Below are 43,511 nucleotides of genomic sequence, written 5' to 3' on the forward strand. Positions count from 1 at the left end.
GCTGGACAGGGCGGAGAGCCGGCGGGCGACGGTGGCCGGGGTCAGCGGCTTGCCGGTGCGCACGCCGAGCGTGGCCTCCAGCGCCCGGCCGTACTCGTTGACGTGCAGGAAGTTCGCCTGCAACGGATCCAGTTCGCGGGCGGCGCACCAGGCGAGCCAGCCGGCCACGTCGCGCCGGTACGCGTCGCGGGTGTGTTCGGACAGCCGCCGGTTGCGCAGCCACGCCTCGGTGAAGTCGACGGGCCCCCCGGGCAGGGCCAGCGGAAGGGGCCGGCTCGGCCGCGCCGGAGCGTTCGGGGAGAGCATGCGAAAAGGTTCTCAGCTTCGGGTCGGGAACGGGAGGAGGCGCGCCCTACGCGATCGTGGCCACCGACGGCACCTCCACGATCCGCCGGTCGGCCAGGCGCCAGCGCCGGTGGACACCGACCGCCTCGGCGAACCAGGCGTCGTGGCTGACCATCACCAGGGTGCCCCGGAACTGCCGCAGCGCCTCCTCCACCACGTCGAGGGCGTCGAAGTCGAGGTAGTTCGTCGGCTCGTCGAGCAGCAGCACCTGCGCCGGGCTGTTCACCAGCACCGCGAGCAGCAACCGGCGCAGCTCACCGGCGGAGAGCACCCGCAGCGGCGCGTCCCACTGCTCCGGGCCGAACAGGTGGGCGTCGAGCAGCCGTTCGGCGTCGTCGACGTACACCGGCACCCGCGAGCGGAAGAAGTCGCGGACGGTGACGTCCGTACGCAGCGCGTCGTGGGTCTGCGGCAGCACGGCGGCCTGCTCGGCGGCGACGACCTCGCCCCCGGCGGGTGCGTCCTCGGCGGCGAGGGCCCGCAGCAGGGTGGTCTTGCCGGCGCCGTTCGGGCCGGTGAGCAGGATCCGGTCGCCGGCGCGGACGCTGAGGTCCACGCGGTCGAGCAGCACCCGCCCGGCGGCGCGCAGCGTCAGGCCCCGCGCCCTGAGCACCTCCCGCGCGCCGGTGGCCTCCTGCGGGAACGCCAGCGTGAGCGGCGGCCGGGTGCGGGGCTCGGCGAGCCAGCGGATCGAGTCCATCTGCCGGCGCAGCCGCCGCTCGCGGGCCTTGGCCTTCTTCGCCACCTTCTTGGCGTAGCGGCGCTGCCGGTCGGCGCCGAGGCCGCTGCGCACGGACTCCTCGACCCCGCGGGCCTGCTCCTTGGTGCGGTCGATGTCGGCCAGCCAGCGCCGGTGGTCCTTCTGCTGGGCCTCGTGGTCCAGCAGCAGCCGCTGCCAGCGGCGGGCCTTCTCCGCCCGGTAGGCGCTGTAGCCGCCGGTGTAGGTCTGCGGCTGCTCGTGGATGCCGTCCAGCTCGACGATCCGGGTCACCGTGCGGTCCAGGAACGCCCGGTCGTGGCTGACCACCAGCACCGCGCCGGCAAAGGCCGCCAGCCAGTCGCCGAGCCAGGCGATCCCGTCGGCGTCGAGGTGGTTGGTGGGCTCGTCCAGCACCAGCAGGTCGGGGGTGTGCAGCAGCACCCGGGCGAGGGTGAGCCGGGCCTGCTCGCCGCCGCTGACCCGCCGCAGCGGGGTGTCGTCGTGCAGGTGGTCGATGTCGAGGCGCTGGCGGACCTCCGTCAGCCGGGCCTGCGCCCGCCAGCCGTCCAGCGCCGCCCACCGCTCCTGCGCGTCGCCGTACTCGGCGAGCACCGTGCCGTCGCCGTCGGCCATCCGCCGTTCGAGGTCGCGCAGCCGCGCGGCCAGGGGGTGCAGGTCGCCGAGCCCGGCGGCGAGGAACTGCCCGACGGTGGCGTCCGGATCCGGCACCTGCTGGGCAAAGTAGCCGACCCGGACGCCGGGGGCCAGGGCGACGTGCCCGCCCGACGGCGCCTCCTCGCCGGTGAGCACCCGCAGCAGGGTGGACTTGCCCACCCCGTTCGGGCCGACGAGGCCGACCCGGTCGCCGGCGTTCAGGACGAGCTCGACGTCGGTGAACAGCGGCTCGGCGTCGTAGTGCTTGCTGACGGACACGACCTTCAACACGGGTGATCCTCCGCGGGACGACGGGCGGGGCCGTCGACGCCCGGGTGGGCGGGACGGCCGGAACCGGCGGCGGCGGGGCACTGCCCTGCCGCGTCCTGCGGGATCACATCGTCCGGTCGGCTCCTGACGGCTCGGCTGCGCGGATCGCCGTCGAGTCTGGCACGGGCCCGCGGCCCCCGCCACCGGTTTACCGTCGCGTCGCGGCGGCGCCGGGATGGCCCGGCCGCGCTCTCGTCCGCCGGACGGGACGGGGGCGGGCGGCCGCACCGGCCGTCCCGCCCCCGTGCGCCGGATCAGGCGTTGATCTCCTTGCGGCCGCTGCCGTTGGCGGTGGCCGTGACGGTGACCCGGCGGGGCTTGGCCCGCTCCGCGACGGGGATCCGCAGGGTCAGCACACCGTTGTCGTAGCCGGCCTCGAGCTTGTCGGTGTCGAGGGTGTCGCCGAGGAAGAGCCGCCGGGTGAACGTGCCCATCGGGCGTTCGGCGGCGACGAGTTCGACGTTGTCGCCGGCCGGCCGGCGGCGCTCGGCGCGCACCGTCAGCACGTTGCGCTCGACGGTGCAGTCGATGCTGTCCGGGTCGACGCCGGGCAGGTCGAACGCCGCGTAGAACCAGTCGCCGTCGCGGTAGGCGTCCAGGGGCATGACCGCGGGGCGCGCGGCGGTGCCGAAGAACTGCTCGGTGATCCGGTCGATCTCACGGAACGGGTCGGTACGCATCAGCATGGTCCTGCCTCCTCGGTTCTCCTGGCCGAAGGTCCTTTGAGTTGAGCCGGGGCGACTCAACTTCCTCTTCTGTATTTAGCGCGTCCCGGCCGCGTCGTCAACTCAGGACCTTCTCGAACCAGTGCTGGGCGTAGACGCCGGCGTTGTACGCCGGGATCTCCCGGTAGCCGTGCCGGGCGTACAGGGCGCGGGCCTCGACGAGGTCGCTGCGGGTGTCCAGCCGGATCCGGTCGGCCCCGGCGGCACGGGCCCGCTCCTCCACGGCGGCGAGCAGGGCCGCCCCGCCGCCGTGGCCGCGATGCGCGGGACGCACGTACACGCGGGTCAGCTCCGCCCAGCCCGGCCGGTACCGCAGCCCGGCGCAGCCGGCCGGGCGACCGTCGCGGTGCGCGACCAGGAGGATCCCGGTGGGCGGGGCCAGGTCGTCGCTCGGGTCGTCGGCCATCGCCGCCGCGACCTCGCCCGGCCTGACCGGGCGGTCGTGGTAGCGGCGGACCACCTCCTCGTAGTACGCCTCGAGCAGGGCCGTCGCCTCGGGCCGGTCGGGACCAGTCGGCGCCATCGTCCAGTCTGTCGCGCTCACCCGTCGATCCTCGCGGGCGGGTCAACGGGATATCCGCCGAGGCGAGGGCGGACCGACGCGACCGGTCAGTCGCCGATGCGCCAGTAGACGCCCTGCTCCCGGGCCAGCAACCGCTCGTCGACCAGGTACCGGCGCAGCGCCACGTGGTCGGAGCCGCCGCGCTCGCACCAGCGCCGCAACACCTCGTCCACCTGCCGCTCCGGATAGCGCACCCCCGGCTCGAAGGACCTCGCCACGTGCGCCAGCACCACCCGTCGCCGGCCGCGCTGCGCCGGCAGGCCGGTCAGCGTCTCGTCGCGCACGAAGGTGCGCAGCACGCGGTCCGTGGGGTCGTCGGCCGGGCGGGGCGCCGGCGGCGTGCGGGCCGCCTCGCGCAGCCGGTCGGCGTCCACCCGCAGGTCGCCGTCGCCGCCGGTCACCAGGCCCGCGTCCACGAGCCGGCGGATCGCGGTCAGCACCTGCCGGGCCGGCAGGCCCGTCCGGTCGGCCACCGCCGGGGCGTCGGCGCCGCCCAGCACGATCGCCGCGAAGACCTGCCGCCGTACGTCGTCGGCGAGTGCCCCCGCCAGAGCCTGCGCTGTCATGCCGGCCACCCTGCCAGCCGGCGTACGCGGGCCGCACCCCCATTTCCGCCGGTGAAGGCACGCCGCGGCACGCCCGGTGGGTCTTACTCGCCGACCGCCTCGGCGCGCAGCACCACCCGGCGCAGCAGGTCGGACAGCTGCCGTCGCTCGTGCGGGGCGAGCGCCGCCAGCAGCCGGTGCTCCTCGGCGCCCCGGACGTCCATGGCCCCGTGCCAGGCGGCCCGCCCCGCCTCGGTCAGCTCCACGTCGACCCGTCGCCGGTCGGTGGTGGACGGGATCCGGCGCACGAAGCCGCGCCGGAGCAACGCGTCGACCCGGGCGGTGACGGAGGCGGGCGCCATCGCCAGGTCGCGGGCCAGGTCCGAGGGGGCCGCCCGACCCCCTCGCCCGGCCAGGGCGTGCAGGGTGTCGTACTCGTGGCCGTGCAGGTCGAGGCCGACCAGGGTCCGCTCCTTGACCTCGCGCAGGTGGCGGGTGAGGAACTGGATCCTGGTCACCGCCCCTTCGACCTCGGGGTCGAGCGTCGGCAGAATCGGCAGCCAACGCTCGACGTGCCGGTCGACGTGGTCGCGGTCGCTCATGTTCCTAAGCCTATGCCGGCGTCAAAATATTCGTTGTCGAAAGGTTCGACGTCGAAGTACATTGCCCGGGTGACCCATCCCCTGCGCGTACCCGCGTTCCGGCTGCTCTTCCTCGGCCGTACCGTCTCCGCCGTCGGCGACGCCGTCGTGCCCGCCGCCCTCGCCCTGGCCGTGCTCCGGGCGACCGGCTCCACCGGCGCTCTCGCCCTCGTGCTGGCCTGCGCGTTGGTGCCCCGCCTGCTCCTGCTGCCCCTCGGCGGCGTGCTCGCCGACCGCTTCGACGCCCGCCGCGTCGCGATCCTCGCCGACCTCGTACGCTGCCTCGCGCAACTCGCCGTCGGCGTCGAACTCCTCGGCGACGCGTCGCTCGGCGTGATCGCGGTGGCCGCCGCGCTCGGCGGCGCCGCCAGCGCGTTCGGCCTGCCCACCGGCTCGCCCCTGGTCGCCGGCACGGTCGAGCCGGCCCAGCGGCAGCAGGCCAACGCCCTGATGGGCGTCACCGCCAACACCAGCCGCCTCGCCGGCCCCGCCCTCGCCGGGGCGCTGATCTGGGCCGCCGGCCCCGGCTGGGCGTTCGTCCTCGACGCCGCGACGTTCGCGCTCAGCGCGCTGCTGCTCGCGGTCGTGCGGGTCCGCCACGTCCCGATGCCGAGACGGAGCATCCTCACCGACCTCGCACACGGCTGGCGGGAGGTCCGCAGCCGGGACTGGTTCTGGGCCAGCCTGCTCGGCCACGGCGTGTGGAACGGCGCCGCAGCCGTCCTCATGACCCTCGGCCCGGCGGTCGCCGTGCATCGCCTCGGCGGCGAGGGCGTGTGGGTGCTGATGCTCCAGGCCGGCGCGGTCGGCATGCTCGCCGGCTCGCTGCTCGCCGCCCGGATCCGCCCCCGCCGACCGGTGCTGACGGCCAATCTCGGGCTGGCCAGCTACGCCGCGCCGCTGGCCCTGCTCGCCGTCGCCGCACCCGCCCCGCTGGTCGTCACCGCCTACGGGGTCGCGCTGACCGCCCTCGGCTACCTCAACCCCGTGTGGCAGACCGTCGTGCAGGGACAGTTCCCGCCGCAGGTCCTGGCCCGGGTCACCTCGTACGACTGGCTGGTCTCCCTCGGCGCGATGCCGTTGGGTTACGCCCTCGCGCCGATGGCCGCCCGGGCCTGGGGCGAGTCCGTGCCGCTGCTCACGGCGGGCGCCCTGGTCCTCGTCGCCTGCGCCGGCACCGCCGTCGTGCCCGGCGTGCGGCGGCTCACCTCGCCACTGGTGCCACGCGCCGACGAGGCGAGCCGCCACCCGGCGAGCGTGCCGAGCGCGTGACCCGGCCGGCACGGCCCCCCTCACGGACGGATCAGTCCGCGGGCCCTGGCGGCGGCGACGGCGGCGGTACGGGAATCGACGCCGAGCTTGCCGTAGACGTGCACCAGGTGCGTCTTGACCGTGGCCGGGCTGAGGTGCAGCCGTCGGCTGATCTGCTGGTTGGACAGCCCGTCGGCGACGAGTTGCAGGACCTCGGTCTCGCGACGGCTCAACGCGGTGCCCGGGGCCCGCAACCGGCCCATCAGGCGACGGGCGACGGCCGGGGCGAGGGCGGACCGGCCGGCGGCCGCCGCGCGCACGGCCGCGGCGAGTTCCTCGGGCGGGGCGTCCTTGAGCAGGTAGCCGATCGCGCCGGCCTCCACGGCGGCGAGGATGTCGGCATCGGTGTCGTAGGTGGTCAGCACCAGCACGACCGGGCCGTCGGGGCGGGCGGTGATCGCGGCGGTGGCGTCGGCGCCGTGCATCCCCGTGCCGAACTGCAGATCCATGAGCACCACGTCGACGTGCTCCCGTTCGGCCAGCGTGACGGCCCGCTCGGCGGTGGCCGCCTCGGCGACCACCTCGAAGTCGGGCTCGGTGGCGAGGACGGCGCGCAGCCCGGCACGCACGACCGGGTGGTCGTCGGCCAGCAACAACCGGATCCGACCGCTCATGCGCCCGCCGCCGTCGCCCCGGCGCCCGGGGACGGGAAGCTCACGGCCAGCCTGACGCCGCGACCGGGCGTCGACTCCACGGCCAGGGCGCCGCCGAGTTCCTCGGCCCGGGCCCGCATCGCGGCCAGCCCGAACCCCCCGTCGCCGCCCGGCCGGCTGACGGCGCCGCCCACGTCGAAGCCGGACCCGTCGTCGACCACGTCGAGGACGACCCCCCGGTCGCGATATCGCAGCGTCACGTCGGCGCGGGTCGCCCCGGCGTGGCGCACGGTGTTGGCCAACGCCGACTGCGCGATCCGCAGCAGTGCCACCTCGTGGCCGGTCGGCAGGCGCACCGCCGTCCCGTCGAGATGCAGACGTACGGCCAGCCCGGACGCGGCGGCGGTGGCGGCGCACAGCCGCCGCAGCGCCGCCGGCAGCGAGGCGCCGTCGAGGCCGGGCGGGGTCAGTGCGCGGACGAACCGTCGGGCCTCGACGAGGTTGTCCTGCGCCGTGCGGCGGGCCTGCTCGACGTGCCCGGCCGCCACGTCCAGGTGGTCCGGAAGGGCCCGCTGCGCGGCACGCAACAGCAACTGGATGCTCGACAACCCCTGAGCGAGGGTGTCGTGGATCTCGCGGGCCAGGCGTTCGCGTTCGGCGAGGACACCGGCGGCGTGCTCGGCGGCGGCCAACTCGGCGCGGGTGGCGGTCAACTGCTCGATCAACCGCTGGCGGCGCTCGCTCTCCCGGTACAACGCCTGGTAGCCGAGCACCGTGCCCACCGCGACCGCGGCGCCGATGCCCGGACCGATCACCACGCCCGGCGTGATCGTCCCCTGGTGGCCGGCGACACCGGCGACCGCCACCACGGTCGTCGCCGCCACCGCGAGGGTCCCCCAGCGGGCGGGCAGCAGGTGCAGGTGCAGCAGGAACAGCGGGAACGCGAACCACACCCCGTCCGGGGTCAGGACCAGCAGCACCAGCCACCCGGCCGTCAGCACCGCCAGCCACGCCACCGCGGCGCGGCGGGACCGGCGCACCAGCGGCAGCGCCGCCCCGACGGCATAGACGACGGCCAGCGTCACCGACGCGGCGAGCACGGCGGTCCGCTGCGGCCCCTGCCCGGTGAGGGCACGTACGGCGGCGACCGCGAGGAGGACTCCGACCAGCAGGTGCAGGCAGACGCGCAGCACCCGCAGCGGCCGAGCGAGCGATTCCGGGTTCACGATGTCTCCAGGCTAGGACGCCGACGGCCGCCGCCATCAACCAAAAGGTTGATCCCGCCGTACGCAGTTCGACGTCCCGAACCCGATCGGCGGCGCGATGGCCGCGGCCGCGATCCGGACGACGGTTGGTGCCGGGCCGCCACCGTGGCCCTGCCCCGCTACCGGAAGGCTGATGCGATCGTGTTCGTCGCGTGGAGAGATCTGCGGTTCGCCAAGGGCCGGTTCGCCCTGATGGGGACGGTCGTCACGCTGATGACGCTGCTGGTGGTCCTGCTGTCCGGGCTGACGGCCGGCCTGGGGCGGGGCAGCACCTCGGCCATCGCCGACCTGCCCGCCGACCACCTGGTGTTCTCCGCCCCGGCCGGCGGGCAGAAGCTCTCGTTCACCGAGTCGATTGTCAGTCGGGAGCAGTGGCGGCGCTGGCGGGCCGTGCCGGGGGTGACCGGCGCCGCGCCGCTCGGAATCGCCACCACCAGGGTCAGCGCGGGCGACCGCAGCGCCGCGCTGTCCGTGTTCGGCGTCCCGCCCGGGTCGGGCCTGGCGCCTGACACCCTCGCCCCCGGTCGGGCCGTGTTGTCCCGGGGGGCCGCCGACGCGCTGGACGCCCGAGCCGGACAGAGCGTGTCCGTCGGCGGACGCGGGCTGACCGTCGCCGCGGTGACCGGCGACGCCTCCCACAGCCACACCCCGGTGATCTGGACCGACCTGGACGACTGGCAGGCCCTGGCCCCCGGCGCCGACGGCGACGCCGCGACGGTCGTCGCGCTGAGGACCACACGCGGCGCCGACCTGGCCGCCGCCGACCGGCAGCTGGGCACCCGTACGGTCACCCGATCGGCGGCGCTGTCCGCGATCGGCTCCCACACCGCCGAGAACGGGTCGCTGCAACTCATGCGCGGGATGCTGTTCGCGATCTCCGCCCTGGTCGTCGGCGCGTTCTTCACCGTGTGGACCATCCAACGCGCGCCCGACGTCGCCGTGCTGAAGGCGCTCGGCGCCACCACCGGCCACCTGCTGCGCGACGCCCTCGGGCAGGCCCTGGTGCTGCTGCTCGCCGGCACGGCCACCGGCACCGCGCTCGCGGTCGCGGTCGGCGCCGCAACGGCCGGCGCGGTGCCGTTCGCGCTCACCGCCGGATCCGTGCTGTTTCCGGCCGCCGTGACGATCGCGCTCGGCGCGTCCGGCGCCGCCCTGTCCATCCGCCGCATCACCTCCGTCGACCCGCTGATCGCCCTGGGGAGCGCCCGATGAGCCTCGACCTCGCCAATGTCACGCTGACCTATCCCGACGGCGACGCCCGACTGACCGCGCTCGACCGGGTCAGCCTGCGCGTGCCGGCGGGCACCACCACTGCCGTCATCGGCCCCTCCGGCTCCGGCAAGTCGAGCCTGCTGGCGGTGGCCGCCACGCTGATCACCCCCGACTCGGGCACGGTGGTCGTCGCCGGCACCGACACCGCGGGGCTCGGCCGTCGGCGCACGACCGCGCTGCGGCGGGAGAAGATCGGAATCGTCTTCCAGCAACCCAACCTCATCGCCTCGCTGACCGCCGCCGAACAGGTGCAGGTGATCGCCCACCTCGCCGGCGGTTCCCGCCGCGCCGGGCGTGCCCGCGCCGCCGAGCTGCTGGCGGCGGTGGGGCTCACCGAGCAGGCCGACCGTCGCCCGCACCAGCTCTCCGGTGGGCAGCGTCAGCGGGTCAACATCGCCCGCGCCCTGATGAACGACCCGGCGGTCCTGCTGGTCGACGAGCCCACCAGCGCGCTGGACCACGAGCGCGGTGCGGCGATCGTCGAGCTGGTCACCGACCTCACCCGGCAGCGCGGCACCGCCACCGTCCTGGTCACCCACGACCGGGAGCACCTGCACCGCGTCGACGCGGTCGCCGAGATGGTCGACGGCCGGCTGCGCCTGCCGACCCCGGCCTGAACACGCGTCGGCGGCTCGCGTACGGCCGGCGGCGGGGTGTCGCCGGAAAATCGCACCGGACGACGGGGCGGTGCGGCCGGCCTTCACGGGCGATGATGGGGAGGTGACCGAACCCGTCGCCGACCTCGCCGCGCCGGCGCGGCGGCGTGCGACGCCCACGGGTGGGCGGCCCACCGCCGCCGGTCCCCGCGCCACCGGCCCGTGGGCGGTCGCCGCGACGACGACGGCGGTGCTGCTCCTGCTCTCCGGCCGCTACGGTCATCACCGCGACGAGCTGTACTTCCTGCTCTGCGGCCAGCACCTCGACTGGGGCTACGTGGACCAGGGGCCCCTGGTGCCGGCGCTGGCCCGGCTGGCCGACACGATCGCCCCGGGCAGCCTGGTGGCGCTGCGCACCCCGTCGGCGGTGGTCGGTGGCGTGGCGGTTCTGCTGGTCGCCGCGATCGCCCGCGAGTTCGGCGCCGGTCGCGGCGCGCAGACCTGGGCCGCCTTCCTCGCGGCCACCGCCGGCATCGTGCTCGCCGGCGGGCACCTGCTCAGCACCACCACCGTCGACCTGCTGGTCTGGCTGACGGCCGCATTCTGCGTGGTGCGGCTGCTGCGCACCGCCGACAGCCGGTGGGCGCTCGGCGTCGGGCTCGCGCTCGGCGTCGGGATGCTCAACAAGCTGCTGCCGGCACTGCTCGCCGTGGGCCTGCTGGCCGGCATCACCATCGCCGGACCGCGGCGGCTGCTGCGCGACCGGTGGGTGCTCGTGGCCGCCGCCGTCTTCCTGCTGCTCGCCGCGCCGAGCCTGATCTGGCAGGCGACGCACGACTTCCCGCAGCTGTCGGTGGCCGCCGCGATCGCCGACGGCGACAGCTCCTACAGTGGCCGGCTCGACGCGCTCGTCCTCCAGTTCGTCATCATCAGCCCGTTCACGGTCCCGATCTGGGTCGCCGGGCTGGTGGCACTGCTGCGGCGGCCGGCCTGGCGCGCCTGGCGGCCCGTCGCATGGGCCTGGCTGGTGGTTTTCGGCATCGTGCTGCTCGCCGGCGGCAAGGGCTACTACGACGCCCCGCTGCTGCTGGTGCTCACCGCCGCCGGAGCCGTCGTCGCCTCAGGCTGGGCGTCGCGAGGTCACGCCGTCGCCCGCCGAGGCCTGCTGGTGGTCGGCGCCGTGCTCACCACCGCCAGCAGCATGGTGCTGCTGCTGCCCGTGCTGCCGGCCGACCGGCTTCCCGGCTTCGTCGTCGCCGCCAACTACGACGCCGGCGAGACCATCGGCTGGCCCGCCTTCGCGGACTCGCTCGCCGCCGTCCATCGTGCTCTGCCCGTCGACCAGCGGCAGCGCGCCGTGATCCTCGCCGGCAACTACGGCGAGGCCGGCGCCGTGGCGCGGTACGGTCCGGCGCGTGGACTGCCGCGCGCGTACTCCGGCCACAACAGCATGGCCGACTTCGGCCGTCCGCCGCGGGACGCGGACGTGGTGATCGCGGTCGGGTTCGCGCGGCCGGACCGGCTGCGGGGCTGGTTCACCGAGGTCACCCTCGCCGGGCGGGTGGACCAGCGCGTCGCCGTCGACAACGACGAGAACGGCGGCCCGATCTGGGTCTGCCGCGGCCTGCGACGTCCGTGGGCCGAGATCTGGGACACCGAGGTACGCCACCGAGGCTGACCGCCACCACGGCCTCTCCCGGCGAGATCGGCCGCCCGGCCCGGGTAGGAGCCCGGGTCACTTCCCGACCGGGCCCCCGGCGAGTTCGGCGACGATGTCGAGGTGCCCCAGGTGACGGGCGTACTCCTGGAGCAGGTGGAACAGCACCCGTTCCAGCGTCGCCGGATCGGCGCCGTCCCACCGGGGGCCCGGCGCGCCGACCGCCGCCAGGTCGTTGGCCGTCACCACCGCGGTCGTGTGCGCGCCCTGCGCGCGCAGGGCGGCCAGCACATCCGCGACGCTCTCCTCCGGTCCCACGTACCACGCGTCGCCCCGCCGGTCGCCCCACGGCTGCGCGACGTCGCGGCCCTGGAAGCCCCACTCGATCCAGCGCAGCTCCACGTACCGCAGGTGCGTGACCAGCTCCAGCGGGGTCCAGCCCGACGGCAGCCGACTGCGGCGCAACTCCTCCTCCGGCAGCGCCGCCACCTTGGCCAGCACGCTGTCACGGAAGAAGTCGAGGTAGCCCAGGAACACCTCGGTGCGGTTGGCGGCCGGGACGGTTGGCGAGGGAAACGGCATCGTCACAGGACCAATTGTGTGCCCAGCGCCCAGCGCCCAGCGGCCGGGCGGGGCCGCGACCGCGTCGCGCCGATGCGCCAGCGCTGCACGGCGTCGCCCGGTGCGGCAGAGTGACACCGTTGGCGGCAGTCGAGGAAGGGCGGTGCGCGTGGAGGGTCCGACGGGGGTGGTGTTCCCGAAGACCGACGCGGGACGCAGCACGTCCGCGCTCGGGCGGGCGGTCGTCGCCGACGCCCTGCGCGCCGTCGACCCGGTCGGCGCGCGCTCGGCCGAACACGAGACGAACTGGCGGCACGGATACCTCGGGCACTTCCGACGGCTCGTCGAGGCCGGGCTGCTCTCCCGCGAGGCCGCGGTGACGATCGCCCGCGACGGGCTCGCCTCGCTGCACCGCCGGATGGCCGTGGTCCGCGCCGACGGCACCGAAACCGGACTCGGCGACGTGTTCACCACGCCCACCGGGGCCGCCCCCGCTCTCGACGGCGACGATCAGCGGCACCGGCGAGGTCGACCGTGAGCTGTCCCTGCCGTACCGGGGCCGGCGGCTGCGCGGCGACGACCTGCGCCGCCGGCTCGACGCGTGGGTGAGCGCCGGCGTCGTCGAGCCGTCCTGCGCCGACGCCGTACGCGCCGTCATGGCCAACCCGGACTGGCTCGACCTGCGCGACCTGCGCATCGTGGTGCTCGGCGCGGGCGCGGAGATGGGCCCGCTGCCGTCCGTGCTGCGCTGGGGCGGCGATGTCGTCGCCGTCGACCTGCCACGCCCGGAGATCTGGCGGCGCCTGCTGCACACGACGCGCCGCTCCGGCGGCCGGCTCCACCTGCCCGTCCCCGCCGGCACCGACCCCGACGACGGCGCGTTGGCCGCCCGCGCGGGCGCCGACCTGCTGCACCACCTCGCGCAGGTGGCCGACTGGCTGCTCGGCGTCGAGGGCCGGCTCGTGCTGGGCAACTACGTCTACGCCGACGGCGCGACCAACGTCCGGGTCGCCACGGCGGTCGACGCGCTCACGCTGCGGTTGCAGGACCGCCGCGACGACGTGGCGCTCGCCTTCCTGGCCACCCCCACCGACGTCTTCGCCGTCCCCGGCGACGCCGTGCGCCACGCCGAACGCGGCTACGCGGCGCGCGGCGTCGTCCGCCGGTCGCTGCGGGTCGCCTCCGGCGGCAGGCTCCTGCACCGCAACTACCCGCCGGGCGTCGACCCGGGCGTCAACGACAGCCTCGTCCCCCAGCAGGGCCCCAACTACGCACTGGCGAAACGCCTGCAGCGGTGGCGGGCGACGGTGGCCCGCGACGTGGGGGCGACCGTGTCGTTCACCGTCGCCCCGCCCACCCGGACCCGCTCGGTGCTGCGCAACCGGGCGCTGGCCGCCGCGTACGCCGGTGCGCACCGCTTCGGCATCGAGGTGTTCGACGCGGCGACCAGCAACACGCTGATGGCCGCGCTTTTGGTGCACGACCTGCGCACGGGCGGCCCGGCGCTGCCGCACCCGTGGCAGGACGAGGCGTACGCGGCGGCGCACGGCGGGCTGTGGCGGGTGCCGTACGCCCCGCGTAGCGCCCTGGGCCTCGCCGTCCTGCTCGGGCTCGGCGGCGCACGGGCCTGACCCCCGCCCCGGGGGGTCCTTCAACCGGCGCTCTCGGTCCGCTCGTCGGTGACCGCTCAGCTCAGCTGGAGGCGGTCGGCCAGGCCGGCCCGGGTGAAGGCGTCGACCACGTCGTCGCGCCCCTCGGTGAAGTGGGCCCAGCTGTCCACGTGCACGGGGACGACCCGGCGCGCGCCCAGGATGCTGGCGGCCTCGGCGGCCTGGGCGCTGTCGAGGGTGAGCAGCGCGCCGTCGAACATGGGCGTACGGACGGCCCCGGCGAACAGCACGGCGGTGTCCACCGGTCCGAAGCGGTCGGCGATCTGCCGGACCAGTTCCAGCGAGGCGTTGTCGCCGCTGACGTAGACCGTGGGCAGGTCGGCGGCGGTCAGGACGAACCCGACGACCTCGCCGGTGAGCGGCTCGCAGCCCTCCGGACCGTGCCGTGCGGGCACACCCGTCACGGTCACGGTGCCGCCGCCGGGGCGGTCCACCTCGACGGACTCCCAGGGCGCCAGGCCCCGGGCGGTGCCGCCGAGGCGACCCGCCCCGCTGACAGTCGTGACCGTGAGGGGGACGTCGGCCAGCAGGGCGCGGCCGGCGTGGTCGAGGTTGTCGGGGTGCTCGTCGTGGGAGAGCAGCACCACGTCGACGGGGCCGAGCCCGGCCGCGGTGGCGGAGGCGGGGGCCGTCTTGGTGAGGACCATGCCGGGACCCAGGGGGTAGTCGCCGGGCGCGTCGAAGGTCGGGTCGGTCAGGAACCTGAGCCCGCCGTACTCGATGAGGGCGGTCGGGCCGCCGAAGACGCGGACGGGAACGGTCGTCGTGCTGGTGTCGGTCATCACGGTTTCCTCACAGTCACGGGTCGGCTTTTCCGTGAGGAACCGTAATCGACTCTCACGGATAAATGCAAGCTGTACCATGAGAGGCGTGACGGAGTCCGCGACCACCGAGGCCACCGGCCCCGCCCCGCCGCTGCTGGTGGCGGCGCCGGGAGCCGAGCAGCACGTCGCGCTGGACTTCGCCAACAGCGCCCTGACCCTGCCCGGCGGCCAGTCCCTCGACCTTCTCGGCACCCCCGAGGCCGCCGCCCGGTGGCTGGCCGACCGCCACCTCACCCCGCCCGGGACCGACCTGCGGGAGGTGTGCGCGCAGCGGCTGCGCGCGCTGCGCGAGCAGGTCCGAGCCCTGATCGCCGCCCGCATCGACGGGCGAGCCGCGCCGTCCACCGCGCTGGGCGCGCTCAACGACGCGCTGACCACCGCTCCCGCCGCCAGCCTGCTGCGCTGGGACCAGACCCGCGGCCTGCACCGCGCCCCCGCGCACCCCGTCACGCAGCTCGTCGACCACGCCATGGCGGTCCTGGCCGCCGACGCCGCCGACCTGCTCACCGGCCCCCACGCCGAACGCCTCGCCGCCTGCGGCTCCGCGCCCTGCACCCGCTACCTGCTGCGCACCCACGCCCGCCGGCACTGGTGCTCGATCCGCTGCGGTGATCGCGCCCGCGCGGCCCGCGCCTACGCCCGGCGCACCCGCACCCAGGCGCCCTGACCCGGACCGCTCTCCGGCAGGCCCCCGCCGAGAAATGGAAGGCGACGCCTTGCGACGTCGCCTAGCCTCGCGAGGAGAACCAGCAGACCCGACACGAAGAGGAGAACGAGCATGAGGACGTCCGGCGGTTCCCCCGGGTTCTTGTCCGTCTCCACCGCCGGAAAGGCACTTCGTGCTGCGTCTGTTCGAAAACCCTGTTGACCCCTTCCCGACCGGCGACGACCGCACCCCCGCCGCCGGCGTCCGGCGGTTCCTCCTGGAGGAACTCCGGCCGCTGCGACCCATTGTGGCGGCGGCCGTCGCGACGACGATCCTGTGTGCCGCGATCGAGGTGTGGCTCATCGGGTACGCCGGGCGCCTGGTCGACACGCTCGCCGCCGGAAGCCCGGACAGGCTCTGGGCCGACCACGGCGCCGAACTGCTCACCGTCGCCGTGTTCGTGCTGGTGTTCAGGCCGCTGATCCACCTGGTCGGCGAGGCGCTGGACGACATCGCGTTCCGTGCCAACGCCCGCCCGCTCGCCCGCTGGCGGGCACACCGGCACGTGTCCCGGCAGTCCGTCGGCTGGTTCCGCGACGACCTCGCCGGGCGCATCGCCACCCTGGTCCGCGACGGTGGCGACGCCGCCAGCACCGCCGCGTACGCGGTCGTCCACACGCTCGTCTTCGTGACCGCCTACATCGCCGGCTCGGTGTGGCTGATGTCCACGATCGACGTGCGCCTGCTGCTCCCGCTGGGCGCCTGGATCCTGGCGTACGCGATGCTCATGCGCTGGGTGGTGCCGCGCTACCGGCGCGCCGCGGAGCGCCTGCAGGACGCGGAGTCCGCGCTGACCGGCCTGCTCGTCGACTCGTACGGCAACGTCGACACGCTCGCGTTGCTCGGCGGCCGGGACGCCCGCACCGCGCACGACCGCCGGGTGTTCGCGCTGTCGAGGCGCGCACACCTGGACCTGCAGCGGGTCGAGGTGACGATCAACGGCACCATGATGGCGCTCAGCAGCGCGCTGCTCGTCGGACTCGTCGGCTACGGGATCGCGCTCTGGCGTACCGGCGCCGGGCCCCTGGGTCTGGTCGCGGCCGCGCTCGCGCTCAGCTTCCGGATCACCGCGATGGCGGAATGGCTGCTGGACGCCGTGTCGTCGCTGTTCGGATCCGTCGGCGTGCTCCGGCGGGCCCTGCGGACCGTCGCACAACCGCTCGCGGTAGCGGACAAACCCGGGGCGGCTGAGCTGCGGGTACGGGGTGGAGCCATCAACTTCTCGCAGGTCAGCCACCACTACGGCCGGGGCGGCGGCGGGCTCGACCGGCTGAGCCTCGACGTCGCCGCCGGTGAGCGCGTCGGGATCGTCGGGCGGTCCGGGGCGGGCAAGTCCACGCTGGTCGGCCTGCTGCTGCGGTTCCACGACGCGGAGTCCGGCACGATCACGATCGACGGCACCGACATCACGGACGTGACCCAGGAGAGCCTGCGCGGTCAGATCGCCGTGGTCGCCCAGGAGGCCACGCTGCTGCACCGCTCGGTCCGGGAGAACATCGCCGGCCCCGGCGGCGTCGACGACCCACGGATCGAGGCAGCGGTACGCCGGGCCTCCGCCGACCGGTTCGTCGCCACGCTGAGGGACGCGGACGGCCGGACCGGACTGGACGCACATGTCGGCGAACGCGGCGTGCGCCTCTCCGGTGGCCAGCGGCAGCGGATCGCGCTGGCCCGGGCGTTCCACCGGGACGCGCCGATCCTGGTCCTGGACGAGGCCACCTCCGCGCTCGACTCCGAGGCGGAGGCCGCCATCCACGACACGCTCAGCGAGGTGATGACCGGCCGTACCGTGATCGCGATCGCCCACCGGCTCTCCACCATCGCCCACCTGGACCGGATCGTGGTCCTCGACGCCGGCCGGATCGCCGAACAGGGCACCCACGCCGAGTTGCTGGAACGCGGCGGGCTCTACGCGGAGCTGTGGTCGCGGCAGTCCGGCGGATTCCTCGGCACGGCCGCGGGCCAGGACATCGCGCAGGCGCGCGTCCCGGCTCCTGTCACTGCGGGCACGGGGGACGCTGATCGCGGCTGACGACACGGCTGTCGGCGCTCATTCATCCTGATGGTCCAGGATGGGTCTCCATGGGCCGGTGAACTCCTCACCGGTGGCCGGCGAAGTTTGGCATGCGCAGCGGCCACGTCCTGCGCCACAGCTTCGGCACCCGCCTCGTCCGCGAAGGACACAACCTCGTCCTCGTAGCCGAACTCATGGGACACGCACGCGTCGGAACCACCCGGGCGTGCAGTCTGCCCACCGACGCCGACCGCGAAGCCGCGAAGCCGCGATCAACAGTATCCTCACCGACCGCTGACCAGCGGACCCACCACCCTACAACAGGTTTCGGCGTATTCCGGTCAGCCCCCAACCTCGATCGCCCTCGGTGCCGGATCACGCTTCCGTCGCAGGTCTCGATTCCAGCACGAGCGGTGCGTCCTCCCGTGCGAGGAGGTAGCGGGCGGCCGCCAGGAGCGCCTCGGGCGAGTCCTGAAACGCGCCGAGGCCGATGTTGCACTCACCGCAGAGCAGACCGCGCACTTGCCGGGAGTTGTGGCAATGGTCGACGACGAGGCGAAACGGCTCAGAGTTTGGTGTCCCGTCAAGTCGTGGCCGGCCTCTGGACCTGACCTTCAATTCGCTCTCATGTCTACCGCAGATGGCGCACCGGTAGTCCTGAGCCACACGCCGCGCGTCGTACTCCTGCGGCCTGATCCGGTAGAAGGACCAGAGGTTGTCGGCTCGGATCTTGTCCGGATTGGCCCTGCGGTTCTTGTGGTTGTTGGCGCGGGCGTACTCGCGGCACGAGGCGCACGAGACCAACTCGCGGCCGGCCTTCATGAAGCTCTCCAGGGGTCGGGTCTTCTCGCATCGAGGGCACACTTTGGACACGCCACAACAATACTCCATATTGTTGTTACACAAGAACAGTCATTATGGTGCCTCCCCCATTTGCACCCTTTGTCCAGGTGAGTTGCTGGATTATCATTACCAGTAATCCGGTAATCAGGCAGAGCGCGGCTCGCGTGCCGCAGCGACCTCACGGGAGACACACCAACCGCTGCGTTCGGTACGGTGAGGCGATGACCACGGGGCCCACGGTGCTGATCTCCGCCGACATGGAGGGGATCTCGGGAATCGTCCATCCGACCGAGACGAACCCGGGCGGATACGACTATGAGCGCTCCCGCAGGCTGATGACCGCTGAGGTGAACGCGGTCGTCGCCGGCGTGCGCGAAGCCGAGCCCGACGCGGTCGTGCTGGTGGCGGACGCACACGGACCGTTCCGCAACCTCCTGCCCGAGGAACTCGACCGCCGGGCGCGGCTCGTGCGCGGCAAGCCCCGTGCACTGAGCATGGTCGCCGGCCTCGAGACGGGCGCGGACGCGCTGCTGCTCGTCGGGTACCACGCCCGCGCCGGTTCAGGGCCGGCGGTGCTGGCCCACACCATGAGCGACGCGGTGCTCGACGTACGCCTCAACGGGCAGCCGGCGGGTGAGATCGGCATCAACGCCGCCGTCGCGGGGCACTTCGGCGTGCCGGTGGTGCTGCTCAGCGGTGACGACGTCGCGTGCGCCGAGTTGCGCGACCTGGCCCCGGACGCGGTGACCGTCGAGGTCAAGCGCGCGCTGGGCCAGGCGGCGGCGGTGACGCTGCACCCCGCCGAGGCCCGAGAGCACCTTCGGCGGGCGGCGACCACGGCGGTACGCCGGCGCGCACAGGTGCCGCCGCTGACGCTCCCCGGGCCCGTCGACGTCGAGGTCGACCTGTACAGCCCCTCCACCGTGGACTTGGCGACGCTGGTTCCCGGGTTCGCCCGCGCCCCGGGCGCGCGTACGGTGACGTTCACCGGTCGGGACATGACGGAGGTGTACCGAGGGGTGCAGCTGCTCGTGCAGCTCGGCCAGGTCAAGCCCGGCTGACAGCTCTCACCGCCATCGCGCCCGGACGCGCCGGTGGTATGAATGCCCGGTGGCGTCACAGTCGGACGGGCGCTGTCCATGGCCCGCGCGCACGGCCGTGCCCTGATCGCCTCGCGACCGCACGACGGCCCGTCCGTAGTTTCCAGACCAAAAACAACGCTAAGAACTGAGGGTTGATCATGCTCTGACCCGAGCCGTAGCGTGCCGTCCGTTTGGTGACGGTCGATGCTCGGGTGGCGACTCAGGATGTGCCTCGGCGGAGGACCTGGCGCGGCTTCGGGGCTTCCCGGAGATCAACCAGGCGGAGCTGATCCGGTACTTCACGTTGACCGGTGCGGACGAGGCGTCCGTGCGTCAGTTCCGTACGGGCCGCAACGTGCTGGGCATGGCGGTCCAGCTGTGCACGCTGCCGTGGCTCGGGTTCGTGCCCGATGAGGTGGCGGCGGCGCCGGCTGCGGCGGTGGGCCGGTTGTCGCAGCGGCTCGGGATCGCGATGGGTGAGTTGCGCGGGTACGGCGAGCGGGAGCAGACCCGCACGGATCACCTGCGCGAGGTGGCCGGGTACGCCGGCTGGCGGTCGGTGGGCACCGCCGAGTGGAAGGACCTCGACGAGTTCCTGTTCGCCCGGGCGACGGAGCACGACTCGCCGAAACTGCTGTTCCGGCTGGCCTGCGAATACCTGCTGTCGTCGCGGGTGATACGGCCGGGAGTGATCCTGCTGCTGCCGCGGGTGGCCACGGCCCGGGCCCGCGCGCGGACGGAGACGTGGACGCGAGTAAAGCACCTGCTGTCCGACCGGCGGTGCGCCGAGCTGGACCTGCTACTGGTCCCGGACGCCTACCTCGGCCGCACCCCGCTGGCCTGGCTGAGTGTGGGTCCGACGTCGTCGAGCCCGTCCGCGGTGAAGGCGGAGTTGGAGAAGCTGGCCTACCTGCGGCGCCTGGACTCGATGGGCTGCTGGGCAACGAAACCGATCTGCCGGTGTTCGAGCACGCCACCGACACCCACGGCGCGACCCTGGCGAACTTCGCCCTGTTCGACCTGGCCGGCAAGCAGCTGTCCCCGCGCATCCGCGACCTCGGGAAGATCACCCTGGCCGGACCGGGCCCCGCGCCGACTTCCTCGACCGGTATCCGCGCGCCGGCGGCCTGCTGACCCGGCGCTGAACCTGGACCTGATCACGGACATGTGGGACGACCTGCTGCATGTCGCCGCGTCCGTACAGGGCGGCCCCGCCACCGCCGCGCTGGTCGTCGGCAAGCTGTGCTCCTCAAAACGGCAGCAGAACACGCTCACGTCCGCGATCAAGGAGTACGGGGCCCTGAGGCGCACCGTCTACGCCGCCCGGTACCTGGCCGACGAAACGTACCGGCGGCGCATCGCCCGGCAGCTGAACAAGGGCGAGAACCTGCACGCCCTGCGCCGCTCCCTCGCCCACGCCGGCGTGCGCCGGACCGGCCGCGACGTCGATGACGAGGTCCTGGCGCACATCTGGCCGACCCACCACGAGAACGTGCACTTCTACGGCACCCACTCCGTCGACATCGACGGCTACCGGCCGTTGCGGCTGCCCGGGTACGGAGTGGGGGAAGATCGGTACAGCGGTCAGCGCTGATAATGATCTTGTTGTGCGGGTCTCACGTAGACGTTCGTTTCCGATAGACCGCCCGTGAGGAGTTCAGCAGCCAGCACGAATGTGGTCCGTCGGGGGTCAGAAGACGCGATCGGCGACGTGGACCCGTTCGGCTGCTTCGAGCGCGCGGCGAAGCTCGGCGGCTGGAACGGGGCTGGCGGGGGCTTGCATCATCTGTTCGCCGGGAGTGGCGGGGTCGGCGAGGTAGAGGCGGGTGTAGGCCGTGGTCTCCGGTTCGATGCGCCAGCTCTGTGCCAGCGTGCCGGCGTCGACGGTGTCGTAGCCGAGCTGGTGGATCAGGGCCGCCGCGGCGGTTTTGGCGTCGGCGTCGTCACCGGCGATCGGCAGTGCGGTGCGGTCGGGGGCGTCGACGGGGCGGGCCAGCTGGGGGATGTGGTGGGCCAGGATGTTGTTGAACGCCTTGACCAATCGCGCTTGCGGGAAGTGGCGGTGGATCAGCTCACTGGTGGTGATCTTGTCCTGGTCCAGCTCGGCGATCCGGCCGTCGCGGTGCGGGTAATAGTTGCTGGTGTCCAGCACGACCTTGTCGTTGAGCAGGTCGGCGGGGATGGCGGTGTGCGCCGTCAGGGGTACGGACAGCAGGATGAGGTCACCGGCCTGGGCCGCCTGCTCGACGGTGCCTGCGGTGGCCAGCGAGCCCAGTTCGGCGATGAGTCCGGTGAGGCTTTCCGGTCCTCGGGAGTTGGCCACGACGACCGGGATGCCGGCCGCTACCGCGAGGCGCGCGACGGCTGCGCCGATGTTTCCGGTTCCGATGATGCCAAGGGTGGGCATGCCTGTTCCTGCTTTCGTTTCGATGGCGGCGTCACTTCGTGGGGCGGTTCTTCAGCGGTGCGACGTGAATCGCCTGGGCCGGACGCCGATGGCGCTCCCCTAAGGTATTAGGAGACAGCCTCCGCTTTCGTTCAAAACGATACGGAGGCAGTCTCCGCATTGTCAACGTGGTGTATTCAACGCCAGCCTGGTCGCGCTGAAGAGTCCTTGTCGCGGCTTGCCGGGGAAGCGAGCCGGCGTTGGCCGCTTGAGATCTGACAGGCGATGTCGACGCCGACCCGTACGTGCCGTTGCTGGGCGCGGACTGGCGGGAGTCGGTCTTATGGTCGAGGGTTCGGCGCTGTCCCGGCGGGCGCTGCCCAGCCGGTGCGCATCAAGGCGCTCAGCGCCTGGGGTGAGGCCTCGTCGGCCATTGCGGCGCCGCGTACCCAGCTCATGGCGAGCACGCCCAGGAACAGGTCGCGGCCGCGCACCTCAGGGCGGGCGCCCCCGTCGCGTTGGGCGGCGTGGAGGAATTCGTCGGTGGTGGTGATGTAGCCCTGGCAGGTGAGCGCCAGCGGCGAGGTGTCCTTGGTGGCCGCCGCACGCAGCGGTTCGGGCAGGCCGTCGAAGGCGGTAGCCCACTCACTGAGGGCGTCCAGCCAGAGAGTAAGCGCAACGGTGGTGTCGCGCTCCTGCTGCCGGATGGCGTCGCGACGTGCCACCAACTCGTCCGCGCGCGCTTGCAGCAGGGCGGCCAGCAACGCCTCCCGGTTGGGGAAGTGCCGATAGAAGGTGCCGGCGCCGACGCCTGCGCGCTTGGCGATGGCTTCCAGTGAACTGGCAACGCCGTGCTCCGAGAAGTGCTGCTCGGCAACTTGCAGCAGGTGCATCCGGTTGCGCTGCTTGTCCGTGCGCGGCCGCCGTCCGCTTGCTTCTGTGCTCCCGGTCACGTCTCCACGTCCTTCCTTGGAAAAACGGAGACAGCCTCCGTATGTTGGTTCAGGCTAAACGGAGACTACCTCCTCATTACCGCGATGACGAGTTCCGTCCGGCCCACCAACAACCGCGCAATCAGCATCCGGACCCGTACCCCGTCGAAGGACATGCCGTGACCACACCGCAGATGCTTCTGGCCATTCAGATCGCCAACGGCTATGGGGCCCAGCCGGGGGCCTGGCGCATGCCCGGCGTGGACCCGTCCAGCTACACCGACATGGACACCCTCGTCCGGTACGCCCAGGCCGCCGAACGAGGAAAGATCCAGCTCGTCTTCCTGGCCGACACTCCTGCCCTCACCGCCGACCTCGATCGCGAGACCCCGCAGCACGCCATCGACCCGCTGGTGGTCCTGACGTCGATGGCACGCGGTACCGAGCGAATCGGTCTGGTTGCCACCGGTTCTACGACGTTCAACGAGCCGTACACGATCGCGCGGCAGTTCAAGGCCCTGGACGTGGTCAGCCACGGCCGGGCCGGCTGGAACGCGGTCACCACCTCGACCCCGGCCGCCGCGGCGAACTTCGGCAGCGTGGTGCCGCCGCGTGCGGAGAGGTACGAGCGCGCCCACGAGGTCGTGCAGGTGGTGCAGGCGCTGTGGGGCAGCTGGGAACGTGACGCGTGGGTCCGTAACGTCGCCGGCAGGCGGTTCGCCGACATGAGCAAGATCCAGCCGATCAACCTCGGCGGCCGCTACGTCGCCTCCCGCGGGCCGCTGCCCATTCCGCCGTCGGAGCAGGGCCAGCCGGTCGTGTTCCAGGCCGGCGGCGGTGCGAACGGTCTCGAACTGGCGGCTCGCTACGCCAGCGGCGTCTACGCCAACCCCTTCACCATCGAGGAAGGTCGCGCACACCGGACGGCGCTGCGGGAAGCGGCCGAACGCGTCGGGCGGAACCCCGACGAGATCAAGCTGTTCGCCGGCTTCATGCCCAGCGTCGCACCCACCAAGCGGGCCGCCCTGGACCGGCGGCGCCTATTGGACGAGTCGGTCGACCTGCACCCGCGGGTGCGTTATCTCGGGGCCATGCTCGGCCTGCGGCTGAACTCCGGCCAGCTCGACGAACCGCTCACCGCACGGCAGCTTGCCGATGCCCGGCCCAGCCCGGCGGACCCGCGCTCGGCGCACGCGCTGCAGGTGGCCCGCGAGGGCTGGTCGCTGCGCGACGTGCTGGCCCACGGGGTCATCGACTACCACCCGGTCGTACCCGGCACCGCCGCCGATGTCGCCGAGCACATGCAGCAGTGGTTCGAGGCCGGCGCCTGCGACGGCTTCTCCCTGGCCATCGACGTCTACCACGACGGCATCGACACCTTCGTCGACGAGGTCATCCCGCTACTGCAGGAACGCGGCGTGTTCCACCTCGACTACGCCGGCACCACCCTGCGCGAGCACCTCGGCGCACCCGCCCAGTACGGGCTCGACCCCCGCCTGGCCGAAACGGCGTCTGCGGTCAGCTGATGGCTGCCGCCCCGCATCGACTCGATTCGTGAACAGAGAGACGCACATGACAACAACAGACACCACGGCATCGGACGTCGCGGCCCCAGCACCCGGGACCCAGCGCAGCGACCGGCTCGCCCCGGGAGACGGCCTGATCATCGCACTGCTGATGATCTCGGCGTTCGTCGTCCTGCTCAACGAGATGATGCTGGGGGTGGCTCTGCCCACCCTGATCGCCGACTTCGGCATCACCCCGGGCACCGGGCAGTGGGTCACCACCGGCTACCTGCTGACCCTCGCGGTGCTGATCCCGGCCACCGGCTTCATCATGCGCCGCTACCACCTACGAACGATCTTCCTGGGCGCGCTGTCCTTGTTCACCGTCGGCACCGCGATCGCCGCCCTCGCGCCCGGCATCGAAATCCTGCTCACCGGCCGCATCATCCAGGCCGCCGGCACCGCCGTCTTCGTCCCCCTGCTGATGACGACCACCATGCGCCTGGCCCCTGCTGCCCGCCGCGGCCAGCTGATGGCCCTGGCCACGGCCGTGCCCGCCGTCGCACCTGCGGTCGGGCCTGCCCTGTCCGGGGTGGTGCTGTCCGGGCTGAGCTGGCGATGGCTGTTCATCATGATGCTGCCGATCGCCGGGGGCGCGCTCACGCTGGGAGCGGCGAAACTGCGCAACATCACCACACCCGAGCCGGTGACCCTCGATGTACCGTCGCTGCTGCTGTCCGCGGTCGGGTTCGGCGCCCTCGTCTACGGCCTGGCCTCGATCGGCGAGGCAGCAGCCGGTCACGCACCGATCCCGCCCTACCTGCCGATCGCGCTCGGACTGGCCGGCGTCGCCGCGTTCGTCTGGCGCCAGATCGCGCTGCAGCGCGGCGCCGGCGCATTCCTCGACATGCGGATCTTCCGCACCAGGGCGTTCACGGCGCCGCTGCTGGTGATGCTCATCATCGCGCTCAACGGCTTCGGCACGCTCATCGTCCTGCCCCTGGTACTGACGGACGTGACCGGACTGAGCACCTTCGCGCTCGGCCTGTTTCTGGTTCCCGGCGGGGCTGTCATCTCGATCGTCTCCGCCCTCGGCGGCCGGGTCTACGACCGCCTCGGGCCACGCCCCCTGGCCATCCCCGGCGCGATCATCTGGACGGCGACCTTCTGGCTCCTCGCTCGGCTCGACGAAGGCATCAGCGTGTGGACCATCCTCGCGATCTACCTCGTCATGACCGGCGCACAGGCGCTGATGTGGGGACCCATGACCACGGCAGCCCTGGCGTCGCTACCCGACCAACTCCACCCGCACGGCAGCGCCGCCTTCGGCACCATCCAGCAACTGGCCGGCGCCGCCGGCGGAGCGGTACTCGTCTCGGCCTACACGATCGGGGCGAACGCGCCGGACGCCGGCGCACTCAACCTCGCCCAATCCGTCTCCGCGTCGCAGGCCGCCTTCACCACCGCCGGAGTCCTCGCCATCGGCGCCATCCTCGGCACCCTCTTCGTCGGCAAGGCAGCTGCCACTCACGAGGCGTCCGCGTCACACGTCCCCGGCACCGAGACCATCCAGCCGTGACGGCAGCTGGTGTTGCTGTCGTCACCCGAAGAGCAGGCAGCGCCCTGGTGCAGGCCTGATGAGTGCGAGCGGCAGGGGAAGTTCGGCATCCTCGAGCCTCGGCAACATCGGCCCACCCATCGGCTGAGCGCCGCCTCACCGCTCACCACGCGAGCGGCAAACAGATCCTTGTGACATCACGGCACCCGAGGAGTGACATGACCAGTCCGGCACCCCAACGCACGCCACCGGCTCCAGAGGAACTCCGGTATGCGTTCGCGGGCTTCGCCACCGGCATCACCTTGGTGGCCGCGCTGGTCGACGGGCGACCGGTCGGCATGCTGGCGAACTCGTTCAGCTCCATTTCACTCGATCCGCCGCTGGCCGCACTCAGTTTCGCTCGCACCTCGACGACCTGGCCGGTACTGCGCCAGGCACCACAGTGGGGCATCAGCGTGCTAGCCGAGCATCACCAAGCCGACATCGCGCGACTTTCTCGACCCGCAACCGCACGATTCGATGGAGTCACGTGGAACGCGACAGACCACGGAGCCGTTTTCCTCGACCAAGCCACAACTGCCTTCCAGGTCAGCGTCGAAACCGAGGTAGACGCCGGCGACCACGTGCTGACGCTCCTGCGAATCCATGCCCTGCACCGCTCTCCCGACGGCGCACCCCTCGTCTTCTACGGCAACCGGCTGCACGGCCTCGTGACCGGACGACTCTAGGTCGTGTCTCGTAGATCTTGGGTGGCCGACCGGCGTGTCTGCCAAGCTCTGCAACGGACTCGTCACACCGTTGACATCGGCTCGAATGCCGGTCCGTTGTCGCTCACACGACCGGCCGCCATCATGATCCGCCGTCCGTCCGTATTCGCCGTACGCGCGTTCGTGCCTGTTCGGGCGGCGTTGCCGAGCACGCGGAACAGCCCCGCGTGGGCTACAACAAGAACCACGGAGGCAAGGCCGGTAGCGGCTTGCAGGCCACGAAGAACCCGAGCGGCGAAGACATCAAATGGCTCGCTGTCGCCAGGAAGGTCCGTCGATGTGCCGTCTCTCCAGGCAGCCAGCGCACCTGGAAACGTCACCTCAATCTCCTCGACCGTAAGTCCCGTAATCGTCCTACTCCAACGTTCGCGAAGGTCCGGAAATTCTGCCGGACGGTCGAGCTCAAGAGCCTGGGCGACGATGAGGCCCGTCTCTCGCGCACGACTCAGATCGGACGTGACCACGGCGCCGATCTGCGCGCCGCGACAGCGCTGAACAAGATCGACAGCTTGCCGTCGACCAAGATCAGTAAGTGGCGGATCTGCTTGCCCGGCCCAACGTCGCTCGCCGTTCCAAGTTGACTGCCCATGGCGAACGACGATGAGCTCTCCAAAGGTCATCAGCCCATGCTCGCACAACACTTCAGAGGGATTCCGGCCCAAGATCCGACAGGCAGGGCCGTACATGGCCGGCTCGTGGATCTCGGGTGAGGTCGCGTAGCCAGATCTTGATCGTGGCGACGTCGACGGTGGCCTGGTACATGAACTCTCTCTTGTCGTAGCGGGTGGCCGCGGCCCGGAACTGCCTGAGCTTGTTGATCGCCCGCTCGACCGTGTTGCGCTGCTTGTACAGGTCCCGGTCGAAGGCCAGCGGGCGCCCGCCGCGGCTGCCCTTGGCCTTGCGTGCGGCGAGCTGGTCCTTCTTCTCGGGGATCACCGCGGCGATCCGGCGTCGACGCAGCTCGGCCCGGATCTTCCTGTTCGTGTACGCCTTGTCCGCCAGCAGCCGGCCGGGCCGGGTCCGCGGCCGGCCGACCCGGCGCCGGATGCGGATACCGTCCATGACGGGGGCGAACCCGATGCTGTCGTGGCGCTGCCCGGCGGTCAGGGCCGCGCTGACCGGCCGGCACCGGCGGTCGGCGGCCAGGTGCAGCTTGGTGCTCAGCCCGCCGCGGGACCGACCGAGCGCCTCACGATCACCCGATTTGCCCGGTGCCGACTGCCCCCTTGTGGTCGATGCCGACTGGACCGCCAGTGGGCGCGACAGCAGCAAGCTTGTCCTGCCAGGCGCAGGACGCCTTGCCCACGTCATGCAGCGCACCAAGCCAGTACGCCAAGTCGCCCCCACCGAACGAAACGGTGAACCGTCGCGCCAACTCCGCGGTGCTTCGAAGATGCTCGGCAAGAGAATGCCATTGGGTACGGCCAGGAGCAGGGCTGTGCGCCCAGAGAGAACTCACACCAGCCACGAAGACTCCTCACCAACGTCGTAGAGGCGTACCTCACTACAGATCCTCAATGATTCGGCCGGCTCACCGGCCTCTGAGGGCGACCTGTTCGCGTTGGGCCGGAATGAGGCCAGGCAGCGCGCTGTACAGGGTGCTGCGAGATACGCCAAGCAGCTTGGCGATCGAGGTCATCGTGCGGTTCGGCTCGGCGAGCAGTTGCAGCGCGTACGCGACCTTCTCCGGGGTCATCGCCGGCGGCCGGCCGAGGCGTTGCCCCCGGGCACGAGCGGCGGCCAGGCCCTCGTTGGTGTTGGCCACGATGATGGTGCGCAGGAACTCGGCCAACGCAGCGAAGACGTGGAAAACGAACATCCCGCCTGCGGTGGTGGTGTCGAGCTTCTCGTGCAGGGACTGGAAACCGACGCCGTGGCGCTTGAGCCGGCCGACAATGCCGATCAGGTCCTCCAGCGAGCGGCCAAGCCGGTCGAGCGAGACGACGGTGAGCACGTTGCCGGGCCGGATGTACTCGAACACCTTGGCCAGCTCTGGCCGGTCGGTGTTCTTCCCGGAGGCCTTGTCGAAGAAGCACTTGGCGCAGCCGGCCGCAGTCAGTGCGGCTTGCTGGCGGCAAGATTCTGCTCGCGGGTGGAGACCCGCCCGTAGCCGACAAGCACGCCTGCGAGCGGAGTCGAGGCGAGCAGGTCGTCCTCGGTGGGCGTGGGGGTGATGGTCACGCCGTCCAGAATGCCCAACAGCCCATCGTCACGTTGTTGGACACGCCGACTTCTCGGACGGGTTTTTCGGACACGATTTACCCGCCCCGACACATCTTGATCTTGTCCGGAAAACGATCGATTCTTGGACACCATCACGCCCAGAGCCGCACCCGTTCACATTGTGGGTTCTCGGCGAAGTTGATCTGTTCTCACTGAATCTGATCCGTATCTGATCCGTTCTTACGGAACTTGATCCGCCCGGTTGTAAGCCGGCTGTCTGGCCGTCGCTAGCCTTGGGCCGGTTCTGGATCAGGGAAGGCGGGACGGGCTTGGGCGGTCTGGTGGCGCTGCGAGGTTCGGCGCCTGCCTCCGTGTCTGGGTTCGTGGTCGGGTACGTCGGCCCGGGCGGGCGGGAGCGCCGGGAGGACCTGGGCGCGGTGGCCGGGGTGGCGTTCGAGTTGGTGTCACCGGTGCGGACCATGACGGAGATCCTGACCGCGGTGGGCTTCACCGTGCGTGGCAGTACCAATGACTTCGCACCGTTGACCCTTGAAATCCTCGACGGCCCGGCCCTTGGGGACCAACGTTCGGGAAAGTCACGCTAAGCCGAGATCGAGCGATGAACGGGCTGGTCGCCCCGTTGGCCTTCTCAGAAAACGGCCCTCGGGCCGTTGCTGACGTCCGGGTTTTTGACGGAGTTTTTGACGGAGTTCCGGGCCGGGTTCCCGGCCTGGCGGGCACTTCGTCAGAAAACGATCGTTACTTGACGACCGCCTGACCCGCCTAACGTGACTTTTCCGAACGTTGGTCCTCAAGGGCCGGCCCGCGCGGCGCTTCTCCGTGCTCTTCGCACTAGCGGATCACACTCGGCGCCAGCGAGTGTGGGCGCGACCCAATCGCAAGGTCAGGTGTACTGATTTGCTGCGGATGGGACGTCGCGGTGCGTCACGAGCGGTCCGTTCAGCGAACGGACACGCAGCAGGCTGGAGGATGGGAAGGCCCGCCGTCGGGGCCAGGCCCGCGAGGACTTCGTGCTGGAGACCGTGTACTGGGAAGCCGGCACGGCCCGGCTGCTGCCCCTGAAGGGCCGCACGCACGGGCCGGTATTCGTCACCCACCGCCGTCCGGGGCCGGGTAAGGTCGTCAGCCCCGTGACGTGTGCCCGGACACAGGGCTGGCCCACCTGTCGTGCGGGCAGGCTCGCGCACTGCTGGATGAGCACACCGTTCTGCGCGGCCCGGGAACGGGCTGGGACCTGCACGAGTACCCCCATTCCGCTCTGGCCCACCTCGGCGAGCTGGCGCCTCGCTGCTGATGTTGATGGCGAAGTCCCGGCACAAGAAGCCGGAGAACCTTCGCTGCTCCTTCAGCCGTCCCCGGAAGCGATCTCCGAACTGGCCAGTCTGCTCGCCCGGGCGACATCCGCCGCTGAGAAACGTCCGGTCCTCAGCTGGCTCGCTGGGCCGAACGTCGCTTGGGCAGCGGTTCTCGCGGCGCTTGCCTGCCCGCCCTGTTCGCGACCTGGCTGCGGCAAGCCAGGGAACTGGAGACCGCGTGACATGCCGATGGAGCGCCGGGCTTCGCCGCCCGGCGCTCGGTCACGTCTCCGGCTGGGACGGACAGCACCGGTTCTCCAGCTTCCCCACAGGGCCCGGCGGCTGACGCGCTGCTATGATCATCGGCATGATTTCCGTCATCCACAACTGGAAGGCCACGCGCACGCGGTCGACGTTCTGACCCGTGGTGTCGGACGCGCCGGCATCGGGGTCCACGTCCACCGTTCGCTTCCGGATGACAAGGATCTTCACCATGAGCGCGAACTCGCGCCCCACTTTCGTTTTCGTGCACGGCGGTTCCAGCAACTCCCGGGCCTGGGGCCCGTTGCAGAACGAACTGGCCCTGCTCGGACACCGTTCGTACGCCGTCGACCTACCCGGCCACGGTGATCGCGCCGACAGCCCCGCCGCCTACTACCGGCAGCCCCAGGACATTGCGGCGCTGGCCGCCGCCCCCTCCCCGATGCGTGGTGTCACGCTGCGGGACAACGTGGAGCACGTGGTGGACGCCGTGCGCCGGCTCGCCGAACACGGGCCGGTCGTCCTGGCCGGCAACAGCCTCGGTGGCCTGACGGTCAGCGCCGTCGCCAACGCCGTGCCGGACCTGCTCGACCGCGTCGTCTACCTCTCCGCGCTGTGCCTCAGCGCCCCGGCCATGCTCACCGAGCCATGGGACGTGGTGGACGACAACCTGCTGGACGCGGCGGCGGCGCGGATCACCGTGCCGGACATGCGTGACCCCGCTGTGGCCCGGCTGAACTGGCGCAGCGCCCACGCCGATCCGGCCCTGTTCGCCCAACTGAAAACCGCCATCATGGCCGACGCCACCGACGACCAGTTCCGAGTGCTGCTGGACTCGATGGACCCGGACGAGAACTATTCGGTGCTGGAGCCGGGAGCCCTGGTCCAGGCCGATGGGTGGGGTCGCGTCCCGCACACCTACGTCCGCCTGTCCGAGGACCGCAGCATCTCCCCGGCCGTCCAGGACTACATGATCCGGAAAGCGGACGAGCTGACCCCGGACAACCCCTTCGAGGTGCACACCCTGGCCACGTCACACGTAGGCTACTTCAGCCGGCCGCAACTCTTCGCGGACCTCTTGACCGGCCTGGTCTAGCTCCACACGTTTCGGCGTCCCCGCCGCCGGTCGTCTCGGCAGCGGGGACGCCGTTCACCCTCCGGGCATGAGCGGGGGGCAGAATCCGCGGAACGAACCCGTCCTCGCCAGGCGTCTGCGCAGGTTGCCGAATGGGCAGGGCATCACAATCCCACGCCATAGCTACGCAGGGCGACCGACGGGCCGGTAACCGCAGTGCAGTGGGGCCAGTCGCGGCGCCCCGGCGAGCCCGCTTGGTCTCTTCTGGCAATAAAAGATCATGTTCAGTGAGAAGAAGACACCTGGCGCTTCTCATCGAATTTGATCCGCTGCTGGTCGGCTGGCCCCCCGGATCACCTTCGCTGAGAACCCACACACATTCGCCGCCGCGAACCCGTCACCCCGGCCAGCGCCAGATCGATGCACAAGGCAAGGGGTCGCGCGTCGACGGCCATGTGCCACCTCTGCCGCACCGCACCGTCAACGACGCGCAGCACGGCCGGCACCCAGGGGGTGGGTGCGCCGGCCGCACGCTGTCTCGGGCCCGGCGCCCGCGCCGCCTCGCTCCCGCGCGGCGCAGCTCGCCCGCCTACATCAACTCCTTGGCGTTGTCCTTGGGCTGGAAGCTACGGCCGGGCCGAGTGGGGGCGATCCGGCTCAGGCCGAGGATGTGGTGTCGCTGACCTTCCTCGAGGCGTGGCGGATCCGCGAATCCTTGCACCTCGACGGAGACGGCCTGCGGCCGTGGCTGCTCGGAATCGCCACCAATGTGCTGCGCAATCGTCGACGAGCGGCGCGCCGGCACCGGGAGGCATTGCGGCGACTGCCGGTACGCGACACCGTTCCAGACTTCGCCGACGAGGTGGCCGATCGGATGTACGACGCCCACCAGGTGGCCGCAGCCATGGCGGCACTGCGGTCATTGGGTCGGGCGGATCAGGAGGTGTTCCTGCTCTGCGTGTGGTCACAACTGGACTACGCGGCTGCGGCCGAGGCGCTGAGCGTACCGGTCGGGACCGTGCGTTCGCGGCTGCCGCGGGCCCGGACCCGGCTGCGGGCGCTGGCACAGCAGGAGATGGCGCTACCCGAACGATCCCCGTCGAGCAGGGAGAACACCGATGAGCGAGCCCCCCCATTACCTTTTTAGTAGCCCCGCAACGGGGCGCCCGGCCTCCGGGTCCGGCATGACTGCTCCCCCCGGTTGAACGCATGGCCTGGGGGGTGGTGTCACCGGCCCGGAGGCATCGACAGACCGCTGATTAGGGGCATGACCGCCGACTTGTCCGCAAGCCGGGAGGCTCTTCGTAATGTGGATGTGGCGATCGGTGCCGTGGGACGGCCGGGCGACGACGACCGAAGGAACCATGTGATCGACGTCAGCGACATCGGAGTCTTCCTCGGCCTCGACGTCGGCAAGGGCGAACACCACGCCACCGCCGTCACTCCCGCCGGGAAGAAGGCGTTCGACAAGCGGCTGCCCAACAGCGAACCCAAGCTCCGCGAGCTCTTCGGCAAGCTGCAGGCCAAACACGGGACCGTGCTTGTTGTGGTTGACCAGCCGGCCTCCATCGGAGCCCTGCCGCTCGCGGTGGCCCGCGACATGGGCTGCCCGGTCGCCTACCTGCCGGGACTGACGATGCGACGGATCGCCGACCTCTATCCCGGCGAGGCCAAGACCGACGCCCGCGATGCCTTCGTCATTGCGGATGCCGCCCGTGTCATGCCGCACACGCTCCGCTCGGTCGAGGTCGAAGACGAGACCATTGCCGAGCTGGAGATGCTCGTCGGCTTCGACGACGACCTGGCCGGCGAAGCCAACAGGATCAGCAACCGGCTCCGCGGCCTGCTCACCCAGATCCATCCACACCTGGAGCGAGTTCTGGGTCCTCGCGTCCAGCACCCGGCCGTGCTCACTCTGCTGGAGCGGTTCGGCTCTCCGGCCCAGATCCGCAAGGCGGGACGGCGACGCCTGATCAGCCTGCTCCAGCCGAAGGCACCGCGGATGGCCGAGCGACTGGTCGAGGACATCTTCACCGCGCTGGACGAGCAGACCGTCGTCGTCCCGGGAACGGAAGCGACCGCACTGATCGTCCCAAGCCTGGCCAACTCGCTGGCCTCCGTCCTCGATCAACGCAAGCTGCTGGCCGGGCGCATCGAGGAACTGCTGGAGAACCACCCTCTTTCGAAGGTCCTGACGTCCATGCCGGGGATCGGCGTCAGGACCGGAGCCAGGATCCTCATCGACGTTGGCGACGGCAGCAGCTTCCCCACCGCTGCCCACCTCGCCGCATACGCGGGTCTTGCCCCGGCGACCCGCAGCTCAGGGTCGTCGATCCGCAGCGAACAGCCTTCCCGGCGCGGAAACAAGCAGCTCAAACGGGCCTTCTTCCTGTCCGCGTTCGCGGCGCTCGCCGACCCAATCTCACGGGTCTACTACGACAAGAAGATCGCCCAGGGCAAGCACCACACCCAGGCCCTGCTCTGCCTCGCCCGACGCCGAGCCGATGTCCTGTTCGCCATGCTCCGCGACGGCACCTTTTACGAGCACCGGGCTGTGGCCGCGACTTGACGCAGCCCCTTGTCCGTCCAGCACCGCCCATGATCCGCTCTGTTCATGAGCGGCGAGGACTCCGAGCACATGAAGACCATCCGTCGTTGGCTCGCCGGCGAAACGGTCAACAACACCGTCGGCATCAAGATCGTCGGTGGCCCCTTCGAAGGCCGAACCAAGATCGTTCACCTCCACCAGGACGGGACGCCGCCCTCACCCCTGCGGGCGACCGGCGGACCAGCAGGCCCGACGCGTCATATCTACGAAGCAGTCCGCTCCTCAGACTCCCCGTCGGGCTGGATCTACACACATCTGCGAGCCGAGCCGACCGCCAACAGCTAACGCACAGCCCCAGCAGCTTGACCAAACACATAGGGGCACCCCCCCCGCGTGCCGGCCATGCCGGCGGTGCGTCGGCAGGCACTACGGCACCATCTGATGAACGAGATCGACCGGACGGCCCGGCGGCCACGGCAGATGCTGATCCTCGCTCCGGCTGCCGGCGTGCTGGCGGTCGCGGTCGCGGCCGGAGCGATCGCCCAGCCGTGGGCGCCGGACAGCGCGCCGCTGATCGTGACCGTCGAGCAGGGGGAACGCAGCGGCGCGACGTTGTTGCTGAACCGGATGGCGGCGGCCGCCGACAGGCCGGGACCATCGTCCGGCGAGGGCGAGTACGTCTACATCAGGAGCCGCGGTGCGTTCGCCGAGCTGGGTGACGGCCCGGCGTGGCTGCAACCGGTGCACGAGCGGGAGATCTGGATCCCACGCAACGAGCGCGGTGACGGCCTGCTCCGGCAGCCGTTCTTCGACATGCCGATCATCGGTGTGATACCGGAGCGGGAGACACTCACGAACGTGACGCCGAACGCGGAGCTCGTCGATCTGCCCAGCGATCCGGACGCACTGCTGGCGAAGCTCTACCGGGAGGGCGACGAGCGTGGCCGTGGCACCAGTCGTGACGGCGCGGCGTTCACCGCGATCGGCGACATCCTACGCGAGTCGCTGGTGCCGCCGCAGACGAGCGCAGCGCTTTACCGGGCTGCGGCGAAGATCCCGGGGGTCGAGGTGGTCCGCGGGGTCACCGACGCGGCCGGGCGGCGAGGGATAGCCGTCGCGCACACCGAACGGAGCCGACGCAACGAGTGGATCTTCGATGAACGGACGTATGAATACCTCGGTGAGCGCAGCTATCTCGTGGCGGCCACCGCCGACGGGCCGGCCGGGACAGTGCTGGGCACGACCGCGGTGCTGCAGCGAGCCGTGGTGTCGAAGCTCGGACAGCGCCCAGAGAGGTAGCTGTCGAGCAGCCGGCTGCCACAGGTCAAGGCGCAGGCGGCACCACCAGGCGTACGAAGCCGGCGGCTCGCGATGCCGACGTCGCCACCGCCATGCCGCGCATCAGCGTCTCCGGTTTAGAGCCTCCATGTGACTCCGGGTGATCTTGGTGGGCAGGGTGGAGTGGGTTGTACGGCAGAGCGGTTCCGCTGGAACCATCTGCGCGCCAGAAGTCCGCGTCCTGGTTCTCCTGGAACCAGGACGCGGGCTCAAGTGACTCGGCGGTGCGGGTGGTGCCACCCGCACCGCCGGTCGCCCAGGTCAGTGCGTCGCGGGCGGGATGCTCTGCTCGTACTGGAAGACGTTGTGCGGGTCGTACTTCGCCTTGATCTTGCGCAGCCGGGGGAAGTTGCGCCCCCAGTAGGCGGTCTCCCACTCGGCCATGCCGATGTTCGGCACGTTGACGTAGGCGCCGTCCACGTAGGGCCGCAGCGCCTGGCTGAACTCGGCGATCCAGGTCTGGGCGATCGGGGTGATGGCTTGGTCGCTGTTGGGCTCGCCGCGGGTGCCCCAGCCCACACCGGGCTCGGAGTAGAAGAGCGCGTCGCGGTGCGGGAACGCCGCGCCGCCGAAGGGCTCCTGTCGTTGGGCACCCCTGCCGAACGCCTGGGTGAAGAAGTTGCTGTCCGGTGACGGGGACTTCTCCATGAACTCACGGACCACGCTGATCGCCTTCTCCGGGAATGGCTCGCGGGTGAACTGGGAGAAGAATTTCCAGTTCGCGGGCTCGTCCTCGGTCGGGATCTGGAAGTCGGCGTAGACGTCGCCCCAGCCGCCGATCTGCACCGTGACCGTGGGGTTGCCGATCGACAGGATCGGCGCCAGCAGCCTCCGGGCCTCCGCCTCTGACCCCTCCGCGAGCACTGCGAACAGCAGGATCTCGTTCGGGTGGACCTCGACCTGGCTGCCGAGGCGTGGGTCGGCGAAGGGTGCGACGCGCTGCCAGGTGTCGAAGACCTCGTGCAGGTCGTCGAGGCCGGGCCAGGTCACCTGCAGGTAGGCGACGCTCGTCAGCGGAGCCACCTGATAGGTCAGTGAGGTGACGATCCCGAAGTTGCCGTTCCCCGCTCCGCGCAGCGCCCAGAGCAGGTCCGGGTGGTTCCACGGGTTCACCTCGAGCACCTTCGCGCCGTTGGCGCCCGCCGCGACAACGATCTCCGCCCCGATCAGGTTATCGCAGGCCATGCCGAGGTAGCGGGTGAGGAACCCGAAGCCCCCGCCGAGGGTAGCCCCGGACAGGCCGACGCTTCCCTCCGTTCCGGTCGTCGCCGCGAGGTCGTGCTCCCCGAGCGCGGTCACCGCCTCCAACTGGTTGAGCCCCGCGCCGACCTTTGCCGTGCGGGCGGCGGTGTCGATGTGGACGTCCTTCAGCTCGCTGACGTCGATCACGATGCCGTTGTCGACGTTCGACCAGCCTTCCAGGCTGTGCCGGCCGCTGCGCACCCGCAGCGCGACGTCGTGCTGCCGTGCCCAGGTGAGGGCGTTGACCACGTCCTGGGTTTCCTGGGCGAAGACGATGACCAGCGGATAACGCACGAACAACTCGTCCCAGCCGATGCTCGCCTGCGCGTAGTCGGGGCTCTGCGGGCGGACGATGCGTCCGGTCAAGGTCGCGGGCGGGTACATCGCGTCGGACGAGCCGATGCCGTCCGCCGCGACCGCCGAACTGCCGCCGACCAGCACGCCCGGCAGGGCGACCGCCCCGGCGCCAACCGCTGTCGCCCGGAGCAGATCGCGACGGGAAAGGTCACGCATGGTCAAATCCTCTCAATCGGCTCATACCAGGCAAATCGACTAGGAAGTCTCTTGGTTCGCATCTGGTGCAAACCAACCGTAGGGCCGGCATGCGTCCCGAAGATCCGAGAACTTGTCGCAGAACCCGGTCGGGTGACGGCCTGGTCTGCTCAGCTGGGAGGGCCGGCTGGTCCAGGAGGGCGCTGAACCGTTCCTCGGCGAGGTCGAGCTGGCCGAAGATGTGCCGCTTCACCGCCGGGGACAGCGGAGTGTCCGGCCGGCCGATGAGGTCCCGAAAGAGCGGCACCAGCGGCCGGTACTTCCGCGCTGACGAGGCGCCCTTCGGCCCGACCGTGTGGGAGTCTCTACGCGAGTTCGCACAGCACCACCTCTGCTGCGCAGATTCAGCGCCTTCTCCAGGGCGGGCTGATCATGGTCAGTAGTTCCTGGATGCGGGCGGTGATGCGTACCCGGTCGGCGACCAGGTCGAGGCGGCGGGAGACGAGCAGTTTCAACTGCTGCTGCACCCCGTCCGCGAGGGTGAGGGTCGGTAGGTCGCCGCGCATGCGCAGGGTCTGGGCGATGACGTAGGCGTCGTGGGCGTCGGTCTTGCGCTCGCCGTGGAACGCCTCCGCCATCCGCGAGGTGACCGTGCCGCTGACATAGCGCACGTCCGCACCCCGCTCGAACAGGACCGCCAACAGCAGTGACGCGGGTCCACCGCGTAGGTCGACGGCCCAGCGGATCGGCTTGCGGCGTTTGCCGAGCCGCCCGGCTATGCCGGAGTCGGCCTGCTGGTCGTTGGGGATCTTCTCGGACATCACCACGGTGCCGTCGTCCTCGATGACGCACACGTGGTGATGGGTCTTGCCGACGTCCACGCCGGCCCACAGGCTGCCCACCGGGCATCACCCTTGTCGGTTGTCTGGTCAGGGGCGTGGACCCGCCGCGGTTCAGTAGCCACAACTTCGGAAAGGGCGATCGGTCGCAAGTCTCCATCCAGTGCTGATACAGCGGTCATCAGCGAGGGCCGGGCGTCCTACTCCAAGCTGGCCATGACATCAGCACACACCCAGACAGTCACCCGACCCTCCGGGTCCACCCCAGCAAACGACACGGTTCGATGTCTGGTTGCGGGTCCGGACGGACTCCTGGAGTCTGCTGCCGTTGGCGTCGGCTGTCCGGGGCGTCACGCCGGTACGCCCCTGCGGCCTCACGATCTTCCCCACACTCTGGCGATGGTCACCGGGTGGCGAACTATGCGTCACCCCGACAAAGCCGCACGGGAGAGAGAACCACGGCATGACGGCGGTATCGGGCCAGCGGTCGACTGCGGTGAGCTCGTCGGTCGCCGGGCAAGCACCGCACGACCGAGTCTGGGCCAGGATCAGCCGCACCAGCTTGATGATGTGGTCGTGGTCGCGTCGCCAAAAAGCAGGGACATGTGTGGGTGTGGGCGGCGGTCGCTCCGGTCTGTTCAGGTATCGAGGCCTGCGAGGTTGAGGCGTTCGAGCAGGCTGGGCTTGCGGGCGTGCACCGCCCGTAGCTCGGCCAGCCGGTTTCGGAACGATGTGCTGTCTCCGTCGCGTTCGGCGAGGTCGCGCAGGTCGATGAGGAGTTGAACAGCGGCGTCGTACTCGCGGGGCTTCTTTGTGGCAATCGAGGTGTCCACCCGCTGCCATGCGGCGGGTTGGTCGCTCGCGAGGGTGTCGAGGTGTCGTTGCCGGGCGGCTGCTGCGGACCGTTCCCTGCGAGCCCGGTCGCGTTCGCGCTGCTCGGCGTCCCGTCGCTCCCGTTCGGCGCGCAGGTCCGCGGCGGTGGCGAGCAGTTGCCCAGCGGTACGGGCGGCCGTCGGGGTGGACGCGTCGGTGGGATGCGCGTCGTGGTAGCGGCGCAGCAGTCGGCTGCGTAGGTGGCTCTCACCGCCGGTGATCAGGTCGGTCAGGACGGCGTCCTTGTCCCTGGCGGGCAGTCCGACGACCCAGGTGCGTATTTGCGCGGCGGTCGGTTCACCGGAGGCGGGCGGCGCCGACCCGGCCGCCGCGGCCGCGATTAGGTCGGGGTCGATGCGCAGGAATTCGGCGACGGCGGTGAGGGGCGCGTCGAGGGTCCCTAGTCCGGCGGGGACGGGCGGCTCGGGCTCGTCGTCGGCGATCTCCTCGGACTGTACGCAGCGCAGCCAGGCCAGGTAGAGCAGGCGCAGGTCGCCGGCGGCGAGGCCGGCCCGGACCGGGATGATCGAGGCGAGCAGACCGTGGCCGTCAAGGTCCCACTCGTCGGTGCCGTCCTCGTCCTCGTCGTGGAGGTCGATGATGACGTGCATGCCGGCGGTCCACGCGGACGCCCTGTCACCCCGGCAGTACTGGGCCACGGTGGCGGGGTCCAGCACGTGTTTCGGTAGCCGCAGCATGAGCTGGCGGGTGCCCCAGTTGGCCAGGTACAGGTGCGCGTCGAAGTACCGTTCCATCAGCGTGCGCGGGTCGCCCTTGAAGTTACCCCACTCGTAGGTGTTCACGAAGCTGGTGGCGGTGATGTCGGCCCGGGTCGACAGCGACCGCAACTCGGCCTGGTCTCGGGAGGTGAGGGGTCGGTCGACGGCGGCGAATTCGTAGTACTGGTACTCACTCACGGGGGCCTACCTCCCGGCCCAGTGCCGGTAGGCGTCGATCCACGCGGTGCCGCCTGGCGCGGGGGTGGGTAGCGACAGGTCAAGGAGGTCGATCCTCTGCCGGTGGCGACCTCGGGTGCAGACCGCGACGATGGTGTCCGCGGTCAGGTCGATCTTGCGCACGGTGACCTCGACGCCGAGGACGGTGGTGGTGAACGGCACCGCCAGATGTTCCTCGATCATGGTGAACAGGCCGGTGAGCTGTTCGTCGTCACCGTACGCATCGACGGTGGCTTCCTCGATCATCGCCTCTAGCGCGGCGTTGCCCTTCGATGCCATCGGCGGAGGATATCGGACCGGTGTCAGGGTGTGCGGAGCCCGATGCGCGAGGATGGTCGGCATGGGTTCGGTGGCCGAGCTCGTCGATCTTCGGCGGGAGGTGGAGCGGTTACGGGCGGAGAACGCCCGACTGGGACGTCTGCTGGAGCTGCGCGGCCAGGACACGACTGCGGCGCCGGAGCAGTTGTCCGCGCCGGTTGAGCCGCCAGGGCTGGTCACCATGGCTTCGCCGACCCGGGACAAGCTGGCGCTGTTCGCTGACCGGTTCCGGGCCCGGGCCGACGTGTACGCCGTGCGGTGGGAGAACGCCCGTAACGGCGCTGCCGGGTGGATGCCCGCGGTCGTCGGCGGTTGGCGTAAGGGTATGGACCGGCGCGGTGCCACCTACCTGGCCCGCACGCCGGAGGTCGTCGCGGCGCATCTGGTCGGCGACGTGTTCATGGGCCTGTACCCGCTGATGGCTGGCAACACCTGCCACTTCGTCGTGGCCGACTTCGACGGGTCGACGGCGATGCTCGACGCCCTCGCGTACGTGAAGGCGGCACGGGCCAGCGCGGTGCCGGCCGCGTTGGAGATATCCCAGTCGGGCCGCGGTGCCCATGTGTGGGTCTTCTTCACCGGCGCTGTTCCCGCGGCCACCGCGCGGGCCGTCGGCACCGTTCTTCTGCGCGAGGCGATGGTGCTGCGCGGGGCGATGGATCTGCGGTCGTACGACCGGCTGTTTCCCAACCAGGACGTGCTGCCTGACGGCGGCTTTGGCAACCTCATCGCCGCACCGCTACAGGGCCGCCGCCGCAAGGACGGACTGACCACCTTCCTCGACCTCGGCACGCTCGAGCCGTACGCCGACCAGTGGGCGTTCCTGTCGACGCTGGACCGGCTCAGCCCCGGCGACGCCGAACACGTCGCCCGGCAGGCCAAGCAAGCCGTGACCGGTGCCGATGTCGCCACGATGAGCCGGTCCGCCGCGACCCAGGTTCACCCTCCGCTGCCTCCGGTGCTCCACGCGGAGGCCGGCGCTGGGCTGAGCATCGACGCCAGGCAGCTCACCTCCGCCGCACTGGCGACGTTCAAGCATGCCGCCGCCATGGTCAACCCCAAGTTCTACGAACTGCAACGACTACGCAAGTCCACCTGGGACACCCCACGCTTCATCCAGGGCTACGACCTCACCCTCGATGACCGCCTGATCCTCCCGCGCGGCCTACGACACACCATCGCCACCATCGTCGAGCACGCCGGGTCGCGGCTGGCCCTCACGGACGCACGAAACTCCGGGACCGAGATCGACACCGCGTTCACCGCCGAACTCACCGGTAAGCAGGCCAACGCGGTCGGCGCGCTTCTCGCCCACGACGACGGGATTCTGGTCGCTCCACCGGGCTCCGGCAAGACCGTCATGGCCTGCGCCGTGATCGCCGAACGCAACACCTCCGCCCTCGTCCTCGTCGACCGCAAAGCCCTCGCCGACCAGTGGCGCATCCGCATCGAGCAGTTCCTCGGGATCAAGCCCGGGCAACTCGGCGGCGGCCGACGCAAGCTCACCGGCAGGGTGGACATCGCGCTGCTGCCCTCCCTCGCCCGGCGCGACGACGTCGCCACCCTGACCCAGGGGTACGGGCACGTCATCGTCGACGAATGCCACCACCTCGGCGCCGCAGCGTACGAGCACTCGGTCAAACGGATCGCCGCGCAGTTCTGGCTCGGCCTCACCGCCACCCCCACCCGACGCGACGGCCTCGGCCAACTCGTCACCTGGCAACTCGGACCCGTCCGCCACACCCTGACCGACGAGGAACAAGGCACCCTCGCGGCAGCGATGCACGCCGACGCCGGACCCCGTCGAGCGCTGCTCATCCACGAGACCGCATTTCAGCCCGGCGACGTCGACCTTGACGCGCCCGGCGCACTCGCCGAGGTGCACCGGCGACTGGCCATCGACAAGCCCCGCAACACCCGGATCGCCGATGATGTCGCCGTCGCCCTGACACGCGGCCGCAACTGTCTCGTCCTGACCCGACAGGTCGCCCAGGTCGAGGCACTCACCGCTCTGCTCGCCGCACGCGGACATCAGGCGCTCGTACTCCAAGGCGCGATGAGCACCAGCGAACGACGGGCCACCATTGACCGGCTCGACGGCGCCAAGGCCGGCGACGGCCTGCTCGTCATCGGCACCACACCGTTCATCGGTGAAGGCTTCGACGCCCCCGCCCTCGACACCCTCTTTCTCGCCGGCCCGATCTCCTACGACGGCCTACTCGTCCAATGCGCCGGCCGCGTCATCCGCGCCGCGCCCGGCAAGGACCTCGCCGAGGTCCACGACTACCACGACCCGGCCACACCCATCCTCGCCGCCTCACTCCCACGCCGCATGCCCGGATACCGGGCCCTCGGCTTCACCAGAACATGAGTGCATCCGATCGCGATCACTATGGCTGGTCCCGCCGGTTACCCGGATATGACCGAAAGCCAAGCGTGCTGGGCCTAGCGTTGTAGGCTGACGGGTATGGGCCGGTTCTCTGAGGACGAGCTGCATGCGGTTGTCTCCAGGTACGAGGCGACACGCGCGGAGGCGTTGACCGAGCGGGACGAGCAGCTGCGGGCGTTTCACGCGGCCGGCTGGCGGCCGGTGGATCTGCAGCGGGTCACCGGATACAGCCGGGAGACGATCCGGCAAGCCTTACGACCGGAAGTCCGGCGGGCGACCAACACCAGCCGACGCAGGACATCACCCCAGCCGCCGGCGGACTACCGGCCCTACGGTGACCGGAAGCCCTACGTAGTGGCCGAAACCCTTGCCGCACTGCACGGCCCGACCGAAGGCAGGGTTACGCTTCCGCGTCATCTCGACTGGTCCGGGCACGCCGAGTACGACCTGAACCGGACCGCACGCCTGGCCAGCATGTACAAGGTGGTGCTCACCGAAGCCAGTACGGTCGAGGATCTGAACACCTGGCTCGATGCCGACCTCCTCCGGCGGCTCTGGCCCACCCTCTGGCTGCCACCCCAGCTCCGCCAGCACTGGGAAGAGACCTTCCCCGAACTCGCCGCGACCCGCAGCAACGCGGCGTAGCGGTGGATCCGTTCCACGAACGCCTCGCCCGTACCGGGCTCGGGGCGGCCGATCGATACGGCTTCGCTCTGGCCGGCGGTTACGCGGTTCAGGCCGCCGGGCTTCTGGAGCGGCCCAGCGAGGACGTCGACCTGTTCACCGCCTGGGACCGCCGCGACGAGTTCACCGCCGCGGTCGCCGCCGTCGTGCACGCCTACCGGGACGACGGCCTGACCGTCGAGACCGAGCGGCAGTACGACACGTTCGCCCGGCTGCCTGTCACCGACGGTGTGCGGGTTTCCAAGGTTGAACTCGGCGTGGACTGGCGTGCCAACGAACCGATCCTCATGGCGATCGGGCCGGTACTCCACCCGGACGACGCGGTCGCGAACAAGATGAGCGCCCTCTACGGGCGAGCATTCGCTCGTGACTTCATCGACATCGATGCCACGCTCCGATCCGGCCGTTACACCCACGAAGCTCTCCTCACCCTCGCGTAGCGCGCTGACCGTGGTTTCGACCGACGCGTCTTCGCCGACGCCCTCGGACAAGCCACCCTGCTCGACCCGGACGACTTCGCCCAGTACGGGGTCGCCGACCGAGCGCTGGACGATCTCCGTAGCCGATTCGCCGAATGGCGCCGTGAACTGCTCGACGAGGAGGAACCCGCCGAGGATGACCCGGCTCGCGACTCGCGGCAGCGATAAGCCTGCACCCGCAGGACCCACAACGTTCCAGCTGATCTTCGGCAAGCGATCGCAGCGAGCCCGCGAAGCAATCGGCATGCACAGGCAGAGAACAGAAAACCGCAGGTCATCGGCCCGCGGACACCGGCGGAGCGTCGGGTTAGGAAACCGATGCTCTATCCCCTGAGCTACGAGGGCGCGAGGGCCTAGTCTAGCGACCTGCGGGTTCACATGGGGTGGCAGGGAGTGCCCATCGACGCGCTAGCCTCGCTGGCAATCGCCGAGCTGGAGGTGGCCAGTGACCAAGTGGAGCCCGCGTCGGCGTTGGGTGGTCGTCGTGGTGACGG

The 43,511-nt window shown here is 71.1% G+C and carries 42 protein-coding genes and 5 pseudogenes (1 of these 47 only partly in view); 23 read left to right on the forward strand and 24 right to left on the reverse strand.

Annotated features, from left to right (window positions below; translation table 11 throughout):
• From AB0G13_RS05235 to AB0G13_RS05260, 6 genes are all read right to left on the reverse strand, one after another.
• Positions 1-306: the 5' end (the start) of a tyrosine-type recombinase/integrase gene (locus AB0G13_RS05235; protein WP_357869155.1), read on the reverse strand. 693 nt of this gene lie to the left of the window's left edge; the window shows 306 of its 999 coding nt (coding positions 1-306); its start codon is at positions 304-306; its stop codon lies beyond the left edge, outside the window.
• A gap of 46 nt (positions 307-352) precedes the next feature.
• Positions 353-1,990 carry a ribosomal protection-like ABC-F family protein gene (abc-f, locus tag AB0G13_RS05240; protein ID WP_357869158.1) on the reverse strand — a complete coding sequence of 546 codons (1,638 nt, stop codon included), beginning with the start codon at positions 1,988-1,990 and terminating at the stop codon, positions 353-355.
• A gap of 293 nt (positions 1,991-2,283) precedes the next feature.
• Entirely contained in the window at positions 2,284-2,715 is a 432-nt protein-coding gene (locus AB0G13_RS05245) for an Hsp20/alpha crystallin family protein (protein WP_357869161.1), read from the reverse strand.
• Positions 2,716-2,812: 97 nt separating this feature from the next.
• A complete protein-coding gene (locus tag AB0G13_RS05250) occupies positions 2,813-3,298 on the reverse strand; it encodes a GNAT family N-acetyltransferase (RefSeq protein ID WP_357869164.1) in 486 nt (161 codons plus the stop codon).
• Positions 3,299-3,363: 65 nt separating this feature from the next.
• On the reverse strand, positions 3,364-3,882 hold the full coding sequence (locus tag AB0G13_RS05255) for a DUF2087 domain-containing protein (protein WP_357869167.1): 519 nt from the start codon (positions 3,880-3,882) through the stop codon (positions 3,364-3,366).
• Positions 3,883-3,965: 83 nt separating this feature from the next.
• Positions 3,966-4,463, reverse strand: a complete 498-nt coding sequence (locus tag AB0G13_RS05260; RefSeq protein WP_357869170.1) for a MarR family transcriptional regulator — start codon at positions 4,461-4,463, stop codon at positions 3,966-3,968.
• Between the two features lie 69 nt (positions 4,464-4,532).
• Between AB0G13_RS05260 and AB0G13_RS05265 the strand changes: the two genes are divergently transcribed.
• Entirely contained in the window at positions 4,533-5,774 is a 1,242-nt protein-coding gene (locus tag AB0G13_RS05265; RefSeq protein ID WP_357869172.1) for an MFS transporter, read from the forward strand.
• A 20-nt stretch (positions 5,775-5,794) separates the two neighbouring features.
• Here the strand turns inward: AB0G13_RS05265 and AB0G13_RS05270 are convergent, their stop codons facing one another.
• Together AB0G13_RS05270 and AB0G13_RS05275 are read right to left on the reverse strand one after the other, a co-directional pair.
• A complete protein-coding gene (locus tag AB0G13_RS05270; protein ID WP_357869175.1) occupies positions 5,795-6,427 on the reverse strand; it encodes a response regulator transcription factor in 633 nt (210 codons plus the stop codon).
• Positions 6,424-7,632 carry a sensor histidine kinase gene (locus AB0G13_RS05275; protein WP_357869178.1) on the reverse strand — a complete coding sequence of 403 codons (1,209 nt, stop codon included), beginning with the start codon at positions 7,630-7,632 and terminating at the stop codon, positions 6,424-6,426. The genes AB0G13_RS05270 and AB0G13_RS05275 overlap by 4 nt, the downstream gene beginning before the upstream one ends.
• 180 nt (positions 7,633-7,812) lie before the next feature.
• Here AB0G13_RS05275 and AB0G13_RS05280 point away from each other — a divergent pair, with 180 nt between their 5' ends.
• The 3 genes from AB0G13_RS05280 (at position 7,813) to AB0G13_RS05290 (ending at position 11,217) form a co-directional block, all read left to right on the forward strand.
• A complete protein-coding gene (locus AB0G13_RS05280) occupies positions 7,813-8,883 on the forward strand; it encodes an ABC transporter permease (protein ID WP_357869181.1) in 1,071 nt (356 codons plus the stop codon).
• On the forward strand, positions 8,880-9,560 hold the full coding sequence (locus tag AB0G13_RS05285) for an ABC transporter ATP-binding protein (RefSeq protein ID WP_357869184.1): 681 nt from the start codon (positions 8,880-8,882) through the stop codon (positions 9,558-9,560). The genes AB0G13_RS05280 and AB0G13_RS05285 overlap by 4 nt, the downstream gene beginning before the upstream one ends.
• A 103-nt stretch (positions 9,561-9,663) precedes the next feature.
• Positions 9,664-11,217 (forward strand): glycosyltransferase family 39 protein, encoded by a 1,554-nt coding sequence (locus AB0G13_RS05290; RefSeq protein WP_357869186.1) that lies wholly within the window; start codon positions 9,664-9,666, stop codon positions 11,215-11,217.
• 57 nt (positions 11,218-11,274) lie between these two features.
• Here AB0G13_RS05290 and AB0G13_RS05295 read toward each other — a convergent pair whose 3' ends face one another.
• Complete coding sequence (locus tag AB0G13_RS05295; protein ID WP_357869266.1) at positions 11,275-11,778, reverse strand: DinB family protein; 504 nt, start codon at positions 11,776-11,778, stop codon at positions 11,275-11,277.
• Between the two features lie 148 nt (positions 11,779-11,926).
• On the opposite strand from AB0G13_RS05295, the gene AB0G13_RS05300 reads away from it, so the two are divergent.
• Together AB0G13_RS05300 and AB0G13_RS05305 are read left to right on the forward strand one after the other, a co-directional pair.
• Positions 11,927-12,295, forward strand: a complete 369-nt coding sequence (locus AB0G13_RS05300; RefSeq protein ID WP_357869189.1) for a hypothetical protein — start codon at positions 11,927-11,929, stop codon at positions 12,293-12,295.
• Between the two features lie 67 nt (positions 12,296-12,362).
• Positions 12,363-13,388 (forward strand): hypothetical protein, encoded by a 1,026-nt coding sequence (locus AB0G13_RS05305; protein ID WP_357869191.1) that lies wholly within the window; start codon positions 12,363-12,365, stop codon positions 13,386-13,388.
• 56 nt (positions 13,389-13,444) lie between these two features.
• On the opposite strand, the gene AB0G13_RS05310 is transcribed toward AB0G13_RS05305, so the two are convergent.
• A complete protein-coding gene (locus tag AB0G13_RS05310) occupies positions 13,445-14,209 on the reverse strand; it encodes an MBL fold metallo-hydrolase (RefSeq protein ID WP_357869193.1) in 765 nt (254 codons plus the stop codon).
• Positions 14,210-14,288: 79 nt separating this feature from the next.
• Here AB0G13_RS05310 and AB0G13_RS05315 point away from each other — a divergent pair, with 79 nt between their 5' ends.
• The 3 genes and pseudogenes from AB0G13_RS05315 to AB0G13_RS05325 form a co-directional block, all read left to right on the forward strand.
• Positions 14,289-14,918, forward strand: a complete 630-nt coding sequence (locus AB0G13_RS05315; protein WP_357869196.1) for an ABATE domain-containing protein — start codon at positions 14,289-14,291, stop codon at positions 14,916-14,918.
• Between the two features lie 172 nt (positions 14,919-15,090).
• On the forward strand, positions 15,091-16,989 hold the full coding sequence (locus AB0G13_RS05320; protein WP_357869199.1) for an ABC transporter ATP-binding protein: 1,899 nt from the start codon (positions 15,091-15,093) through the stop codon (positions 16,987-16,989).
• 92 nt (positions 16,990-17,081) lie between these two features.
• Positions 17,082-17,144, forward strand: a pseudogene (locus AB0G13_RS05325) (hypothetical protein); the annotation flags it as partial.
• Positions 17,145-17,346: 202 nt separating this feature from the next.
• On the opposite strand, the gene AB0G13_RS05330 reads toward AB0G13_RS05325, so the two are convergent.
• Positions 17,347-17,793 carry an endonuclease domain-containing protein gene (locus AB0G13_RS05330; RefSeq protein ID WP_357869202.1) on the reverse strand — a complete coding sequence of 149 codons (447 nt, stop codon included), beginning with the start codon at positions 17,791-17,793 and terminating at the stop codon, positions 17,347-17,349.
• A 242-nt stretch (positions 17,794-18,035) separates the two neighbouring features.
• On the opposite strand from AB0G13_RS05330, the gene AB0G13_RS05335 reads away from it, so the two are divergent.
• Both AB0G13_RS05335 and AB0G13_RS05340 read left to right on the forward strand, forming a co-directional pair.
• Positions 18,036-18,875: a M55 family metallopeptidase gene (locus AB0G13_RS05335; protein WP_357869205.1), complete on the forward strand. Its 840-nt coding sequence runs from the start codon at positions 18,036-18,038 to the stop codon at positions 18,873-18,875.
• Positions 18,876-19,108: 233 nt separating this feature from the next.
• Positions 19,109-20,490: pseudogene (locus AB0G13_RS05340) on the forward strand (Tn3 family transposase).
• Between the two features lie 96 nt (positions 20,491-20,586).
• Here the strand turns inward: AB0G13_RS05340 and AB0G13_RS05345 are convergent.
• Together AB0G13_RS05345 and AB0G13_RS05350 are read right to left on the reverse strand one after the other, a co-directional pair.
• On the reverse strand, positions 20,587-21,303 hold the full coding sequence (locus AB0G13_RS05345; RefSeq protein WP_357869208.1) for an NAD(P)-binding domain-containing protein: 717 nt from the start codon (positions 21,301-21,303) through the stop codon (positions 20,587-20,589).
• Between the two features lie 320 nt (positions 21,304-21,623).
• On the reverse strand, positions 21,624-22,175 hold the full coding sequence (locus tag AB0G13_RS05350) for a helix-turn-helix domain-containing protein (RefSeq protein ID WP_357869268.1): 552 nt from the start codon (positions 22,173-22,175) through the stop codon (positions 21,624-21,626).
• A 218-nt stretch (positions 22,176-22,393) separates the two neighbouring features.
• Between AB0G13_RS05350 and AB0G13_RS05355 the strand changes: the two genes are divergently transcribed.
• From AB0G13_RS05355 to AB0G13_RS05365, 3 genes are all read left to right on the forward strand, one after another.
• Positions 22,394-23,740 carry an NtaA/DmoA family FMN-dependent monooxygenase gene (locus AB0G13_RS05355; RefSeq protein ID WP_357869210.1) on the forward strand — a complete coding sequence of 449 codons (1,347 nt, stop codon included), beginning with the start codon at positions 22,394-22,396 and terminating at the stop codon, positions 23,738-23,740.
• Positions 23,741-23,786: 46 nt separating this feature from the next.
• Complete coding sequence (locus AB0G13_RS05360) at positions 23,787-25,298, forward strand: DHA2 family efflux MFS transporter permease subunit (RefSeq protein ID WP_357869213.1); 1,512 nt, start codon at positions 23,787-23,789, stop codon at positions 25,296-25,298.
• Between the two features lie 197 nt (positions 25,299-25,495).
• Positions 25,496-26,005 carry a flavin reductase family protein gene (locus AB0G13_RS05365; RefSeq protein WP_357869215.1) on the forward strand — a complete coding sequence of 170 codons (510 nt, stop codon included), beginning with the start codon at positions 25,496-25,498 and terminating at the stop codon, positions 26,003-26,005.
• A gap of 62 nt (positions 26,006-26,067) precedes the next feature.
• On the opposite strand, the gene AB0G13_RS05370 is transcribed toward AB0G13_RS05365, so the two are convergent.
• From AB0G13_RS05370 to AB0G13_RS05390, 5 genes and pseudogenes are all read right to left on the reverse strand, one after another.
• On the reverse strand, positions 26,068-26,664 hold the full coding sequence (locus AB0G13_RS05370; RefSeq protein ID WP_357869218.1) for a histidine phosphatase family protein: 597 nt from the start codon (positions 26,662-26,664) through the stop codon (positions 26,068-26,070).
• 151 nt (positions 26,665-26,815) lie between these two features.
• Positions 26,816-27,229, reverse strand: a pseudogene (locus AB0G13_RS05375) (IS5 family transposase); the annotation flags it as partial.
• Positions 27,230-27,239: 10 nt separating this feature from the next.
• The gene (locus AB0G13_RS05380; protein ID WP_357869221.1) at positions 27,240-27,512 is read right to left on the reverse strand and encodes a CRISPR-associated endonuclease Cas3''; all 273 of its coding nucleotides are present in this window, start codon (positions 27,510-27,512) and stop codon (positions 27,240-27,242) included.
• 63 nt (positions 27,513-27,575) lie between these two features.
• Entirely contained in the window at positions 27,576-28,103 is a 528-nt protein-coding gene (locus AB0G13_RS05385; RefSeq protein ID WP_357869271.1) for a recombinase family protein, read from the reverse strand.
• The gene (locus AB0G13_RS05390; protein WP_357869224.1) at positions 28,100-28,243 is read right to left on the reverse strand and encodes a hypothetical protein; all 144 of its coding nucleotides are present in this window, start codon (positions 28,241-28,243) and stop codon (positions 28,100-28,102) included. Before AB0G13_RS05390 ends, AB0G13_RS05385 begins: the two co-directional genes overlap by 4 nt.
• A 293-nt stretch (positions 28,244-28,536) precedes the next feature.
• Here AB0G13_RS05390 and AB0G13_RS05395 point away from each other — a divergent pair, with 293 nt between their 5' ends.
• Entirely contained in the window at positions 28,537-28,812 is a 276-nt protein-coding gene (locus AB0G13_RS05395) for a hypothetical protein (protein WP_357869227.1), read from the forward strand.
• A 993-nt stretch (positions 28,813-29,805) separates the two neighbouring features.
• On the opposite strand, the gene AB0G13_RS05400 is transcribed toward AB0G13_RS05395, so the two are convergent.
• Positions 29,806-30,018, reverse strand: a complete 213-nt coding sequence (locus tag AB0G13_RS05400; RefSeq protein WP_357869230.1) for a hypothetical protein — start codon at positions 30,016-30,018, stop codon at positions 29,806-29,808.
• Here AB0G13_RS05400 and AB0G13_RS05405 point away from each other — a divergent pair.
• The 5 genes from AB0G13_RS05405 (at position 30,017) to AB0G13_RS05425 (ending at position 34,706) form a co-directional block, all read left to right on the forward strand.
• Positions 30,017-30,880, forward strand: a complete 864-nt coding sequence (locus AB0G13_RS05405; RefSeq protein WP_357869233.1) for an alpha/beta hydrolase — start codon at positions 30,017-30,019, stop codon at positions 30,878-30,880. The two genes, AB0G13_RS05400 and AB0G13_RS05405, sit on opposite strands and share 2 nt — an antisense overlap.
• A gap of 652 nt (positions 30,881-31,532) precedes the next feature.
• Complete coding sequence (locus AB0G13_RS05410) at positions 31,533-32,006, forward strand: RNA polymerase sigma factor (RefSeq protein ID WP_357869236.1); 474 nt, start codon at positions 31,533-31,535, stop codon at positions 32,004-32,006.
• 219 nt (positions 32,007-32,225) lie between these two features.
• Positions 32,226-33,428 (forward strand): IS110 family transposase, encoded by a 1,203-nt coding sequence (locus tag AB0G13_RS05415; protein WP_357869274.1) that lies wholly within the window; start codon positions 32,226-32,228, stop codon positions 33,426-33,428.
• Positions 33,429-33,473: 45 nt separating this feature from the next.
• Entirely contained in the window at positions 33,474-33,752 is a 279-nt protein-coding gene (locus AB0G13_RS05420) for a hypothetical protein (RefSeq protein WP_357869239.1), read from the forward strand.
• Between the two features lie 57 nt (positions 33,753-33,809).
• A complete protein-coding gene (locus AB0G13_RS05425) occupies positions 33,810-34,706 on the forward strand; it encodes a CU044_5270 family protein (RefSeq protein WP_357869242.1) in 897 nt (298 codons plus the stop codon).
• 300 nt (positions 34,707-35,006) lie between these two features.
• Here the strand turns inward: AB0G13_RS05425 and AB0G13_RS05430 are convergent, their stop codons facing one another.
• From AB0G13_RS05430 to AB0G13_RS05450, 5 genes and pseudogenes are all read right to left on the reverse strand, one after another.
• Positions 35,007-36,500, reverse strand: a complete 1,494-nt coding sequence (locus AB0G13_RS05430; protein ID WP_357869245.1) for an FAD-binding oxidoreductase — start codon at positions 36,498-36,500, stop codon at positions 35,007-35,009.
• Positions 36,501-36,663: 163 nt separating this feature from the next.
• Positions 36,664-36,837 (reverse strand): annotated as a pseudogene (locus AB0G13_RS05435) (phosphohydrolase); the annotation flags it as partial.
• 46 nt (positions 36,838-36,883) lie between these two features.
• Complete coding sequence (locus AB0G13_RS05440; protein ID WP_357869247.1) at positions 36,884-37,381, reverse strand: IS110 family transposase; 498 nt, start codon at positions 37,379-37,381, stop codon at positions 36,884-36,886.
• Positions 37,382-37,956: 575 nt separating this feature from the next.
• Positions 37,957-39,108 carry a hypothetical protein gene (locus tag AB0G13_RS05445; protein ID WP_357869250.1) on the reverse strand — a complete coding sequence of 384 codons (1,152 nt, stop codon included), beginning with the start codon at positions 39,106-39,108 and terminating at the stop codon, positions 37,957-37,959.
• 6 nt (positions 39,109-39,114) lie between these two features.
• A complete protein-coding gene (locus AB0G13_RS05450; RefSeq protein ID WP_357869253.1) occupies positions 39,115-39,426 on the reverse strand; it encodes a hypothetical protein in 312 nt (103 codons plus the stop codon).
• Between the two features lie 61 nt (positions 39,427-39,487).
• Here AB0G13_RS05450 and AB0G13_RS05455 point away from each other — a divergent pair, with 61 nt between their 5' ends.
• From AB0G13_RS05455 to AB0G13_RS05465, 3 genes and pseudogenes are all read left to right on the forward strand, one after another.
• A complete protein-coding gene (locus AB0G13_RS05455; protein WP_357869256.1) occupies positions 39,488-41,836 on the forward strand; it encodes a DEAD/DEAH box helicase family protein in 2,349 nt (782 codons plus the stop codon).
• A 96-nt stretch (positions 41,837-41,932) separates the two neighbouring features.
• On the forward strand, positions 41,933-42,499 hold the full coding sequence (locus AB0G13_RS05460; RefSeq protein ID WP_357869258.1) for a hypothetical protein: 567 nt from the start codon (positions 41,933-41,935) through the stop codon (positions 42,497-42,499).
• A 2-nt stretch (positions 42,500-42,501) separates the two neighbouring features.
• Positions 42,502-43,185, forward strand: a pseudogene (locus AB0G13_RS05465) (nucleotidyl transferase AbiEii/AbiGii toxin family protein).
• The last annotated feature ends 326 nt before the right edge of the window (positions 43,186-43,511 follow it).

Origin of the sequence: Micromonospora sp. NPDC023633 (assembly GCF_040640035.1) — a bacterium.
GTDB lineage: Bacteria > Actinomycetota > Actinomycetes > Mycobacteriales > Micromonosporaceae > Micromonospora.

Excerpts from the sequence above, each read along its gene's own strand:
- AB0G13_RS05295 (WP_357869266.1), bottom strand. The coding sequence starts at position 11,778 with ATGCCGTTTCCCTCGCCAACCGTCCCGGCCGCCAACCGCACCGAGGTG.
- AB0G13_RS05360 (WP_357869213.1), top strand. The coding sequence starts at position 23,787 with ATGACAACAACAGACACCACGGCATCGGACGTCGCGGCCCCAGCACCC.
- AB0G13_RS05260 (WP_357869170.1), bottom strand. The coding sequence starts at position 4,463 with ATGAGCGACCGCGACCACGTCGACCGGCACGTCGAGCGTTGGCTGCCG.
- AB0G13_RS05460 (WP_357869258.1), top strand. The coding sequence starts at position 41,933 with ATGGGCCGGTTCTCTGAGGACGAGCTGCATGCGGTTGTCTCCAGGTAC.
- AB0G13_RS05345 (WP_357869208.1), bottom strand. The coding sequence starts at position 21,303 with ATGCCCACCCTTGGCATCATCGGAACCGGAAACATCGGCGCAGCCGTC.
- AB0G13_RS05400 (WP_357869230.1), bottom strand. The coding sequence starts at position 30,018 with ATGGTGAAGATCCTTGTCATCCGGAAGCGAACGGTGGACGTGGACCCC.
- AB0G13_RS05335 (WP_357869205.1), top strand. The coding sequence starts at position 18,036 with ATGACCACGGGGCCCACGGTGCTGATCTCCGCCGACATGGAGGGGATC.
- AB0G13_RS05255 (WP_357869167.1), bottom strand. The coding sequence starts at position 3,882 with ATGACAGCGCAGGCTCTGGCGGGGGCACTCGCCGACGACGTACGGCGG.
- AB0G13_RS05450 (WP_357869253.1), bottom strand. The coding sequence starts at position 39,426 with ATGGCATCGAAGGGCAACGCCGCGCTAGAGGCGATGATCGAGGAAGCC.
- AB0G13_RS05430 (WP_357869245.1), bottom strand. The coding sequence starts at position 36,500 with ATGCGTGACCTTTCCCGTCGCGATCTGCTCCGGGCGACAGCGGTTGGC.
- AB0G13_RS05310 (WP_357869193.1), bottom strand. The coding sequence starts at position 14,209 with ATGACCGACACCAGCACGACGACCGTTCCCGTCCGCGTCTTCGGCGGC.
- AB0G13_RS05285 (WP_357869184.1), top strand. The coding sequence starts at position 8,880 with ATGAGCCTCGACCTCGCCAATGTCACGCTGACCTATCCCGACGGCGAC.
- AB0G13_RS05370 (WP_357869218.1), bottom strand. The coding sequence starts at position 26,664 with ATGACCTTTGGAGAGCTCATCGTCGTTCGCCATGGGCAGTCAACTTGG.
- AB0G13_RS05455 (WP_357869256.1), top strand. The coding sequence starts at position 39,488 with ATGGGTTCGGTGGCCGAGCTCGTCGATCTTCGGCGGGAGGTGGAGCGG.
- AB0G13_RS05365 (WP_357869215.1), top strand. The coding sequence starts at position 25,496 with ATGACCAGTCCGGCACCCCAACGCACGCCACCGGCTCCAGAGGAACTC.
- AB0G13_RS05420 (WP_357869239.1), top strand. The coding sequence starts at position 33,474 with ATGAGCGGCGAGGACTCCGAGCACATGAAGACCATCCGTCGTTGGCTC.
- AB0G13_RS05245 (WP_357869161.1), bottom strand. The coding sequence starts at position 2,715 with ATGCTGATGCGTACCGACCCGTTCCGTGAGATCGACCGGATCACCGAG.
- AB0G13_RS05405 (WP_357869233.1), top strand. The coding sequence starts at position 30,017 with ATGAGCGCGAACTCGCGCCCCACTTTCGTTTTCGTGCACGGCGGTTCC.
- AB0G13_RS05330 (WP_357869202.1), bottom strand. The coding sequence starts at position 17,793 with ATGAAGGCCGGCCGCGAGTTGGTCTCGTGCGCCTCGTGCCGCGAGTAC.
- AB0G13_RS05350 (WP_357869268.1), bottom strand. The coding sequence starts at position 22,175 with ATGCACCTGCTGCAAGTTGCCGAGCAGCACTTCTCGGAGCACGGCGTT.
- AB0G13_RS05315 (WP_357869196.1), top strand. The coding sequence starts at position 14,289 with ATGAGAGGCGTGACGGAGTCCGCGACCACCGAGGCCACCGGCCCCGCC.
- AB0G13_RS05425 (WP_357869242.1), top strand. The coding sequence starts at position 33,810 with ATGCCGGCGGTGCGTCGGCAGGCACTACGGCACCATCTGATGAACGAG.
- AB0G13_RS05270 (WP_357869175.1), bottom strand. The coding sequence starts at position 6,427 with ATGAGCGGTCGGATCCGGTTGTTGCTGGCCGACGACCACCCGGTCGTG.